This window comes from Halocynthiibacter sp. (genome assembly GCF_049608145.1).
Classification (GTDB): domain Bacteria; phylum Pseudomonadota; class Alphaproteobacteria; order Rhodobacterales; family Rhodobacteraceae; genus Halocynthiibacter.
Genome location: NZ_JBMYXF010000010.1, coordinates 1 through 56,350 on the forward strand (window position 1 = coordinate 1; position 56,350 = coordinate 56,350).

Genomic DNA, 56,350 nt, shown 5'->3' on the forward strand with positions numbered 1-56,350 from the left:
CAGTGGGCTGATGGATCCATGGTCATTCCAGTCTGCGATGGCGGGCCCAAACCGTGGGTGATTGATCAGCCAGTTGTGCAGTCGTTCAGATGATTTTGAAAAACAGAAGGTCGCAAGCAACATCAAGGGTACGGTTGGCAGCAGGGGCAGGAAGGCCCCGATCAGACCCAGGATGAATGACAGCAATCCACCGATCAGCCAAAGTGTCCGCATTCAGTCCTCCAGCAATTTTCGCAAAATTGCGTTTAACAGAGGGCGCCCCTGTGGTGTGACCCAAAAGCGGTTTTCATCGCTTGAAATCAGGCCATTCTCGCGCAGTTCAATGACCTGTGGCGCGTTCATCAGATCTGAGCTCGACGAGAGACGTCGCAGTTCAACACCATCTGACAGCCGTAACCCCATAAGAAGGCGTTCAACATATTGATCTTCAAGGGAAATTTTTTCACGATGATTTTCACCGGTTTGATTTTCGGAAACAGAACAAAGCCATGATTTTGGGGCTAAATGTGTCTCGGTTGCGAATTTTTGCCCATTGAGCGTCAAACGGCCATGTGCACCGGGGCCAATGCCAGCGTAGTCGCCGTAATTCCAATAAATCATGTTGTGGCGGGATTCAGCGCCGGGGCGGGCATGATTTGACACCTCGTAGGCCGGCAGACCTTTGTGATCACAAATTTCCTGAGTGGCGAAATACATATCGGCGGAAAGATCTTCTGATGGAAGGCCGCGCAAACCGCCTTTGGCAAAGCGGTCACCAAAGGCCGTGCCGTCCTCGATTGTCAACTGATATAAAGACAGATGATCAGGTTCCAGATCTAGGGCTTGTTTCAGCTCTGCTTCCCAAGCAGGTAGGGACTGATCCTGTCGGGCGTAGATTAGATCAAAACTGACGCGGTCAAATGTGTTCCGCGCGATGTCCAAAGCGGCCATAGCTTCGGACACGGAATGCATCCGACCGAGCTTTCGCAGATCTTCGTTGTTCATGGCCTGAATGCCAACCGATACGCGGTTCACGCCCGCATCACGGAACCCACGAAATTTATCAGCTTCGATCGAGGTGGGATTTGCCTCAAGGGTGATTTCGCAATTGTTCGACAGATGCCATGTTTCCCGGATCCGCGTTAGAATACGGTCCACCAGCCGCACGGGCATCAAACTGGGGGTGCCGCCACCAAAGAACACCGAATCAAGCACTCTCGGGCCCGTTTCACGGCCTACGCGGTCAATCTCGGCAAGAAAGGCGGTTTCCCATGCGTCATCATCAATAGATTTCGATACATGAGAGTTAAAATCGCAATACGGACATTTCGCGAGGCAGAATGGCCAGTGCAGATACAGGCCAAAACCCGCGTTCTGCCAGTCTTCTTTCATGAAATATCACCGAAACAGCCATCTACCAGCAACCGGAAGGCGGCAGCGCGATGGGTGAGGGGGGCTTTTTCTTCGGGCAGCATTTCTGCGAAAGTCACATCATGGCCTTGTGGCTGAAACACAGGATCAAAGCCAAAACCGTGCTCGCCGCGCATGGGCCAAACAACCTGACCTTCTGCGCGCCCTTCGAAAACTTCGTCATGGCCATCTGGCCATGCGATACAAAGCGTGCAAACGAACGCGGCCTTACGTGGCTGGGCGGCGTTTTTTTCGTCAAGCAAGGTTTGAACCTTGGTCATGGCCATAACAAAATCACGGCCGTCGTCGGTTTCGGCCCAATCCGCGGTGTACACACCGGGATCGCCATTCAACGCGTCGACCATGATACCACTGTCATCAGACAGGGCGGGTAGGCCGGATGATTTCGCCGCAAAATGGGCCTTGATACGGGCGTTACCGGCAAAGGTGTCTTCGGTTTCTTCGGGTTCTTCAAAACCAAGATCCCCTGCGGATTTCACATTGATTCCAAAGGGTTCCAGAAGTTTCCCAATTTCACGAATCTTGCCCGCGTTGTGGGATGCGACCACAAGATCTTTGCCGGTAAATTTACGCATTACTTTGTCGCCGCCAATTGTGCTGCGGTCAACTCGGACGCGCCTTTTTCAGCCAGATCCATCAGCTGATTCATCTGTTCCCGAGAGAACGTAGAACCTTCCGCAGACATCTGAATTTCGATCAGCTTACCGGACCCTGTCATGACAAAGTTACCGTCAACGCCAGCCTCGGAATCCTCTGGGTAATCCAGATCAAGAACAGGCTGACCTGCATAGATACCACAGGAAATCGCGGAAACCGGATCAATCAGTGGATCAGAAACAATATCGCCAGCTTTCAAAAGCTTGTTCACAGCCAGACGCAGGGCAACCCAACCGCCGGTGATGGCTGCACAACGCGTGCCGCCGTCCGCCTGAATAACGTCACAATCGATGGTGATCTGACGTTCACCAAGCGCAGAACGATCCACACCAGCACGCAGAGATCGCCCGATAAGTCTTTGAATTTCATGAGTTCTTCCAGATTGTTTGCCCTGCGCGGATTCACGACGCATACGCGTGTGGGTGGCGCGTGGCAGCATGCCGTATTCCGCAGTTACCCAGCCAAGACCAGTGTTGCGTAGAAACGGTGGCACGCGGCTTTCGAGAGATGCGGTACATAGGACATGGGTTTCGCCCATTTTGATCAGGCATGAGCCCTCTGCATGGCGGGTGACGTTGGTTTCAATGGAAACGGAACGCATTTCATCAATTTGACGGCCAGACGGGCGCATGATCTTATCCTTTTTACTGTTGTCTTCAGATAGCTTTGTAAGGTGCAAAAAAGCAAGCTGCGATTGACCTTTTCGTTGGTTCGCCTTTAATGAATGCCGCAGTATATAAGGCCCGTTATGACAGAACAGACCCAGATCTATGATGAGATGAATGATCGTTCGCGCGAAGTGTTTCGCCGGGTTGTGGAAAGCTATCTGCATGACGGCGAACCCGTCGGATCACGGACCCTGACACGCACGCTTAGTGAAAAAGTATCTGCCGCGACCGTACGCAATGTTATGCAGGATCTTGAATTTATGGGGCTTTTGGACAGCCCGCATGTATCCGCTGGGCGCATTCCAACACAACAGGGCCTGCGGATGTTTGTGGATGGCATCATGGAAATGCGTGATGTGTCCCGGGATGATCAGGACAAAATTAATGCGACGGTAGGATCCAATCAGAAAAATGTGGGATCCATTCTGGATAGCGTTGGGAAGGCCTTGTCGGGGATCACGCAGGGGGCCAGTCTTGTTCTGGCGCCGAAACACGAAGCCCCTGTAAAACATATCGAATTTGTCCATTTGGGTGTCGATCGCGCGCTGGTGGTTCTTGTTTTTGCAGACGGTCATGTAGAAAACCGGGTATTTCAGCCACCACTGGGTCAAACCCCAAGTTCCATGCGTGAGGCTGCGAACTTTTTGAATGCGCTTGCTGAGGGTCACACGCTTTCTGAACTGCGCAATCGTGTAAAACACGAGATAAAAACACGGCGACAGGAAATTGATAGCCTGGCGCGGGATCTTGTCGAAAATGGCTTTGCCCTGTGGGAAAATGAAGGCGAATCTTATGAACGTCTGATCGTGCGAGGGCGATCCAACCTGTTGGAAGATAATGGAAATGCAGAAGATCTGGACAGGATTCGCAGCCTGTTTGATGATCTTGAACGTAAACGCGATATCGCAGACTTTCTGGATCTGACCGAAAGCGGTGATGGCGTGCGCATTTTTATTGGCTCGGAAAACAAGTTATTTTCACTTTCGGGTAGCTCTTTGGTGGTTTCTCCTTATATGAACGCTGACCGGAAGATTGTGGGCGCAATTGGGATCATCGGGCCAACCCGTTTGAACTATGGGCGCATTGTTCCGGTGGTAGATTACACAGCACAGCTTGTCGGGCGGATGATTTCTGATAAAAGCTGACGCTGGCGAAGAGGTGAAGACATGGCTGACATGAAAAAAGACGACTTTCTGGACGACATCGCAGCGGCAGAAGCAGATGTTTACGGCGATGACCAGCTGGACATCATGGAAGAGGCGCTGAAAGAAGGCCCTTCTGTTGAAGTAAACGCAATTATCGCGGAACGTGATGATTACAAAGACAGATTTATGCGTGCGTTGGCGGATGCCGAAAATGCACGTAAGCGGTCTGATCGGGATCGTCGCGAAGCAGAAAACTATGGCGGCTCCAAATTGGCCCGCGATATGTTGCCTGTGCACGATAATATGAAACGTGCGATGGAAACGATGACCGAAGAACAACGTGCGGCAAATGCCGGCCTGTTCGAAGGAATTGAACTGACGATGCGTGAACTGCTGAACGTGTTTGAAAAGCATGGAATCAAACGCATTGCGCCTGAAGTTGGCGATCGGTTTGATCCACAGCAACACCAGGCGATGTTCGAAGCGCCGCTGCCCGGCACCAAAGCTGGTGACATCATTCAGGTGGCTGCTGAAGGCTTCATGCTGCATGACCGTCTGCTGCGCCCGGCACAGGTTGGTGTTTCATCAACCCCTGCCTAAGGCACGTAAAACTTCAGCCGGAATAGCTTTTTCCGGCTGAACCCCTTAGCCGACAATCATCTGTTTTAACTGCAATGCTTCGTGTTCCAGTTCTCGCAGACGAAAATTCACCACATCCCCAATCGTGACCATGCCACAGACCCGTCCGTCGGATACAACGGGCATGTGACGAAAGCGTCCGTCTGTCATGCGGCGCAGAACGGATACAAGGGGTTCGTCTGCAGTGCAGGTTTCCACCCCGGGGGTCATATTTTCTGACACGCTTTGGGGCAGGGTTTCGCCGGGTGTTTGTGCCAGTTTTCGAACGATATCACGTTCAGATAGGATGCCTGACAACTCGCCCGTGGCTGTGACAACCGGAAGCGCGCCAATGCCATGTTCGCCCAACACCTTTACGGCGGCGGCGATGGTATCCTCCGGATTGATGGAAATTACAGTCCCGCCTTTGTTTTTCAAAAGTGTGGCAACCGTTGCTGTATCCGCCGCCGTATTTGACGCAAGCGACTGACTGACCCCCTGGTTCTTACCTGCGGCTTTTCCGCGAATAGGGGGTTGAAACGAACCTGGCATGTTGTGCCCTCCTGCTTGAAACTCAGAGACCTAATATGTCACTAAGTTTAGACAGAGACTTGCTGATCAGGGAAGAGTTTTATGCCATTTGCCGATTTACACCTGCCGCCGACACTTGCACTGCTGCTGTTTGTGATCGCGGTTCTGTCGGGGCACAGCTTTCGCCGCGTCTGGAAAGCAGAGGGACCAACATGGCAGTTATGGCTGTTTGGGGGGCTTGCCGGGATCTGTCTGATCACCGTGGGGTTTTTGCCGCTGGACGTCTGAAACGCCCAGCAACAAATATGTTTAGGTGCCTTGTGCCGCGTTTTCGGCGGCCATACGTTCAGCGATCTTTTTCGCACGCGGACACTGCAGGCGTTCACGCAATGGGCTGTCAGGGTCAATTTCTTTACTGCAGACAACACATTGATCTGCATCAGAAATTGCGTTCAGCCCGCCGCAGCTGCCCTTAATCCGCTTGTCCATGAAAATCACACCTAGCGACATGCCGAGCACAACGATCAAAAGAAAACCAAAGGCAAATACGAAAGTTTCCACGGGCTGTATCCTTATCAGGCCTGCAGAGCGGCGAACTGCGCGCTTGCGGTTGTTGTGAATGTATCGCCTGCGGCGTCACGTTCAATAAACAAAACCGCGAGGTTCATTTCGTTTGCCAGTTCCAGACCGCGTTCGCGACCCAGTGTCAGCATTGCAGTGGACCATGCATCAGCCATCATCGCGTTTTCAGCAACAACCGTTGCGGATGCCGTGGCGTGATCAACCGGGCGACCGGTTTCACCATCCAGGATGTGAGAGAATCGCTGACCGTCTGCTTCGAAATAGTTGCGATAATCGCCGGATGTTGCCAGGCCCATGCCGGAAATGCCAACAACGGACTGAACGCCAAGCGCCAGAACGTCAGGCTTTTCAATGCCAACCTGCCAGGATTGGCCATCGGGGTTTGTACCTGCGGTGACAAGATCACCACCGATTTCAACCATATAGTCTTTCACACCCAGATCGTTCAGGGCTTGTGCCACGCGGTCAACGCCGTGACCTTTGGCGATGGAAGACAGGTAAACCTGTGTTGCCGGATTGGTTTTGCGGATGGTGTTGCCATCTACTTCAACGCCTGCACCAACGCCGGACATCAGAGATGCGATTTGCGCGTCAGTTGGCTGGGTGCGGGTCTGGCCGGTTGCGCCAAAGCCCCATGCTTCGATCAGTGGGCCCAGAGCGACGTTGAATTTACCGCCACTTTGCTGACGAACATCTTCGGCAGATTTCATCACCTGCGCGAAGGCGGGTGAAACAGTCTGTGAATTTGTCGACGCTGAAGCGTTGAAAAGCGACACTTCGGAAGACGAATCCCAGTTGGACATTTCGGCATGCACGGTTGCAAGGGCCTGATCAATGCCAGCAATAAGATCTTCACGAGAAGCAGAATTCGCCCCGGTTACAGCCGTGATGGAATAGTTGGTACCCATCGTATTGCCGTTAAAACTAAGGACTTCTCCGCTGTTGCGGCATGCCGCGAGAGCGAGTGGGGCGAAGAGGATGGTACGTCGTGTAAGGTTCATTGAATCTGTCATCTTTACAGTGTCCGTTAAGCTTGTGTTCTCCTAAAGGATCGCGGCGTAACACTATCTGAGACAAAACGCCGCACCCTGCATTTAGCGACGAAAACGCCGCATGTTACCCTTTGGTCTGCGGCAAATGAATGATATTGCCCCCAGAACAATAATTCAGCCAGGGTAAGATACCAGCGTGCATCAGTTTCCTCTCAAAAAAGGGCTCGACCTCCCCGTTACGGGAGCTCCCCTACAGAGCATCGCCGACGGGCCTGCCATTCAGACAGTTGCGTTACTTGGATCCGATTACATCGGTTTGAAGCCTCGCATTGCGGTTCAGGAGGGTGATACTGTTTCCGCAGGGTCCCCGGTGTTCGCGCATAAAGACACACCAGATGTTATGGTGACTTCGCCGGTTTCCGGCCGCGTCAAAGCCGTGAACCGTGGGGCGCGACGTGCGCTGATCAGCATTGAAATCGAAGTTGATGCAAACGCGGCCGACCCGGTGGATTTTTCCAACGTCGGTAACGCAGACACTGCAGAAGGTCTGGCAGAACGTTTGGCCGCCTCTGGTCTGTGGACGTCATTCCGCACACGGCCTTATTCCCGCGTGCCTGCATCTGATGAACGTCCAGCGGCGATTTTCGTGACCGCGATGGATACGGAACCAATGACAGCTGACCCTGCTGTGATTATATCCGAGCAACGTGATGCTTTTGTGAAGGGCCTTGAGGCGATCACACTGCTGACCGAAGGCAAAACATATCTGTGTCACGCAACTGGTGCGGATGTGCCTGGTGGCGATGTAGCTGGTGTTGAAGCTGCCACATTCGCAGGGCCACACCCCGCTGGTCTGCCTGGCACGCATATGCATTTCCTTGATGCGCCAAGCGCCACCAAAACCGTTTGGTCCATCTGGTATCAAGATGTGATCGCGATTGGTCATCTGCTGATGACGGGCAATATCACCGGCGATCGCGTGATTGCCTTAAGTGGCCCACGGATGAATGAACCACGTCTTGTGCGCACCCTTGCGGGCGCGTCTATGGATGATCTGACTGCGGGCGGTGTGGATGACAGCGCGCCGTTGCGTGTGATTTCAGGTTCTATTCTGTCTGGTCGTGCGGGCGAAGGTGCAGATGCGTATCTTGGTCGTTATCACCGTCAGATCACTGTGATTGAAGAAGATCACAAACAGATCCCGATGGGTTGGATCCGTCCGATGTTCAGCAAGTTTTCTTTCCAGCCTGTGCTGGGGTCGGCCATGTCGAAGAAACTTTATGCGCTGACAACCAACCTGAACGGTGGCCGTCGTGCGATGGTTCCGCTTGGGACCTTTGAAGAACTGATGCCACAGGATTTCCTGCCCACCCAATTGCTGCGCGCAATGTTGGTGATGGACACGGATGTGGCGCAATCGCTTGGTGCGTTGGAACTTGACGAAGAAGACCTTGGTCTTGTTGGTTTCGCCTGCCCGGCAAAATATGAATATGGAATGGCGCTTCGTGATTGTCTTGCCAAAATTGAGCGGGAGGGCTGATCATGGGATTGCGCAACTTCTTTGACCGCATCGAGCCGAACTTTCTGAAGGGCGGCAAATGGGAACGTTATTTCCCGGTGTACGAGATGGTCGAAAGCTTCATCTACACGCCAAAGACTGTGACAACGGCAGCGCCGCACGCACGGTCTTACGTGGATATGAAACGTATCATGACTTACGTGGTTTTGGCCACGATCCCCGCCCTTATGGTGGGTCTTTGGAATATCGGTTTTCAGGTGAATTCCGCCGCTGAGACGCTTGGTGCGTCTGGCTGGCGCGCATCTTTGCTGGAAACCTTCGGCATTGGCCTGAACGCGGCGAACCCGTTTGCGAATTTCATGCATGGCTTGCTGTATTTCTTGCCGATCTACATCACGACCCTGGTTGTTGGTGGCATCTGGGAAGTTTTGTTCGCAACCATCCGCCGCCATGAAGTCAACGAAGGCTTCCTTGTGACGTCTATGTTGTTTGCCCTGATCATGCCGCCGGATGCACCGCTTTGGCAGGTTGCCCTTGGCATTTCTTTCGGTGTTGTCATCGGTAAAGAAGTCTTTGGCGGAACTGGTAAAAACTTTCTGAACCCTGCGTTGACAGGCCGTGCCTTTCTGTATTTCGCATATCCTGCGAATATGTCTGGTGACACGATCTGGACACCGGTTGACGGTTTTTCCGGCGCGACCAACCTTGCGATTGCGGCCTCTGATGGGTACCAGGAAATCATGGTCCGCGGTGGCACTTGGATGGACAGCTTCTTTGGTTTTGTTCAGGGGTCTATCGGCGAAACATCAACGCTGGCGATCTTTATTGGTCTGGCCTTCCTGCTGTTCACCAAAATCGCCAACTGGCGTTTGGTTGCGGGCTGTTTGGGCGGCATGATCGCCTTTTCAAGCCTTTTGAACCTGATCGGGTCTGACACAAACCCAATGTTTGCCATGCCTTGGTATTGGCATCTGGTAGTGGGTGGTTACGCCTTTGGTCTGGTGTTTATGGTCACGGAACCTGTGTCCGCATCCCACACCAATATGGGGCGTTTCATTTACGGCGCATTGATTGGTTTCATGGTTGTGATGATCCGTGTGATCAACCCGGCCTTCCCCGAGGGCATGATGCTGGCCATTCTGTTTGGCAACGTCTTTGCCCCTCTGATTGACCATTATGTAGTACAAGCGAATATCCGGCGGAGGGCACGACGCAATGTCTGAAGTGACTGAAAACAAAAAAGGCGCGATCCGTCGTTTCCTTGATCAGCCGACGGATTCACTGTCCAAGACGCTGTTCGTCGCCATCGCGGTTTGCCTTGTTGGCTCTATGATCGTGTCGGCCGCAGCCGTGGCCTTGCGCCCGCTGCAAGAGGTCAACAAACTGCTGGATAAGCAGGTGAACATTCTGCAAGTCGCAGGTCTTTATGAAGACGGCGTTGATGTGGCAGAAGCCTTTGGTCAGTTTGAACCCCGTGTTCTGGAACTGGCAACGGGTCAATTCACCGATCAATTTGATGCGGCCACATTTGATGACCGCGCTGCTGGCAGCGACCCGGAACTGTCCATCGCACTTGATGATGATCCGGCTTCTATCGGTCGCCAAACCCGTTTTGTCACAGCTTACCTGCTGCGCGACGAAAACGGTGATCTCGATAAAGTGGTTCTGCCGCTGCATGGCTATGGCCTGTGGTCAACGCTGTATGGTTTCATCGCACTAGAAGCCAACGGCAACGACATCTTTGGTCTGCAATTCTATGAACATGGTGAAACCCCTGGTCTGGGTGCAGAAGTCGACAATCCCCGTTGGAAAGCCCTTTGGGTTGGCAAACGCCTGACCGATGAAAACGGTGTTTTGCAAATCTCGGTGACCAAAGCCGCCCCTGCGGCGGGTGCTGATTACCACGTTGATGCGCTGGCTGGCGCAACGCTGACCACCGCTGGTGTGCATAATCTTGTGCGCTTTTGGATGGGCGAAGCCGGTTACGCACCTTTCCTTGCCAACCTGCAAGCAGGAGACATCTGATGGCCCAAACATACAGACAAATGTTGGTCGACCCCCTTGTCGACAACAACCCAATCACCCTGCAAGTTCTGGGCATTTGTTCCGCACTTGCGGTGACGTCATCCCTTCAGGTGGCCTTTGTGATGTCGCTTGCGGTGACTTTCGTGACCGCGTTTTCAAGCATGTTCATCTCGATGCTGCGCAACCACATTCCCGGTTCCATTCGCATTATCGTGCAGATGGTGATCATCGCATCCCTTGTGATCGTGGTGGACCAGTTCTTGAAAGCATACGCCTTTCAGATCTCAAAAACCCTGTCGGTCTTTGTGGGTCTGATCATCACCAACTGTATCGTGATGGGCCGCGCCGAAGCTTTCGCCATGAAGAACACGCCTGTTGCGTCTTTCATTGATGGCATCGGCAACGGTCTTGGCTATGGGTTCATCCTGATGCTGGTTGGTATCATCCGCGAATTGTTCGGGGCTGGCAGCCTGTTTGGCATCACCATCTTTGAAACCGTGAACAACGGTGGTTGGTATGTGCCAAATGGCCTGCTGCTGCTGCCACCGTCTGCGTTCTTTATCATTGGCTTGCTGATCTGGGGCTTCCGGTCCTGGAAACCAGCGCAAGTCGAAGAACGTGAATATAAAATTCAGACTGTTGAGGGTCACTGATGGAAGGTCTTCTTTCTCTCGCCGTAAAGGCAATTTTCGTTGAGAACCTTGCGTTGTCCTTTTTCTTGGGGATGTGCACATTCATTGCTGTTTCCAAAAAGATTTCAACAGCCATGGGTCTTGGTATTTCTGTGATGGTCGTTCAGGCCATCACCGTTCCTGCAAACAACCTGATCCTGACCTATCTTCTGGCGCCTGGTGCGCTGGCGTGGGCTGGTTTCCCCAACGTAGATCTGACCTTCCTGGGTCTGATTTCCTACATTGGTGTGATCGCGGCACTTGTTCAGATCCTTGAGATGGTGCTCGATAAATACTTCCCACCTTTGTACAACGCGCTGGGGATCTTCCTGCCGTTGATCACGGTGAACTGTGCGATCCTTGGTGGATCTTTGTTCATGGTGGAACGCGATTACAACTTCGCCGAAGCCGCGACCTATGGTCTGTCTTCTGGCTTTGGTTGGGCGCTGGCGATCACTGCGATGGCAGGCGTGCGCGAAAAGCTGAAGTATTCTGATGTGCCAGACGGTCTTCAGGGGCTTGGCATCACATTCATCACAGCAGGTTTGATGGCGATGGCCTTCATGTCCTTCTCTGGCGTGAAACTGTAAGGGGGGCCGGGTATGTTAACATTTACACTTGGTGTTGTCCTTTTCACTGTCATCGTTCTGGCGCTTGTTGCCTTAATCATGGCGGCGCGTTCTAAGCTGGTTTCAACGGGTGATGTGAACATCACAATCAACGGCGAGAAAACCATTTCTGTGCCTGCCGGTGGTAAGTTGCTGCAAACATTGGCGGAACAGAAACTGTTCGTGCCCTCTGCCTGTGGTGGCGGCGGAACTTGTGCGCAATGTCGCGTGAAGGTTCATGCGGGCGGCGGATCCATTCTGCCAACCGAAGAAGGCCATATCACAAAGCGCGAAGCGTCTTGTGGGGATCGCCTGTCCTGTCAGGTTGCTGTGAAGCAAGACATGGATATTGAGGTGCCTGAAGAAGTCTTCGGCGTTAAGAAATGGGAATGTACTGTTCGTTCCAACGACAACGTCGCGACCTTCATTAAGAACCTGGTTCTGGAATTGCCCGACGGCGAAGACGTGAACTTCCGTGCCGGTGGTTACATTCAGATCGAAGCGCCCGCGCATACGCTGAAATACACGGATTTCGACATTCAGGAAGAATACCGCGACGATTGGGACAAGTTTAACCTGTGGCAGTATGATTCCACCCTGGATGAACCGATTGAACGCGCCTATTCCATGGCGAACTATCCGGATGAAAAAGGCCTGATCATGCTGAACGTGCGTGTGGCTTCTCCGCCTCCGGGGTCTACCGGTATTCCAGCTGGTAAGATGTCGTCTTTCATCTTTAACCTAAAGCCAGGTGACAAGGTGACGATCTCTGGTCCGTTTGGTGAATTCTTTGCCCGCGATACCGAAAAAGAGATGGTCTTTGTCGGTGGTGGTGCCGGTATGGCGCCAATGCGTTCGCATATCTTTGACCAGCTGAAACGCCTTGAAAACCGCGACCGCAAAATCACCTTCTGGTATGGTGCGCGGTCTAAGAAAGAGATGTTCTTTGTTGAAGATTTCGACAATCTTGCCAAGGAATTCCCGAATTTCACATGGCATGTCGCGCTGTCTGATGCGATGCCAGAAGATGACTGGGGCGGATACACGGGCTTTATCCATAACATCTTGCACGACGAATATCTCAAGGATCACCCGAACCCTGAGGATTGCGAATACTACATGTGTGGCCCGCCCATCATGAACCAATCCGTGATCAACATGTTGCTTGATCTGGGTGTCGATCGCGAAGACATCATGCTGGATGACTTCGGCGGTTAAGCCGGAAATCATTGAAATCAAAAAGGGCGCAGAGAAATCTTTGCGCCCTTTTTCTATTGGAATTCTACAGTGTCTGATCAGATGCTGTTCATCTTTTTCAGCTCATAGATAAGATCCAACGCCTCGCGCGGGGACAGGCTGTCTGGTTCGATTTCTGACAGACGATCCATAGCTGGCGATGCTTTTACAGGCGTTGCTACAGGTGGTGGCGCGGCAGAGAACAGCGGCAGATCATCGATCAGCGCCTTGGGGGTGTTGCCCCCGTCACGATCTGATTTCTCAAGCTGTTCCAACACCACACGGGCGCGTTCCACGACAGAGGCGGGTAGGCCTGCCAGACGGGCAACCTGCACGCCGTAGGATCGATCAGCAGCCCCTTTGTGCACCTCATGCAGGAAGATCACGTCGCCTTCCCATTCCTTCACAGCCACCGTGGCGTTGTCGACACCGGCTAAGGTATCGGCAAGTTGGGTCAGCTCGTGGTAATGGGTGGCAAACAGGGCACGGCAACGATTGGTTTCATGCAGATATTCCAGCGTGGCCCAGGCGATGGAAAGGCCATCCCAGGTGGCCGTGCCGCGACCGATTTCATCCAGAATGACAAAGGCGCGGTCATCGGCCTGATTAAGGATCGCAGCGGTTTCGACCATTTCCACCATAAATGTGGATCGCCCCCGTGCAAGATCATCGGATGCACCCACACGGGAAAACAGCTGGCTGACAACGCCCAGCTTTGCTTCGGTTGCTGGTACAAAACTGCCGGCTTGGGCCAGCAGGGCGATCAGGGCGTTTTGGCGCAGGAAGGTCGATTTACCTGACATGTTGGGACCCGTCAGCAACCAGATCGCGGCCCCGTCGCTGTCGTTAAAAGCACAATCATTGGCAATAAACCCGTCACCACCCTGATTGCGCAATGCGGCCTCCACGACGGGATGACGTCCACCGGTGATCGCGAATTCACGGCCATTTGAAAGGGTCGGGCGGGTCCAGTTTTCAAACCCTGCAAGATCCGCAAATCCAGCGGTCAAATCCATTTCCGACACTGCGCGTGTTGTCTGAAAAATTGCGTCTGACTTATCCAATATTGCGCCAGTTAAGGCGGAATAGAGACCTTTTTCGATCTCAAGTGCATTCGATCCGGCATTCAAGATCTTTGTTTCAAGCTCTGACAGTTCAACTGTTGTGAATCGTACCGCATTGGCGGTTGTCTGGCGATGAATGAAGGTTTCTGACAGCGGCGCGGACAGCATTTTATCTGCATGGGTCGCAGGGGTTTCGATGAAATAGCCCAGCACATTATTGTGTTTGACCTTCAGGGCGTTGATGCCGGTGGTATCCGAATATTGCGCCTGTAGGCTGGCGATAACGGAACGCCCTTCGTCACGCAGGGTGCGGGCTTCGTCTAGGGCGGTGTCATAGCCGGGGGCAATGAACCCGCCGTCACGCGCCAGAAGGGGCGGTTCTGCGACAAGGGCCGCATCCAGTAAATCAATAAGTTCATCATGACCTGGCAGGGATTGAGACGCGCTTTGTAATACGCCGGGCATGTCGTCGGGCAGGCGTTGCGTGATGGTTTCCGCTTGTGTCAATCCGTTTCGAATTGCGGCCAGATCACGTGGCCCGCCACGTTCTAAAGCAAGGCGGGACAGGGCACGATCCATGTCGGGCACCTGGCGCAGGATATCTCGCAGATCCGCGCGAATGGCCTGATTATCAAACAGGTAAGACACGGCATCATGGCGAGAGTTCAGCAAGACCACATCCATAGATGGCGAGGACAAGCGACGTTCCAGCAGCCGCGCACCACCGGCGGTGACAGTGCGGTCAATCGTAGCCAGCAAGGATCCTGCACGTCCACCGGACATGGAATGCGTGATCTCAAGGTTACGACGCGTTGCGGCATCAATTTGCATAGTGCCACCGGCAATTTCACGCACGGGAGGGCGAAGCAAAGGCAGTTTGCCTTTTTGCGTCAGGTCCAGGTATTCAACCACTGCGCCCATGGCGCCAAATTCAGCACGGCCAAACTGACCGAATGCTTCCAAAGTGGATACATTCAACAAGGATTTCAGCCGAGTTTCGGAAGAGGAACTGTCAAAAGCTGACCGGGCGAGGGGGGTGATGGCAATGCCTAGATCAGATCCTAACTCAAGGAAATCGCCCTCATCCTCGGCATTTATCAGCAATTCACGTGGGGCGAGGCGGGCCAGTTCCGGTGACAGGCGTAGCTTTGGGCAGGGCATGACGTGAAACACCCCGGTCGAGATATCCACCCAGGACAGCGCCCCTTCATCGCGCACCTGTGAATAGGCGGCGAGAAAGTTATGCTGGCGGGCGTTCAGCAGGCTATCCTCTGTCAATGTTCCGGGGGTGACAAGGCGTACAACACCGCGTTTTACCACAGCTTTGTAACCGCGCTTTTTAGCTTCAGCCGGGGTTTCAAGCTGTTCACAAACGGCAACACGAAAACCTTTGCGGATCAGTGTCAGAAAATAACCTTCGGCTGCGTGGTGCGGCACACCGCACATCGCAATATCTTCGCCATTGTGCTTGCCGCGTTTGGTTAACGCGATGTCCAGCGCTTCGGCGGCGTTTACTGCATCGTCAAAGAACATTTCATAGAAATCGCCCATGCGGTAAAACAGCAAAGCGTCGGGATGATCGGCTTTGATTTCCAGATATTGCGCCATCATTGGTGTGACGCCGTCGCCTTTTGCTGCAGCCATTTTTCCGCCCCGAATTGCTTTCAAATAGGAATAGGGGGGAATAGGCTGCCCTGCAAACATGATCTGAGGTGTTTTTGCCGGTATTAGTCCAGAAAAGGCCGTATTTAAGGGCGGCTGGTTGTTGTCGGCGCGGATTTTTTCTGTAGTTTGTCCTGATCAGCCGGAATGTGAGGACCCATGGCCAATAATAGTAAAGTTACCGCAGAAGAAGCGCTTGCCTATCACCTGGAACCAAAGCCAGGCAAATATGATATTGTGGCCTCCAAACCGATGATGACCCAGCGCGATCTGTCGTTGGCCTATTCGCCGGGCGTTGCTGTGCCCTGCGAAGAAATCGCGAAGAACCCCGAACTGGCTTATGATTACACGACCAAAGGCAATATGGTTGCAGTGATCTCAAACGGGACTGCGGTTCTGGGCCTTGGTAACCTTGGTGCGCTGGCGTCCAAGCCGGTGATGGAAGGGAAAGCTGTGCTGTTCAAACGCTTTGCCGATGTGAATTCCATCGACCTTGAGCTGGACACAGAAGATTGCGATGCGTTTATCAATGCTGTGAAACTGATGGGGCCCAGCTTTGGCGGGATCAACCTTGAAGACATCAAGGCGCCAGAATGTTTCATTATTGAACAACGGCTTAAGGAAGAAATGGATATTCCAGTCTTCCACGATGACCAGCATGGTACGGCAGTGATCTGTGCTGCGGGGCTGCTGAATGCTTTGCAGATTTCTGGCAAGAAAATTGAAGATTGTAAGATCGTTCTGAACGGTGCGGGTGCCGCGGGCATCGCCTGTATTGAGCTTTTGAAATCTATGGGCGCCAAGCATGAAAACTGCATCGTGTGTGATACAAAAGGCGTGATTTATCAGGGGCGTACCGAAGGTATGAACCAGTGGAAATCAGCCCATGCGATTAAAACCGAATTGCGCACGCTGGAAGAAGCCATGGAAGGCGCTGACGTTTTCCTTGGCGTGTCTGCCAAAGGCGCTGTGACCCCTGCGATGGTTGCCGCGATGGGCAAGGATCCTGTGATTTTTGCGATGGCGAACCCTGACCCAGAGATCACCCCAGAAGAAGCCCACGCCGTACGCGAAGACGCGATTGTTGCGACGGGGCGTTCAGATTATCCGAACCAAGTGAACAATGTTTTGGGCTTTCCTTATTTGTTCCGTGGTGCGCTAGACATCAACGCGCGTGCCATCAACGACGAGATGAAAATTGCCTGCGCCCAAGCCCTTGCAGAACTGGCGCGTGAAGATGTGCCTGACGAAGTGGCCATGGCTTATGGTCGTAAACTGACCTTTGGTCGCGACTATATCATTCCAACGCCATTTGACCCGCGCCTGATCTATCTGATCCCGCCAGCGGTTGCAAAAGCGGGCATGGACACCGGTGTTGCGCGTCGTCCGATCATCGATATGGAAGGCTATGCAGAAGGTCTGAAGGCCCGTCTTGACCCGACTGCATCCATTCTGCGCGGCATCAATGCGCGGGCAAAACAGGCCCAGGCGCGTATGATCTTTGCCGAAGGCGATGACCCACGGGTTCTGCGTGCAGCCGTTGCATATCAGCGCCAGGGCCTTGGCAAAGCGGTTGTCGTTGGTCGTGAAGCTGATGTCGCTGAGAAACTGACAGCCGCCGGTCTTGGCGATGCTGTAAATGAGCTGGAGGTCGTGAACGCGGCGAACACTCCGCATCTACGCCAATATAAATCCTATCTCTATAAGCGCCTGCAAAGGCAGGGTTTTGATCGGGGTGATGTGCATAAACTTGCTGCCCGCGACCGCCATGTTTTCGCAGCTTTGATGTTGCAGCACGGTCATGGTGATGGCCTTGTTTCTGGTGCGACACGTAAATCTGCGCAGGTGATGGATCTGATCAATCATGTGATGGATGTGGATGCAGAAAGCGGTGCTGTTGGTGTAACCGCGCTGTTGCACAACGGGCGCGTGGTTCTTGTGTCTGATACTTTGGTTCACGAATGGCCGGATGAAAACGATCTGGCCAATATCGCAACGGCCGGGGCGAAAGTCGCGCGTGCGCTGGGGCTTGAACCTCGCGTGGCGTTCGTCAGCTTTTCAACCTTTGGCTACCCTGTGTCTGAACGCGCTGAAAAGATGCACCTTGCCCCTGACGTTCTGGACGCGCGTGGCGTTGATTTCGAATATGAAGGCGAGATGACCGTTGATGTTGCGTTGAATGTAACTGCGCAGGAAAGTTATCCATTCCAACGCCTTACTGGGCCTGCAAACGTGCTTGTTGTGCCTGCGCGGCACTCTGCTTCGATTTCTGTGAAATTGATGCAGGAAATGGCAGGCGCGACTGTGATCGGTCCGATCTTGACCGGTGTGGATCATCCAGTTCAGATCTGTTCCATCGGTTCCACGGTGAATGACATCCTGAACATGGCGATCTTGGCTGCGAATAAGGTGGGCTAATGACTGTCTTTTGCCTTGGCTCGATCAATGCTGACCATGTGTATCAGGTGCCGCATTTGCCGGCACCTGGTGAAACGCTTGCTGCGATTGGATTTCAAACAGGGCTTGGCGGTAAGGGGGCAAATCAATCTGTTGCTGCCGCCAAGGCAGGTTCCGAGACGCACCATGTTGGCGCTGTTGGGGAGGATGGCGCTTGGGCAATTGCTGCGTTGCAGGGTTTTGGTGTGGGCACGGACAATGTGCGCACATCCGAGATCCCAACGGGACATGCCATTATCAACGTGGACCCGCAGGCGGAAAATGCCATCGTGATCTTTTCCGGCGCGAACTTTGATCAGTCTGTCACGCATATCCAGCGTGCCTTGCAAAACGCTGGCGAGGGGGATTGGATCCTGATCCAAAATGAAACGTCCCACCAGACAGAAGCCGCAAAAGCTGCGCGCGCGAGGGGTGTCAAAGTGGCGTATTCTGCCGCCCCATTTGAGGCGGAAGCCGCGCGTTTGATGTTGCCCTTTACAGATCTTTTGTTGGTGAATGAAATTGAAGCGGCACAATTGTCTGAGGCGATGAATGTGACAATTTCTGATTTGCCGGTCGCTAAGATTTTGATCACATCAGGGGCAAAGGGTGTTGATCTTATTGATACGAATAGTGGTGAAAAGGTCTCTAATCCCGCGTTTAGGGTCACTCCAGTAGATACAACCGGTGCCGGAGATACTTTTGCAGGCAGCTTTGTTGCCGGTCTGGAACAGGGGATGACTGATGCGGATGCCCTGACACGTGCCAGCGCGACATCGGCGATTCAGGTGACGCGTGTGGGCGCCGCGACTGCGATCCCTGATGCGAAAGAAGTCGCGGCGTTTCTGGCGGATCAGTGATCCGTGAAAGGTGCGGCATCGCCCCAAATATCTGACACACGTTGATCACGTCCACAGGCATTGCGATAGCGTGCATAGGCGTCGGATTTTCGGATAAATCCAAAGCGTGTTACAACCCGGTTCCGGCTTTTATAGTAATCCTGATGCCCATCGTCGGCGGCATAAAACGCGCTGCGATCTAGGATTGGGGTTACAATTGCGCGTCCCAGATCCGCTTCGGCTTGGGCAATGGCGGCCTGTGCAATGGAGCGTTCGTTGGCGCCATCGTACCAAATTGCCGTGCGATAACTTTCGCCACGGTCACAGAACTGCCCGCCTGCATCCAACGGGTCTATGGACCGCAGGAACATATGCAGGATCTGTTCAAGGCTGATCTGGCCCGGGTTATAAGTGATTTCCACGGCCTCATAATGCCCGGAACCACCAGCCGTGACCTGTTTGTAAGTCGGATTGTCAGTGGATCCGCCCGAGAAGCCAGAAACAGCTTCGATGACGCCAGGTACGCTTTCGAAATCGCTCTCGACACACCAGAAGCAGCCCCCTGCGACCACAACTGTCGCCTGATCCTGCGCCGTGGCCGCAGTGCATTGCAGGAAAGTTCCCAGTCCAATGGCAAGAGTAAGGGAAAAAGCGTGTTTCAGGCGTTTGAAAGCGGTCATCTGTCGGCTCCTGTTATCCGGGCCAGACTGCCTTTGTTCGCATATGCAGGCAAGGGGGTGTCACGGGAAGGTGAGAGGCTGTGAAAACGAAAAAGCCCGGCGCGAAGGCCGGGCTTTGGATAGGTTTGTGATGGCTTAGCCTTTGTTGCGCTTGTCGCGGGCCGCCAGCAGTTTCAGGCGCAGGGCGTTCAGCTGAATGAAGCCAGCCGCATCGGTCTGATCATAAGCGCCTGCATCTTCTTCAAAAGTCACGTGGGCTTCGGAATAGAGACTGTTTTCGGACCAACGACCAACGGTTTGCGCCAGGCCTTTATACAGTTTCATGCGCACGGTGCCGGACACATGTTCCTGGCTTTTGTCGATCGCTGCCTGCAGCATCTCGCGTTCCGGGGAATACCAGAAACCGTTGTAGATGAGTTCTGCATATTTCGGCATCAGTTCATCTTTCAGGTGCATTGCGCCACGGTCCATGGTGATGGATTCGATGCCACGGTGCGCTTCCAGAAGCAGGGTGCCACCCGGGGTTTCATAGATACCGCGAGATTTCATACCAACGAAACGACCTTCGACCAGATCAAGACGGCCGATGCCGTGTTTCCCGCCCAGTTCGTTAAGCTTTGTCAGGATCTCAGCCGGGGACATGGCTTCACCGTTGATGGCGATTGGATCACCTTTTTCGAATGTTACTTCGACAAATTCAGGCGTGTCAGGCGCATCTTCCGGGTGCACGGTGCGCTGATAGACGTAATCAGGCGCTTCAACGGCCGGATCTTCCAGAACCTTGCCTTCAGATGAGGTGTGCAGCAGGTTTGCGTCAACAGAGAAAGGGGCTTCGCCGCGTTTGTCTTTTGCCACTGGGATCTGGTTTTGCTCAGCAAATTCCAGCAGACGTGTCCGGGATGTCAGATCCCATTCGCGCCATGGTGCGATCACTTTGATGTCGGGGTTCAGGGCGTAAGCGGCAAGTTCAAAACGAACCTGATCGTTGCCTTTACCCGTCGCACCATGTGCAACCGCGTCAGCACCGGTTTCCGCAGCGATTTCAACAAGACGTTTGGAAATCAGCGGGCGGGCAATAGAAGTGCCCAGCAGGTAAAGACCTTCGTAAACCGCATTTGCGCGGAACATCGGGAAGACGAAGTCACGTACAAATTCTTCGCGCACATCCTCAATGTAGATGTTTTCTGGTTTGATGCCCAGCAGTTCGGCTTTTGCACGTGCCGGTTCTAATTCTTCGCCCTGACCCAGATCAGCGGTGAAAGTTACCACTTCGCAACCATATTCGGTTTGCAGCCATTTCAGAATGATAGAGGTATCAAGACCCCCGGAATAAGCGAGAACAACTTTCTTTGGCGCAGACATGGCGGGCTCCTTCGTGACGTGATCGCCACGCGATTACCTGTTTTTACAGGCAGGGGCAAGCGTAGTGGGACATGTCGCAGGGTTGTTCATGGAAAGAGACCGTATTTCCGGTGGATTTAGCCAGTGCAGCTTACGCCTGCCGCGCCAGAAATTCTGATTTTGAATTGTCATAACTGGTAAAGACATCTGGCAGAGAAATCAGATCTGCCTGGCCATTTGCCGCGGCAGTTTCCCCAGCCTGGCAGATATCACTGAACTGCGCAAAACCAAGATTAAGAGCGCTGCCTTTCAGGAAATGCATGTCATCTTCTAAATTGTTGGGATCAGGTTCGGTTTTCAGTCGGGTTATGGTTTCTTCAACTTCTTCCAGGAACAGTTCAACCACCTCGGCAAAGTCATCTTCGCCGACTTCCTGTTTCAGTTCTTCCACGCGCGCCCAGTCAATCATCAATGTACCTGCTTGTCCTATGTGCGCAATGTGGCACGACAAAGTTACCAGGAATTTAATGGCGGAGCATCCGTGCGCTTGGATAAGGCGAACAGCATTCATTAAGTCTTAAAGCCCGTGAACTATACACAAACTGATGAAATGATGTGAATGGTTCCCGGAATGAAAGAATCTGCACTCAGGCAGAACCAACCGGACTTTGTAGAAGTCGACTATACCCCAGATGCTGGGGAACGTCGGTTTGTGCTTGTGGTTGATGATAGCAAGGTTCAGCGTAAGATCCTGACAGCAATGCTGAAGCGTTGGGGCTTTGAAGTTGCGGAGGCAGCTTCGGGCCAGGATGCGATGGATTTCTGTGAAAATCACCATGTGGATTTCGTGCTGAGCGACTGGATGATGCCAGGGATGAATGGGCTTGAGTTTTGCGAAGCCTTCCGGCGCCTTGATCGCAAGGGATACGGTTATTTCATTCTGCTGACATCCAAAAGTGAGAAGGGCGAAGTTGCCCGCGGTTTAGAAGTGGGGGCTGATGATTTCCTGACAAAGCCGGTTAATGCGGATGAACTGAAAGCCCGAATTGCCGCTGGCGAACGCATCCTGAAAATGGAAAATGAGCTTCAGGAAAAAAACCGTTTGGTGTCTGCCACACTGAACGAATTGACCGAACTATATGATATGGTTGACCGAGATCTGCTAGAGGCAAAAAAGCTTCAGCAATCACTGATTCGCGAACGATTTAAAGATTTTGGCGCTGCGCAGGTTTCTCTGACATTGCGATCCAGCGGGCATGTTGGTGGCGATCTGGTGGGGTTTTTCCGCGTGAATGAACATCAGATTGGTATTTGGGGCATTGACGTGTCTGGCCATGGGATTACATCCGCGTTGATGACCGCGCGTTTGGCTGGAAACCTATCTGGACGTTCCCCTGAACAGAATGTTGCATTGGAATCGGACGAAAATGGTGGATATCGCCTGCGAAGCCCGGCGGAAGCAGCGGATCTTTTGAACACCATTGTTATGAATGAAATGGACACGGAACATTATTTCACACTGTTGATTGCGAATATCGATCTGCGTACCGGCGAAGCAGTGATGTGTCAGGCGGGGCATCCCCATCCGGTTATTCAAAGGGCGGATGGCAGTTGCGAATCTATTGGGACAGGCGGCATGCCCGTGGGCCTGATTGACGCTGCATATTATACAGATTTCACCGCGAAATTGTCATCTGGTGACCGGATTATCATCCCATCAGACGGTGTGATGGAATGTCCAGATCCGGACGAAAACCTGTTGGATGACGAAGGCGTGCGCGCCTTCATGGAAGCCAATGCTGAACTAAAAGGCGAAAAACTTCTTGAGGCGATGATTTGGTATCTCACCGAATATTCTGGCGAAAAAGATTTTCCTGATGATGTGTCCGCTGTTTTGCTGGAGTTCAGCGGCAACGATACCTAATAAGGCTGCCATCCAAATACTTAGAAACCGCATAGGCATCGCCCTGATTTGTCAGAAGGTCTGGGGCGTCTGATGCGGGTGTCCATTGCGCAACATGATTTTCTTCGGTCGGCGGGCCAAGGGCGCGCACGGGTCTTGCCACATAAATGTGACACAGTTTCTCTGCCCAGAATTTATAGTCTGGCAGCCAAGCAAAGCGTCGCCATGTCAGCAAAAAACGTGGATTTGCGATGCGCCAACCGGTTTCTTCCATAACTTCGCGATGCAAAGCCGCAAGGGGGCTTTCGCCCGGATCAATGCCCCCGCCTGGCAGTTGAAGTTCACTGTCGACCCAGTCCTGTTGTGTCAAAAGCAATTGTCCGTCTAAGGGCAAAATTGCATATGCACCGGGCCGGTGTCGGTATTTCACATCAGGGCGGCGTGGTTCGCCAAAACGTCGGATCATATTGTGCATTTCTCAATTGGTTGCTGACCCAGGCCAGACAGGGTATTTCTGACACAAACGTGCAAGGATCTCCACATGTCTCTTACTTCACAAATCGCCTGGGACGACACCGTTCTGCCATTTCAGCTGGATCGTTGCGATATCCGTGGACGGATTTGTCGCCTGGACGGTCTGTTGAACCAAGTGCTGTCGCAGCATGATTATCCGGAAAAAATCGAAGCCTTGGTGGCTGAAATGACAATGCTGACCGCCCTGATCGGTCAGACCATTGATTTGCGATGGAAGTTGTCTTTGCAGGTGCGTGGGGACGGCCCAGCCCGTATTCTGGCAACAGATTATTATGGTGCCAGCGAAGCAGGCGAACCTGCCCGTATTCGGGCATGGGCCAGCTTTGACAAAGACCGACTTGACGAAGGTGACACGCCTTTTGATCTGATCGGGAAAGGGTATTTTGCCATTCTGATCGACCAAGGCGACGGAATGAAACCGTATCAGGGGATTACCCCGATCGCGGGTGGATCTTTGACATCCTGCGCCGAAACCTATTTTGCCCAATCTGAACAGCTTCCGACACGATTTCAGCTGACGGCTGGTCGTTCCACTTTGCCTGGTGGGGCCGAAGGGTGGCGCGCGGGTGGTGTGATGTTGCAGCACATGCCAAAAGCATCGCCCTCTGTTGAGACCGGCGAAGGTGGCGGCGGGGATGATGGCGTATTGATCGCATCTGATTTGCTGGAAGATGATGCGGAGGAAAACTGGAACCGTGCCAATATCTTGTTGTCATCCGTTGAAGAAATCGAACTGATCGGCCCAACTGTACAGCCAACTGAACTGCTGTTGCGCCTGTTCCATGAAGAAGAGCCTCGGGTGTATGATGCGCAATCGGTTAAATTTGGGTGTTCCTGTTCGGAAGATAAGGTGCGCAACAGCCTGTCGATTTATTCCGCGAAAGAATTGACGCATATGACAACAGATAAAGGTGAAATTGTTGCGGATTGTCAGTTCTGCGGGGCGCATTACGTGATGGATCCGGCGACAGTGGGCAAAGATGCCGAGGCACCGGGTGAATGAAGATCTGATCAAAAGGCAATTACTGTCTGCGCTGTCACAAGCGCGGGCGGGGTCATCTGATTTCGATCTGAACCCTGAAATCACCTTGCCTGAAGGACGAAAATTACGTGCAGCGGCGGTGCTTATTGCTGTCGTCTCTGGTGACGAGCCGCAGATTATTCTGACAAAGCGGGCGTCAGGCATGAAACACCACCCGGGTCAGATTGCTTTCCCGGGGGGGAAGGTCGATGCAACTGATATAGATGCCCGTGCCGCGGCCTTGCGAGAGGCCCATGAAGAAATTGGGCTGCCTTCTGAGCAGGTCGAAATTTTGGGGCAATTGCCGGATCATGAAACTGTAACCGGGTTTACAGTGACGCCGTTTGTGGGGTTGGTGCACGGTGATTTTGAACCTGTCTCAGAACCCGGTGAAGTGTCCGAAGTGTTTCAGGTGCCCTTATCCCATGTACTGAACATGGATTGCTATCGAATCGAATATCGGCGCTGGCAGGGACGCAGACGGTTCTATTTCACCGTACCTTGGGGGCCGTATTATGTCTGGGGGGCCACCGCACGGATGCTGCGCAACCTTGCCGGGGGTAAAGATGAAAACTGATCTGAGGTGTGAACCCTGGCTGACATCCAGCGCCAGCAAACAGGTGATGTCTTTGCTGAATGATGCGGGGCACGGGGCTTGGTTCGTTGGTGGCTGTGTGCGAAATGCGCTGATCAATGAACCGGTTGCGGATCTGGATGTAACAACCACGGCACATCCCGAAATCGTCACTAGCCTTGCGAAAAATGCGGGTCTTAGGGTGGTGCCAACCGGAATTGAACATGGCACCGTGACTGTGGTTTGCGAAGGTGAGCCTTATGAAATCACCACCCTACGCCGGGATGTGGCGACGGATGGGCGTCGGGCCACAGTGGCATTCGCCGAAACCATTGAAGAAGATGCCGCGCGGCGTGATTTCACTATGAATGCGCTTTATGCCGATGCGCTGGGCAATATTTCTGATCCAACGGGTGGGATTGCAGACCTTGCGGTGCGGCGCATTCGTTTCATCGGCGACGCAAGTGAACGCATTCGCGAAGATTATCTGCGCAGTTTACGGTTCTTTCGGTTTTACGCTTGGTATGGCGATGTGTCTGAAGGGCCAGATCCGGATGCATTGGCTGCGATTTCAATGAATTTGGAAGGTTTGGAAACCCTTTCAAAGGAACGTGTTGGTGCTGAGATCATCAAACTTATGTCCGCCCCGGATCCTGCGCCCGCGATGGCAACGATGCAACAGACCGGTGTCTTGACCCATATCTTGCCCGGTGCTGAAACAGGGATGCTGGCGCAGCTGGTGCATATCGAAGAGAATATTGCGGCAGACCCTATCCGACGTCTTGCATGTGTTGGCGGTGAAGATGTGGCTGGGATGTTGCGCCTTTCAAAAGTGCAACACAAGGCGCTGGGGCATCTTAGAGATGAGATGGCATCTCTGACATCTTTGGCAGAGATTTCTTATCGATATGATTTCACTATGGCGCAAAATGTGGGTCTATTGCGGGCAAATATGGCCGGTTCAGTTTTGCCAGAAACAGAATTACGCGCGGCAAAACACACGTGCAACGCCCGTTTTCCGGTGTCAGCGCAGGATCTGATGCATGCATATTCCGGTAAGGCGCTGGGCGATCAGTTGAAAAAGCTGGAACAGGCCTGGATTGCGTCTGGATTTGCATTGACTAAGGATGATCTACTTTCGCAATAACGCACAGGCCAGCTGTGGCACCCGGCACAGCATTCCTCTTGCGATCTGTCTGAACCTGGTGTTCTCTGCGAATATTCGCCTTATGTTCTTCTTTTTTGAAAGTCCGCATCATGCTCGGGTTCTTTGAACGTCTGGTAAATCCCTATGTGGATTACCAGGAAACAGACACGCCGCCGACAAAGCTATGGCCGTTTATGCGGGAATATGCGCGCCCGTTTGTAAAGGTGTTCTGGGTGACGGCCATTGTTTCCGTGATCGTGGCCGCTGTAGAGGTGGGCCTGATCTGGTATATGGGCCGTGTCGTGGATCTTTTAACTGGTCTTTCACCAGAAGAAATTCGCGCGGATTATGTGACCGAATTTATTCTGGTTGCCCTGTTTGTGCTTTTCCTGCGTCCACTGATCCAGGTGGTTGATGTGGCCTTATTGAACCAGACGATCTTGCCGAATTTCGGAACATTGATCCGTTGGCGGGCGCATAAACATGTGTTGCGACAATCCATTGGCTGGTTTGAAAATGATTTTGCGGGTCGCATAGCAAACCGTATCATGCAAACGCCCCCCGCAGCGGGCGAAGCAGCGTTTCAAGTGTTTGACGCCATGACATTTGCGGTTGCGTATCTTGTTGGTGCCGCGGTCCTTTTGATTGGATCCGATCCGCGCCTGGTTTTGCCCCTGATCGCTTGGTTTGGGCTGTATATCCTGCTTGTGCGCTGGACAATGAAACGCGTTGGGCCAGCGTCAAAGGCTGCTTCTGATGCGCGGTCTGCTGTAACCGGGCGTGTGGTGGACAGCTATACCAATATTCATTCCGTAAAATTGTTTGCCCATGATGACACTGAAATCAAATGGGCAGGTGAAGCGATTGAAAAAACGCGTAAAACCTTTCAGGCGGAAATGCGTATTTTTACCAAAATGGATGTCATGCTGGTGACGCTGAACGGGTTTCTGATTGTTGGCGTTGTTGGTTGGGGTGTTTGGTTGTGGATGCTGGGCAGTGCAAGTGTTGGCGTCGTTGCTGCGGCATCTGCCTTATGTCTGCGTTTGAATGCGATGACCGGTTGGATCATGTGGGCGTTGTCCAGTTTTTTCCGCAATCTTGGTGTGATCGCAGAGGGAATGGAGACCATTGCCCAGCCCGTGACATTGGTGGATGCGCCTGACGCAAAGCCGCTTGATTTCTGTCAGGGTGCGATTGAAATGCAGGGTGTCATACATCGGTATGGGCGCGAAACCGGTGGGATTGATGGTGTCAACCTGCGTGTTGAACCCGGTCAGAAAATCGGCCTTGTCGGGCGGTCTGGTGCCGGGAAAACGACCCTCGTGAAACTGCTTTTGCGGTTCTATGACATCGAGGGTGGGACAATTCTGGTCGATGGTCAGGATGTTGCAAAGGTGACGCAGGACAGTCTGCGCCGTCAGATTGGCATGGTACAGCATGACAGTTCGCTTTTGCATCGGTCCGTGCGGGAAAATCTATTGTATGGCCGCCCGGACGCAACAGAAGAAGAAATGATCGCTGCCGCGAAACAGGCCGAAGCGCATGAGTTTATCCTAGACCTTGAAGATCCCGAAGGACGGCGGGGATATGACGCCGAAGTGGGCGAGCGTGGTGTAAAACTGTCTGGCGGTCAACGACAGCGGATTGCCCTTGCGCGGGTCATTCTGAAAGATGCGCCGATCTTGTTGCTGGATGAAGCAACCAGCGCGTTGGACAGCGAAGTAGAGGCCGCGATTCAGGACACGCTGTATGACATGATGGAAGGTAAAACCGTGCTGGCGATTGCCCACCGTCTGTCCACAATTGCAAAGATGGATCGCATTATTGTGCTGGATCAGGGTCTGATTGTTGAAGATGGCAGCCATACCGAACTGTTGGCAAAAGATGGAATTTACGCGGGCTTCTGGGCACGACAATCCGGGGGCTTTATTGGCGGGGATGAGACAGATGAACATGGATAGAATTGCAGCCTGGCTGGTCGGGCGCGTAGATCCGGAGAACGCCGCCAAAGGCCCTCCGCCGGCCACATTGATGGCATTCATGCGCTGGGCGTTGCGTGGATGTTGGGGGGTGATTGCGCTGGCCGCATTTGGTTTTGCGATGGGCGGCGTGTTTGAATCACTGATCATGTATATGCTGGGCCAGATCATTGATGCGGTGACTATTGCCCATGCAACAGGGCAGGGGTTTTGGTCTGCAAATGTCATGACATTCCTTAGCTTTGCGCTGGTTTTGCTGATCCTGCGCCCATTGTTTTTTGCAGTGGCGACCGGGTTTCAGTCGATCGCGGTGATGCCCAATGTGTTTTCACAGGTGATGACACGGCTGAACCGGCATACGCTGGGTCAATCTATCGGGTTCTTCGATGAAGATTTTGCCGGGCGAATTGCACAAAAACAAATGCAGACGGCAAATTCCATTGTGTCGGTCACACAGGAAACCATCAACGCGATGACATTCGCGGTGACAGCAGTTTTGGGCATGTTGGTGCTGTCTGGCGCTGTTGATATGGGCCTACTGGTGATTATGGTGATCTGGCTTGGCGGGTATTTTGGTCTTCTGCGGTATTTCCTGCCCCGTGTACGTGCGAAATCGGCGGCGCGGGCCGGTGCGCGGGCGGGGGTGACCGGGCAGATTGTGGATACGATTACCAACATAAAGACCGTAAAACTGTTCGCCCATGACGCCCATGAAGATCGCGCTGCGCTGGATGCGGTTTCTATCTTTCGCGAACGCGCGGTGGACTGGGCATCGGTTGCCGTATTGTTCCGGTTTTTCCTGATTGTTCTGGCGGGTGCGTTGCCTGTTGCGATGATGGGATATGGCTTGATCCGTTGGGGGGCAGGTGCGGTTACCGCTGGGGAATTGACCGCCGTTGGTGGCATGTCGATCCGTCTGGCGCAGATGACCGGCTGGGTCAGCTGGACACTGATGGGGATCTACGGCGACATTGGCGAGGTGGAAGACGGTATGCGCACGCTAAGCCCCGCGCATACACTGACAGATCGTAGGAATGCGGTGGAACTGAACGTGTCAGACGGTGCCGTGCATTTCGACGGGCTTGGCTTTGCTTATGGGCGTGAAAACGGTGGCGTTCAGGCGCTGAACCTGAAGATCGCAGCCGGTGAAAAAATCGGGATTGTTGGTGCGTCTGGCGCCGGGAAATCAACGCTCGTGTCGATGTTGTTGCGTCTTTATGATCCAGAACAGGGCAAAGTGATGGTAGACGGGCAAGATATCGGACAGGTCACGCAGGCCAGCCTGCGGGCGCAGATAGGTATGGTGACGCAGGATACAGCGATGTTTAATCGGTCTGCGCTGGATAATATCCGTTATGGCCGCCCGGACGCGACACTGGAAGATGTACGCGATGCCGCGCGTCAGGCCGAAGCGTTGGAATTCATCGCAGACCTGCAAGATAACAACGGGCGCAAGGGGTTTGACGCCTATCTTGGTGAACGGGGTGTGAAATTGTCCGGGGGACAGCGACAACGTATAGCGCTGGCACGGGCAATCCTGAAAGATGCACCTATTCTGGTATTGGACGAAGCCACCAGTGCGCTGGATTCTGAAGTAGAGGCGGCTATTCAATCTGCGTTAGAAACTGTCATGCAGGGCAAGACGGTTCTGGCGATTGCACACCGGCTGTCGACGATTTCCCGCATGGACCGGATCGTCGTGATGGATCGGGGACAGATCGCGGAAATTGGCACACATGCAGATTTGCTTTTGCAAAAGGGGCTATATGCGCGCTATTGGGAACGCCAGTCAGGCGGTTTCATAGGCACAGAGGATACTGAAGGTGACGCAATACACGGTTGAACGGCTGGGGCATCAAGGTGACGGAATCGTCGCTGGGCCTCTATATGTATCTGGCGTTCTGCCGGGCGAAGTGATTACGGGCGAGGTTGTGAAAGACCGCATTGTGAACCCGTCGATCATCACGCCGTCAGAACATCGCGTCAAAGCGCCGTGTTCCCACGCGCGATCCTGTGGGGGATGTAATCTGCAACATGCATCAGATGAATTTGTTGCAGACTTCAAGAAATCAGTGATCCTGAAAGCGTTGAAAACCCGTGGAATAGACACTGATATTGTTGCAAGCGATACCTCGTCTGCCAATTCGCGTCGTCGTGCGGTTTTTTCGGTTCGTCGTACTAAAAAGGGTGCGATGGCCGGGTTCCATGTGAAGGCGTCGGATACGGTTATTCCGGTTCCAAACTGTACAATTTTGCGACCAGCACTGAAAGACGCGGTGCCTTTGCTGGAAGAATTGACTGTCCTGGGCGGCAGCCGTAAGGGCGAAATCCGGTTCACGGTCACGGAAACGCGGACAGGTCTTGATATTCTGGCGCAGGGTGGGAAACCTGCGGAAGGAATGTTTCAGGCGCAATTGGCCCAGATCGCCGCGCGCCCAGGTGTGGCCCGGCTAACCTGGGATGATGAACTGATTGCCACTGTTGAAATGCCCATGGTGGATTTTGATGGCGCTTTGGTCACACCACCCCCCGGAACATTTCTGCAGGCGACAGAAGAGGGGCAGAATGCCCTGATCTCTGCCGTTACAGACACTATTGCAGGCGCAAATCACGTTGCGGATCTTTTTGCGGGCTGCGGCACCTTTAGTTTGCCGGCCGCACGCAATGCAGAGGTGCATGCGTTTGAAGGTGAAAAAGTGATGATCGACAGCCTGTTGAATGGCTGGCGTCGCGCGAAGGGCTTGAAGATGGTCAAAGCAGATGCCCGCGATCTGTTCCGCCGTCCCCTGATGCCGGATGAATTGAACCGTTTTGATGCGATTATCATCGATCCACCCCGCGCAGGTGCGGAAGCCCAGATCATTGAAATTGCCAAATCCACCGTTGAAACCATCGCGATGGTGTCCTGCAACCCGGTCAGCTTTGCGCGCGATGCGGAAATCTTGATAAATGCGGGCTATCAAATGAAAAATCTGCGGATGATTGACCAGTTTCGCTGGTCGTCACATGTGGAAATATCAGCCGCGTTTCACAGATAATTGACGCTCGGGTCAGCTGTCAGCCCTTGATAAAAAGAGGGCTGATGGGGTACATGAAAAAGAAAACGGGCAGTAAATAATGAAACGTTCAACCTTTCTGGCAGGTCTGGCCAGCACGATCCTAACCGCATGTAGCAGTAGGGCACCTTCAAAGTTTCGTCGTTATTCCGGACCGGAAGTAACACGGATCGTTTTGTATAAACGGCGCAGACGTCTGTTTTTGATGCATAACGGTGATGTTCTGAAATCCTATCGTATTCGTCTGGGCTTTACCGCGCGCGGACATAAGCAATACGAAGGGGATGGGCGCACGCCGGAAGGGAACTATCTTATCGATCGTAAGAACCCGAACAGCAGTTTTCATCTGTCTGTTGGGATTTCCTACCCAAATCAACGGGACCGTGCCAATGCGCGTGCAATAGGGCGCAGCCCGGGCGGCGATATTTTCATTCATGGTGCGCCACGTCGCGGCAGCAGCGCGGATCCGTCTGCGGATTGGACAGCTGGCTGTATCGCGGTGACAGATCGTGAGATCGAAGAAATTTACGCGATGGTACAGTTGAACACGCCGATCACCATCCACCCATAAAAAAAGGCCACGGACAGAAATGCCGTGGCCTTTATAGTAGATGTTTTTGGTATCAGTTCTGGATTGCGGCTGCGGCTGCTGTCACGCGCAGTTCAGGCACCACATTGTTGGCCAGCAGCAAAGTCCACCAGATCTTACCATTGCTTTCTTGGAACCAAGAAAAGCCCATGTTGACTGCACCCGGCGCCAGAATCACTTCGCGTGTTCCTGTTTCTTCCATCCAGGCAGCCAGTGTTTCCAGTTCGGTTTCGTAGGTTTCAGAGATGTTTTCACCCAGCAGCGTGCCAGCATACCCGGCGCGTTGAACCCGTACGAGAGGGGAAGAACCGTCAGAACCAAAGTGCCATGGGCGATTCTGTGCGGCCATATCTTTTGAATGCGTCGCGGCAGCAGCGTTCAATTCGCTGTTCAGCTGAACCTGGCTAAGACCGGCAGCGCTGCGCAGGGAGTTGATGGAATCCAGCATGCGGAACTGCACCTGTGAGGCTTTGCCAATACGATAAACCTGCTGCAAAGGTTTGCCATCAGGGCCGACAAGTGCGGATTGCTGCGTACAGGCGCCCAGAATAAAGATCAGAGAGGCGAACAGCGCCAGAATTTTAGTCATCGAAATACACCCATGGTTTTGCCTTTTGTTCGTCTAACGCCATGTTGCGTGGAATTCAAAGCACGATCCCGTAAAATCGGCAGGATAACGCTTGTTTGATTTGCGACTGCGGCATTCTCGCAATAAGTTACGCGAGACTTCTTAAGTACCCCATACGCAGGACAGGTTCCGATATATGTTTAAACTGAGTAAGATTAACCGCAGAAACTTTCTGACTGGCGCGTCAACGCTTGCTGTTAGTGGTATTGCCGCACCTGCACTTGCGCAGACCGCTGAAACCGGTGGCGAGGCTGTCAGCCATAACATTTCCAGCTTCCGGTCTTTGGATTGGCGGCCGTATTTTTCAAATACGAACAACGGCGCGATTCTGGTTGATACCACGTCACGTGTTCTGCACTTCTGGAATGAAGATCAGACACTTTATAAGCTGTATCCCACGTCCGTTCCGATGAACGAAGACCTGACCCGTCTTGGGCGCACGTCCATTGTGCGTAAAGTTGATGGCCCAAGCTGGAGCCCAACACCATCCATGAAGATCCGCAATCCTGAATGGCCGGATTATATTGGCCCGGGTCCGGAAAACCCTCTTGGCACCCATGCGCTGTATCTCAGCTGGACGTATTACCGTATTCACGGCACCCAGGACACGCGCAAAATCGGGCGTCGGTCATCGAATGGCTGCATTGGCCTGTATAATGAACATATCGCTGAATTGTTCGCCCTGACCAAAAATGGCACGCAGGTTCTGTTGATCTAAAGTCGCGCAAATAAGACACTAAATCGGGGGCATTGGCCCCCTTTTTTATGCCCAGCCCTGAAGGTTTTCCTGAATAATCTGTGACAGGGCCGCGATATGGGCATCATCATCATTCAGGCAGGGGATATATGTGAAGGTCTCGCCACCTGCTTCTTTAAAGGCGTCCTGGATTTCTTCATTGATCTCTTCCAGCGTCTCGATGCAATCAGCAGCAAATGCAGGGGCGATCACGGCGATGTTCTTTTTTCCGGCCTTGGCCAGATCCGCCACATGTTCCACCGTATAAGGTTTCAGCCATTCTTCGCGTCCAAAACGCGACTGGAACGCTGTGATGATCTCGCCATCGGCCCAGCCCAAGCGTTCTGTTAGCAGGCGCGTCGATTTCTGGCACTGACAATGGTAAGGGTCACCCTGTGTCAGGTATCGTTCCGGCATGCCGTGATATGACGCGATTAGGTGATCGGGGCGGGTGTCCAGTTTTGCATAGGCGTCTTCCACGGATTTCGCGAGTGCATCCACATATGCAGGATGGCTGAAATAAGCAGGTACTGTGCGGACGGCTGGTTGCCAAGGTTCTTTACCAAGAGCTGCAAAAAACGCATCATTTGCTGTGGCTGTCGTTGCCCCGGCGTATTGCGGGTAAAGCGGGAAAAACAGGATGCGCTCACAGCCATTTTTGACCATTTCCCGAACTTTAGACTCTGTTGATGGGTTGCCATAGCGCATGCAGAATTCGACCTGTACATCACCTTCACAGGCATTGGTCAGCGCATCGCGCAGTTTTGTCGTCTGGTCGCGTGTGATCGTCATCAAAGGGCTTTCGCCCTGATCTTCGTTCCAGATGGATTTATAGGCCTCACCAGAACTGAAGGGGCGTTTTGTTAGAATGATCAGCTTTAGGATCGGCAGCCATTTCCAGCGCGGCAGATCAATCACCCGACGATCTGACAGAAATTCATTCAGATAGCGTCGCATCGACCAGTAATCATAATTGTCCGGTGTTCCGAGATTGGCAATCAGAATGCCGGTCTTTGGTGTTGGCAGCGTAGGGTGCGATTGGGGCAACATGGTCATTCCTGGTCAATCTGGGATCTTGATTTCAGCGGTCTTCAGCGCCTCTGCAAGTCTATGCTGTGCGGTGCCTGGTTTCAATGGCTGCTGCTGGTTTTCAGCCGGTGCCCAGCCTGTCAGGGTAATGACGTCAAATGTCGCGGGGATGCGGCCGTCGGATGTTCCAAAGCTTTCCTGATAAATGGTCGATAATGCCTGAAATAGAGACCTTTTTGCGGGCTTTTTCAGGCGGCGACTTAAGGCATTGCCTTCGCCCATAGCGCGTAGATCACGCATCAGAGAAAACGTATCAGAATAGGTCACATTGCGTGGCATATTGTCGGCGACGGGCAGGGCAAAACCAGCCCGCTGAAGCAAGGCGCCAAGATCCCGGATCTCTGCCATTGGTGCGACGCGGGGCGATAGGCCGCCGGTTTGCTGAACTTCTGCCTCTGCAAGGGCGCTGCGCAATTCTGCAAGGGTTTGTCCGCCAAACAAGGTTCCTAGGAATAATCCATCAGGTTTCAGGGCGCGTCTGCATTGGATCAGTTGCCCGACAGGATCATCCGCCCAATGCAAAGCCAGGGCATGAATGACCAGATCACAGCTTTGTTCTGGCAGTTCAAGCACATCGGAATCCGCCACAATCCGGGCGTTGGGCAGAAAATTTGCCCAGAAATCGGGAAAGCCTGTGACAATTGCAGGGGATTTAAACGACCTGTTAACCTCGTTGAGTCTTTCCTGAAGCTCAAGCGCGGTGTCTTCCAGAAGGAAGGTTGCTGGCGCTTCCATTGCAGTGGCACGGGCGCGGTTGCGCAAAAGTTGCCTGCGATCGGTCAGTCTATCTGGTTCGTTCATCCGTTGCTCCGGAAGCGTGCCGCAAAAAAGGTTTGCCTGCGATGATGATGCAAAAAGCGCTTGATGTTCTTTACCCGCCCCAATGCCTGACATGCAATGCCACGGTGGAAACAGCCGACGGTGGGCTTTGTGCGGATTGCTGGGGGAAGACCCCATTTATCACCGGTCCCGCCTGCGATTGCTGCGGTGCATCTTTACCGGGCCAAGAAATAGACGATGGTCGGTTGAAATGTGATGAGTGCCTGACAGTGTCACGTGCCTGGTCGCGGGGGCGTTCCGTGGGGCTGTATGGTGCGAACATCCGCCAGATGGTACTGTCCCTGAAGCACGGAGACGGGGCAGAACTGGCAAAACCTGCAGGGCGATGGATGGCGCAGACAGCAAAAGATCTGATCAGCCCCCAAACCCTTGTGGCGCCCGTTCCCTTGCATTGGTCGCGACTGTTGAAACGGCGTTATAATCAGTCCGCACTGATGGCATCAGCTTTGGCGCAGCAGGCAGGTATTGCTTATTGTCAGGATCTGATGATCCGGCGTCATAAAACCCCAACACTGGACGGAAAATCGGCGCAGGAACGCAATGACATCATGTCCGGGAACATTTTTGTGCACCCCCGTCGTAAGATTCGTATGGCGGGGCGCCCGGTTTTGATTGTGGACGATGTGATGACATCCGGGGCAACATTACAGGCCTGTGCCGGTGCCTGTTTGATTGCCGGTGCGTCACGGGTTGATGTTGTTGTGCTGGCACGCGTTGCGAAGGATGCATAAATCCCTATAAGTTTATTCAAACTGAAGGGAAATGCGATGAAAACCGTTGAGATCTATACATCCTCGCTGTGCGGGTTCTGCCATGCTGCGAAACGCCTGTTGAACAAAAAGGGCGTCAAATTTACTGAAATTTCTGTGGATGGTGATCGTGCTTTGCGTGCAAAGATGACGAAACGCGCGCAGGGTCGTACCTCTGTTCCGCAGATCTTCATTGGTAAAGAACATATCGGCGGATGTGACGAATTGCATGGTCTCGAACGCCAGGGTGCCCTTGATATCATGCTGGAAGGGTAACAATGCGCGCCGGGCTGATCCAACTGTCGTCATCTGACATTCCCGCAGATAATTTGCGGGATGTGTTGGGTTATATGCATCAGGCAAAGGCCGAAGGGGCCGGTTTTGTGCTGACGCCAGAGGTGACCAACTGCGTGTCTAACAGCCGCAGCCATCAGAAATCTGTCCTGCAGCATGAGGCGGACGACATTACCCTTGCCGGTATCCGGGATGCGGCTGCGAAGCTGGGGCTTTGGGTGTTGATCGGGTCTATTGGCCTGAAAACCGGCGATGAAGACGGTCGTTTTGCCAACCGATCTTTCATGATCAGCCCGACGGGCGACATTGTTGCGCGCTATGACAAAATCCACATGTTTGATGTGAATATTGATGCGCAGGAAAGTTTCCGCGAATCAGCGGGCTATCGCCCAGGCGAACAGGCCGTTGTTGCGGATACAGATTTCGGCAAAGTCGGCATGACGATCTGCTATGATGTGCGTTTTCCGCAATTACACCGCGCGCTGGGCCATGCAGGCGCGGATATCATCACCGGACCTGCCGCGTTTTCGCCCGTATCTGGTGCCGCACATTGGCATGTTCTGCTGCGCGCGCGGGCCATTGAAACCGGGTGTTTTGTTCTGGCTCCAGCGCAATGCGGCAAACATTCTGTCAGCACGGGCAAACCGCGATACACCTATGGGCACAGCCTGGCCGTTGCCCCCTGGGGTGAGATCCTGGCAGACGGTGGTGAAGAACCTGGCTTGACCATGGTTGATCTCGATTTGGCCAAAATTTCTGAGGCACGCGGGCGCATTCCAACCCTGACCCATGATCGTGAATTCACACGACCCAAAGGAATGGCTGAGTGACAGACGGTTCTGATCCCCTCGCAATTGCCCTGTTTTCCGAAGTTTTCATGACGGGACAACTTGCACGCAACCGGCTGTCAAAGGCCCTGCCGAAAGGGATGGAACTGTCACATTTCTCGGTTCTAAACCATCTGGCCCATGTGAAAGATGAGAAATCCCCGGCGCAGCTGGCGCGGGCTTTTCACGTGACCAAAGGCGCGATGACCAATACGTTGTCTAAGCTGGAATGGGCGGGTTATGTGCATATTCGCCCGGATTGGGATGATGCGCGGCGCAAGTTTGTATCAATCAGCCCAGCCGGCAAATCAGCACGCGATGCGGCGTTGCACGCGATCACGCCGGTGATTGGCGATGCGGTGCATGACATCGGCCCAGAGAAAATCCGCGCGGCGTTGCCGGTCTTGCGCACATTGCGGGACGAGTTGGACGAAGATTAAACGCGGTTTACGCTGGCTGTGACATAGTTCACGGACAGATCCCGATCAGAAATGGACCAGCTCCAAAGCAGGGGGTTAAAGACAAACCCCTTGCGATCAACAGGCTCTATTCCGGCGGTTTTGATCAATTCCACCAGTTCATCTGGGGTAATGAATTTCTTCCAGTCGTGGGTGCCTTTGGGCAACCAACGCATGATATGTTCCGCGCCAACAATCGCAACTGCAAAGCTTTTTGGATTGCGGTTGATGGTAGAACACAACAGCAAACCACCTGGTTTCAACAAGATTTTGCAGGCATGCATGAATGCCTGGGGATCAGCGACATGTTCGATGACTTCCATATTCAGGACAACGTCAAACACTTCGCTTTCCAGCGTCAAATCTTCGGCTAGGCAATTGCGGTAATCGATCTCAAGACCCATTTGACGTGCATGCGCCTGTGCCACGGGAATATTGCCAGACGCTGCATCTGCGCCAACCACATCTGCGCCAAGCCGCGCCATGGGTTCGGATAACAACCCGCCACCACAGCCGATATCTAGGATTCGCAGGCCCTGAAACGGCAGGCTGTCGTTCAAATCGCGGTCAAATTCTGCGGCAATCTGGCGCGTGATGTAATCCAGGCGACAGGGGTTCAGCATGTGTAAGGGCTTGAATTTACCGTTGGGATCCCACCACTCGGCCGCCATCGCTTCAAATTTGGCGACTTCATCCGCGTCAAAAGTATTGGTGTTATTCTCAGGAGCGGCTTGCATTCTGGACCCCGTGTGGTTTTGTTGGCGCATTGTATGAAAGAGCGTATCGCCTGTTTGTGGGGGAAATGCTATAGGATTTCTATGAACAAGACAGCAGGCCAAATCAGCGCAGAGCCCCGGCTTTATCCCGGTACGGAACCCTTTGACCGGCGCACCTTGGATGTGGGTGATGGGCACCAGATCTATGTCGAACAATGCGGTCGGCGTGATGGTATTCCGGTGATTGTTGTGCATGGCGGCCCTGGCGGGGGATGCAGCCCAATGATGCGGCGGTTCTTTAATCCAGATAAATACCGGGTGATCCTGTTTGATCAGCGCGGTTGCGGGCGGTCCCGGCCCTTTGCTTCGGTGGAAAACAACACGACCTGGCATTTGGTTGCCGATATGGAAAATATCCGCAAAACCCTAGGAATAGACACCTGGTCTGTCTTTGGTGGCAGCTGGGGCGCGACATTGTCGCTGGTCTATGCGCAGACCCATCCGGAACGTGTGGATAAGCTGTTTTTGCGGGGCGTATTTCTGGCACGGAAAGCAGAACTTGACTGGTTCTACGGTGGCGGGGCCGGGCAGTACTGGCCTGAACTGTGGGACCGTTTTGTAAATCTTGTGCCTGAAGATGAACGCCACGATCTGATGGGGGCCTATCACCGGCGACTGTTTGGCGAAGACGGGGCAGAGCAACGCAAATTTGCGATGTCTTGGGCGATTTGGGAAAATGCCCTGGCGTCTATGGGTAATAACGGCACGCCTTATGAGGTTCCGCAAGGCTATGCGCTGGCGTTTTCACGCTTGGAAAGCCACTATTTTGTGAACGGCGCTTTTCTGGAGGAAGGTCAGATTTTGCGCGATATGCATAAGATCCATGACATTCCGGCCATCATTGTGCAGGGGCGATATGATATGATCTGCCCGCCGGCGTCCGCATGGAAGCTGGCGCAGGGCTGGGACAAAGCGCATCTGACGATGATCCCCGCGGCAGGCCATGCTTTGTCGGAACCCGGGATCATGCAGGCGTTGATTGCGGCGACGAATGACTGGGCTGCCGATCCGCGCTGGGTGCATGTGTAAGGTTGGGCCTTGCAGACTCAGTTTATTATGCGTATATGACAGATAACAGCGGCGCGCTGGCTTCCAAAACCAGCGCCCACCGGAAATTGCAACGGGCCGCGCGCCCGTTTTTTTGTGTTCTGACATCAGGGGAAACACCGTGTCTGATCTTATTGCGAAAGCTGCGATTGATCGTCGCCTTCTTGAACTGCTTCAACCCACTATCGAAGATATGGGTTTTGAAGTGGTGCGCATCCGTCTGATGAGTGGCAATGTCGCCACGCTTCAGCTGATGGTGGAACGGCCCGATGGCGGCATTGATGTGGATGAATGCGCGCAGGTTTCAACTGCCGTGTCTGCGATCATGGATGTCGAAGACCCAATCGTTGATAATTATTCACTTGAAGTGTCCAGCCCAGGTATTGATCGCCCGCTGACCCGTCTGAAAGACTTTGATAACTGGAATGGTTACGAAGCCAAGATGGAAACAAGCGAGTTGATCGACGGGCGTCGTCGTTTCAAAGGCACGCTTGCGGGCACTGAAGATGGCGAAGTTCTGATCACGTTGGATGCGACCAAGAACACGGATCCAGTGACAATTGGTCTGCGGTTCGAATGGCTGGCCGATGCCAAACTGATCCTGACGGATGAGTTGATTAAAGAAATGCTGCGTCAGCGCAAAGCCGCTGGCATTGTTGACGAAGACCAATTTGACGAAATCCAAACCGACAACGGTTCTGAGGAGGACTGAATATGGCGATTACCAGTGCAAACCAGCTGGAACTGCTGCAAACCGCAGAGGCCGTAGCCCGCGAAAAGATGATCGACCCCGGTCTGGTCATCGAAGCGATGGAAGAGAGCCTGGCGCGTGCGGCGAAATCCCGTTACGGCGCGGAAATGGACATTCGTGTTTCTATTGACCGCAAAACCGGCAAGGCGACGTTCACCCGTGTGCGTACGGTTGTTGAAGACGACCTGCTGGAAAACTATCAGGCTGAACTGACGGTTGAGCAGGCGAAACAATACACGGCTGATCCTGCGATTGGTGACGAACTTTCTGACGAAGTTCCGCCGGTTGAAATGGGCCGTATTGCAGCGCAATCTGCGAAACAGGTTATCCTGCAGAAGGTGCGCGAAGCTGAACGTGACCGTCAGTATGAAGAATTCAAAGACCGCGCCGGAACAATCATCAACTGCGTGGTTAAGCGCGAAGAATACGGCAATGTTATTGTTGATGTAGGCCGCGGCGAAGCGATCCTGCGTCGCAACGAAAAAATTGGCCGCGAAAGCTATCGCCCGAATGATCGTGTGCGCTGCTACATTAAAGATGTGCGTCGCGAACAGCGTGGCCCGCAGATCTTCCTGTCCCGTACCGATCCGCAATTCATGGCGGAACTGTTCAAGATGGAAGTGCCAGAAATCTATGACGGTATCATCGAAATCAAAGCCGTGTCCCGTGACCCGGGTTCCCGCGCAAAGATCGCTGTGATTTCTAACGATGGTTCCATCGATCCGGTTGGTGCCTGTGTTGGTATGCGTGGTTCCCGCGTTCAGGCCGTTGTAAACGAACTTCAGGGCGAGAAAATCGACATTATTCCTTGGAATGATGATCAGCCAACCTTCCTTGTGAACGCGCTGCAACCTGCGGAAGTGACCAAGGTTGTTCTGGATGAAGAAGCAGAACGCATCACTGTTGTTGTGCCTGACGAACAGCTGTCCCTGGCAATTGGTCGTCGTGGTCAAAACGTACGTCTTGCTAGCCAGCTGACCGGTCTGGATATCGATATCATGACCGAAGCGGACGAATCTGAACGTCGTCAGGCGGAATTTGCTGTGCGCACCAAGCTGTTTATGGCGGCTCTGGATGTGGACGAATTCTTTGCGCAACTGTTGGTATCCGAAGGCTTTACCAACCTTGAAGAAGTTGCCTATGTCGAAATTGACGAACTTCTGGTGATCGACGGTGTTGACGACGGCACAGCAGGCGAACTGCAAACCCGTGCCCGTGAATACCTGGAAGCTGAAAATCAGAAAGCCATCGATGCGGCACGTGAACTGGGCGTCGAAGACAGCCTGTTCGCATTCGAAGGCCTGACACCACAGATGGTTGTTGCGCTGGCGGAAGATGGGGTGAAGACCCTGGAAGATTTCGCAACCTGTGCTGACTGGGAACTGGCCGGTGGCTGGACTGTGGTTGACGGGCAACGTGTGAAAGATGACGGCGTTCTTGAGAAATTCGAAATGTCTCTGGAAGAAGCGCAGGATCTGGTCATGACCGCCCGTATTCAATTGGGTTGGGTTGATCCGGCAGAACTGGAAGCCGAAGCATCAGAAGAAGATGCTGACGCCGAAACAGAGGAGGCTGAGGCCTGATCGGGCCTCAGATCGCTAAGACAATGGCGCGAGGTGGCCGCATAAAAGATCGTGATGTATCGGAACGTCGATGCATTGCGACCGGAGAAACCCAGCCCAAGGCCGGGTTGATCCGTTTTGCTGTCGGGCCTGAGGCACAAATCGTGCCTGACGTGCTTGAAAAACTGCCCGGACGCGGCATATGGGTAGCAGCAGATCGTGATGCGCTGACAAAGGCTGTCACGAAAGGGCTGTTTTCCCGCGGCGCAAAGCAAAAAGTTCAGGTCGCTGACGATCTGGTCGATCAGGTAGAAGCTGCAGTGCAGCGTAATTTGATTAATCTGCTTTCGCTGGCCCGTAAGGGCGGTTATGCGGTGCAGGGATATGAGAAAGTTAAAGGGATGCTTGCCAATGAAATGGCAGATGTCCTGATACAGGCCTCTGATGGGTCTGCGCGCGGAAAATCCAAGCTACGTCGACCGGAAGGCGACGACAGTTTCATCGGCATTTTGACCGGACAGGAATTGGGTTTGGCTTTCGGGCGGGAAAATGTGATACATTGCGCGCTTGCGACTGGCGGACTCACGCTACGTGTAGTAGAGGAAGCCAAACGCCTGCATGGCGTGCGCGGAAACGGCGGTGACATGGGGTCACTGGAAAGGTTTGAAACCACATGAGCGATAATGACGGCAAAAAGACACTCGGCGTTCGGAGCGGACAGCCAGGCAACGTAAAGCAAAGCTTTAGCCATGGCCGCACGAAAAGCGTCGTTGTGGAAACGAAACGCAAACGCGTTGTCGTGCCGAAGCCCGGTGCGGCTAAGCCAGCCGGTGGCGGTGGCGGTGCGGGTGGTAATCCATCACGACGCCCTGCGGGCATTTCCGATGTGGAAATGGAACGTCGCCTGAAGGCAGTTCGCGCTGCGAAGGCCAACGAAGCTGCAGAAGCTGAAAAGCGCAAAGCAGAAGAACTGGCCCGTGATGCGGAACGTGCTGCCCGTCGCGCAGAGATTGCTGCGAAAGAGCAGGAAGAAATTGAACGCGCGGAACGTGCTAAGGCGAAAGCCGAAGAAGAAGCACGTAAAGTTGCAGAAGCTGCGGAAGCGAAGAAACGTGAAGCTGCAGCAGCACGCGCCCCTGCGGCCCCTGCAAAAGCGGCCCCTGCTGCAACGCCAGCAGATGCCGAAGCTGCGGCTGCCCGCGGACCAAAGCCGTCTTCTGCGCCACGCAAGACAGAACGTGAAACACGTCAGCCTAAGAACAAAGGTGGCCAAAACGATGGTCGCCGGTCTGGCAAACTGACACTGAACCAGGCGCTGTCTGGTGGTGAAGGTGGTCGTCAACGTTCCATGGCTGCGATGAAGCGGAAACAAGAACGCGCACGTCGTCAGGCGATGGGTGGCACTGTTGAACGCGAAAAGGTAATCCGTGACGTTCAGGTTCCAGAGGCAATTGTTGTTTCTGAACTGGCGAACCGTATGGCGGAACGCGTTGCTGATGTTGTGAAATCTCTCATGAAAATGGGCATGATGGTCACGCAGAACCAATCTATTGATGCGGATACTGCGGAACTGATCATCGAAGAATTCGGCCACAAAATCGTACGTGTTTCTGATGCGGACGTGGAAGATGTGATCGACAGCATCGAAGATAAAGACGAAGACCTGCAAGGTCGCCCACCGGTGATCACCATCATGGGCCACGTTGACCACGGTAAAACTTCACTTTTGGATGCGATCCGGAAGGCGAAAGTTGTTGCCGGCGAAGCAGGTGGTATCACCCAGCACATCGGTGCGTATCAGGTAACAACTGACGGCGGCGCTGTCCTGTCGTTCCTGGATACTCCGGGTCACGCGGCGTTTACGTCTATGCGGGCACGTGGTGCGCAAGTGACTGATATTGTTGTGCTTGTTGTCGCTGCGGATGACGCGGTTATGCCACAAACGATCGAGGCGATTAACCACGCGAAAGCGGCGAATGTGCCAATGATCGTTGCAATCAACAAATGTGACCGTCCAGCTGCTGACCCGATGAAAGTTCGTACAGAACTGCTGCAACACGAAGTGATCGTGGAACAGATGTCTGGTGAAGTTCAGGACATCGAAGTGTCTGCCCATACCGGTCAGGGTCTTGATGAACTGCTGGAAGCGATTGCGCTGCAATCCGAGATCCTTGAACTTAAAGCGAACCCTGATCGTGCCGCTTCTGGCGCTGTGATCGAGGCTCAGCTTGACGTTGGACGTGGTCCGGTTGCGACTGTTCTGGTTCAGAATGGTACGCTGAAAAAAGGCGATATCTTTGTTGTGGGTGAACAGTGGGGCAAAGTCCGCGCGCTGATCGACGACAAAGGCAATCGCGTTGATGAAGCTGGTCCTTCCGTTCCGGTTGAGGTTCTTGGTTTGAACGGCACACCCGAAGCCGGCGACGTTCTGAACGTTGTTGAAGCTGAAGGTCAGGCCCGTGAAATCGCTGAATATCGTGCCCATGCTGCAAAAGAAAAACGTGCTGCGGCCGGTGCTGCGACCACGTTGGAACAGTTGATGGCGCAGGCCAAAGAGAACGAAAACATGTCAGAGCTGCCAATCTTGGTAAAAGCTGACGTGCAGGGTTCTGCTGAAGCAATCGTTCAGGCGATGGAAAAAATCGGCAACGACGAAGTTCGTGTTCGGGTTCTGCACCACGGCGTTGGCGCGATCACTGAATCTGACATCGGTCTTGCAGAAGCATCCGGCGCGCCGGTTATGGGCTTTAACGTGCGTGCCAACGCATCCGCCCGTAACACAGCAAACCAAAAAGGCGTCGAGATCCGCTATTATTCCGTGATCTACGACCTTGTGGATGATGTGAAAGCTGCGGCTTCTGGCCTGCTGTCCGCTGAAATTCGTGAGAAATTCATCGGTTACGCACAGATCAAAGACGTCTTCAAAGTGACTGGCGTTGGTCGTGTGGCAGGCTGTCTGGTCACCGAAGGTGTGGCCCGTCGTTCCGCTGGCGTACGTTTGCTGCGTGACAACGTTGTGATCCACGAAGGCACACTGAAAACACTGAAACGCTTCAAAGATGAAGTGAAAGAAGTGATTTCTGGTCAGGAATGCGGCATGGCGTTTGAAGCCTATGATGATATTCGCGCAGGCGACGTGATCGAAATCTTCGAACGTGAAGAAATTGAACGTAATCTCGACTGATACGTTTCAGATCTGAATTAAAAAAAAGAGGCGATGAAAATCGCCTCTTTTTTATTGTCTGTTGTTCCGCTGCGCTGTGCATGACGGATTGGTGTTCAGGCGGCGACTGGTGTGCCTTTGTAATCCTGATTGCCAACACGTACCACAATGCGCCCGTCAGTCAGGCTGCGGACGAAGGTACCCTGCACAGAAATGCAGCTGCCCATTAAAATTGTTCGTAGCATTGGAGTGTCCCTCAGATGCTGGTTTCGGTGATCACAACCGTGAAAAAAAACAACTGATACGGGAAACACGCTAGTTAAGTTTATTAGACCTGTAAACAGCAGATATCGGGTGATCTATACCCAATCCCGCAGAATGGGAATCAGTGGAACATCGGCCGCTGGCATTGGATAATTCCGAAGATCCTTTGATTTAACCCACTTAAGGGTCTGGCCTTCGCGAGGTTGAACCTGTCCTGACCATTTCCTGCAGGCAAACAGCGGCATCAAAAGATGAAAATCTTCATAAGAATGGCTGGCAAAGGTTAACGGCGCCAAGCAAGATTCCCAGGTTTCAATGCCCAGTTCTTCGTGCAACTCACGAATCAGTGCGGCTTCGGGGGTTTCGCTAGGTTCGATTTTGCCACCTGGAAATTCCCATAGACCAGCCATGGATTTGCCTTCCGGGCGTTGTGCCAACAGAATGCGACCATCCACATCAATCAGCGCAACCGCAGAAACCAGAAGCGTCTTCATGACCGATAATCCGCGTTGATTTCAATGTAGCGTTTGGTGAAATCGCAGGTCCAAACCGTGTCAGACGCGCTGCCAAGGCCCAGATCCACAGAAATGACGATGTTTTCGCCTTTCATATAGTTGGCCCCGGCATCTTCTGAATAACTTTCGGCAACCCAGCCTTTTTCTGCAACCAGAACATCACCAAAACGGATAGACAGCAGATCGCGGTCGGCTTTGGCACCAGATTTACCGACGGCCATAACGATACGTCCCCAGTTCGGATCTTCGCCTGCTACGGCGGTTTTCACCAGGGGGGAATTTGCAATCGCCATGCCACAACGGCGGGCATCGGCGGTGGTGTCTGCGCCTGAAACGCGCACTTCTACGAATTTGGTGGCCCCTTCACCATCTTTCACAACCTGATGTGATAGATCCAGCATGACGGCGTGCAAGGCCGTGCGGAAGGCGTCGCAATCACTGCTGCCCTCAAGGATCTCAGGGGCGTTAGATTGTCCTGTCGCGGCCAATATCAGGCTGTCAGATGTGGATGTGTCGCTGTCAACGGTGATGGCGTTGAATGTGCGGTCTGTCAGATCAGACAGCAGCTGTTGAAGCAGCGGTTGGCTGATTTTTGCATCGGTGAAAATATAAACCAACATGGTCGCCATATCCGGCGCGATCATGCCGGACCCTTTGGCAATACCTGCAATCTGGATGCCGGATGGCGTTTGTGCTGCACAGCCTTTGGGAAAAGTGTCTGTGGTCATAATCGCATCAGCCGCGTCTTTGATCGCGCCAGCATCCAGAGAGGTGGCAAGATCACCGATTTTCGCTGTGATACGGTCATCGGGAAGAACTTCTCCGATCACGCCGGTTGATGCTGTGAAGACGCGGTTTTCAGCGACACCGACCGCATCGGAAACAGCCTGTGTAACGCGTTTGACAGATGCCACGCCGTGGGCGCCGGTAAAGGCATTCGCGTTGCCAGAATTGACAAGAATGGCCGCGCCACCGGAACTGTCAGCCCCCAGTTTTTCCTGACAATCAAGCACAGGGGCTGCGCGTGTTGCGGATCGTGTGAAGACGCCCGCAACCGCTGTGCCTGCGCATAGCTCCGCCAACATCACGTCTTTTCGGCCCTGATATCGAACTCCGGCCTCAAGGGCTGCGAAACGCACACCTTTGATTTCGGGAAGGGATGGAAAGCCGTTTTTTGGTGCCAGCGGAGAAATCATTTGCTTAGTGCTCCATGTCGAAAGTGACAGTGCTGAGAAGATCAGGCGTGATTGCCTCGTCTTCGTTGCGGGTGATCGTTGCGGTGTCTGTCAGCGCAGTGATCGCGCCTTCAATTGCAGCCGCTTCCAGACCTGCCGCCAGCTCTTCACGTACATCTTCGATGGCCGGGGCATCTTTCAGACGTGTTTCAGACAGTTTGATCACATGCCAGCCGAACTGCGTTTCAACAGGGGCAGATACGCCGTCTGCTTCCAGTGCGATGACGGCTTCTTCAAAAGAAGGCACCATCATGCCTTTGCTGAACCAGCCAAGGGATCCGCCATTCGGGCCGGATGGACCGGTGGATTTTTCACGGGCCAGTTCTGCGAAATCTTCGCCAGCTTCAAGACGGGTGACCAGTTCTGCGGCTTCTTCTTCGGTTTCGACAAGAATATGCGATGCGTTATATTCGGTTTCCGGTTCTGCACCGGCATATTGCGCGTCATATGCTGCAACAATTGCATCTTCTGTTTGGGCGGCGTCAACCGCGCGGCTGATGGCCAGACCAGCCAGAATCGCGCGGCGTTCGTTTTCAAGGACAAGAAGGGTTTCGGCGTTCACATCGTCGCCGATGGAGCCGGAGAGAACAGTCTGTTGTGTCAGCTGATCAAGGATGCCCTGAAACAGAACATCATCAGGCAATTGCTGGTATTGTTCTGGAAGATTACGTTTGGTGGCAATCATGTGACCCAACGTGATGTCTGTACCGTTTACGGTCGCCACAACGGTGGATGCATCAGGGCCTTCAGCAAAAGCAGGGGTGGAAAGCGCGCAAACAAGCGCCGTTGCGGTCAAAAACTTAGTGCGAAAAAACATCTGTTGTTCCTTTGAGTTCCACGCAGGGCCGCGTGACGTTGACACATGCCAGTCGCCCCCTTACATCACCTTTGGTCATCAGGGTTATGACATATTCTGACAAACCTTCTATGGCGCGGCGCAGGCCTGTTCAAGGCGGCATGTGGCGCAGTTTTATCACGAACGCATCAGGCGGAGAAAATATGCTCGGACTCGGAACCATTGCCAAAAAAATCTTTGGCACCCCGAATGATCGGAAGATCAAAGCAACCCGTGTGATTGTGGGCAAGATTAACGCGCTTGAGCCAGATTTCGAAAAGCTATCTGATGAAGAGCTAATTGCAAAAACCCGTGATCTTCAGGAACGCGCAAAAGGTGGCGAAAGCCTTGAGGCACTGTTGCCCGAAGCCTTTGCCAACTGTCGTGAAGGGGCCCGTCGCGCCCTTGGTTTGCGGGCGTTTGATACGCAGCTGATGGGTGGGATCTTTCTGCATCAGGGCAATATTTCAGAAATGAAAACCGGTGAAGGCAAAACCCTTGTGGCAACTTTCCCGGCCTATCTGAACGCGCTGACGGGGCGTGGCGTGCATGTTGTCACGGTGAACGATTACCTTGCAAAGCGTGACGCCGAATGGATGAGCAACGTGTTCGAAGCCCTGGGCATGACCTGTGGCGTGATCTTTCCGAACCAACCCGACCATGAGAAGAAAGCCGCCTATAATTGTGATGTGACCTATGCCACGAACAATGAACTGGGGTTCGATTATCTGCGCGACAACATGAAATCTGAGCTGTCTCAGATGTTCCAGCGCGATCATAACTTCGCAATTGTCGATGAAGTCGATTCCATTCTGATTGACGAAGCACGTACACCGCTGATCATTTCCGGCCCGGCCGAGGATCGCAGCGAACTTTATGTCACCATCGACAAGTTGATCCCGCGCCTTAGCGAAGAACATTACACTGTTGATGAAAAAACACGCAATGTGACCTTCACCGAAGAAGGCAATGATGCGCTGGAAGAAATTCTGCATCAGGAAGGTATCCTTGAACAGGAACAGTCCCTCTATGCGCCGGAAAGCACCACGATTGTGCACCATGTGAACCAGGGCCTGCGTGCGCATACATTGTTTACGCGTGATAAAGACTACATCGTGCGCGGTCAGGAAATTGTTCTGATCGATGAATTCACCGGTCGTATGATGTCTGGTCGCCGTTTGTCTGACGGTCTGCATCAGGCGATTGAAGCGAAAGAAGGCGTGACCATTCAGCCGGAAAACGTGACGCTGGCCTCTGTGACATTCCAGAACTATTTCCGCCTGTATGACACCCTGTCTGGCATGACAGGTACAGCCCTGACCGAAGCCGAGGAATTTGATGAAATCTATGGTCTGGGCGTTGTCGAAGTGCCCACAAACCGCCCGATTGCGCGTAAAGATGAACATGATGCTGTGTATCGTACAGCCACGGAAAAATTTAACGCAATCGTTGAAGAAATCAAAACGGCGAATGCCGCAGGTCAGCCGACGCTTGTTGGGACAACGTCGATTGAGAAATCTGAATACCTGTCACAACTGCTTGATAAAGCTGGCGTAAAGCACAATGTTCTGAACGCACGTCAACACGAACAAGAAGCGCAAATTGTGGCTGACGCCGGCAAACTGGGCGCTGTGACGATCGCAACCAACATGGCGGGCCGTGGTACCGATATTAAACTGGGCGGCAATGTTGAGTTTAAGATTATGGAAGCGATTGCCGCTGACCCAGATGCAAACCCGGATGAGCTGCGTGCAAAGATCGAAGAAGGCCATAAAGCCGATGAAGAGGCCGTAAAAGCCGCCGGTGGCCTGTTTGTTCTGGCAACAGAACGCCACGAAAGCCGTCGTATTGACAACCAGCTGCGTGGTCGTTCCGGCCGTCAGGGGGATCCGGGCCGTTCCGCATTCTTCCTGTCTTTGGAAGACGATCTAATGCGCATTTTCGGGTCTGAACGTCTTGATAAAATGCTGTCGCGCCTTGGTATGAAAGAAGGCGAAGCTATTGTGCACCCTTGGGTGAACAAGTCACTGGAAAAAGCCCAGGCCAAAGTTGAAGGCCGCAACTTTGACATTCGTAAACAGCTTTTGAAGTTTGACGATGTGATGAATGACCAGCGTAAGGTGATCTTTGCGCAGCGTCGCGAAATCATGGAAGCGCAGGATCTGTCTGAAATCGTTCAGGACATGCGCCATCAAGTGATCGATGATCTGGTGGTTCAGTTCATGCCGCCGAAATCCTATGCGGATCAATGGGATACCCAGGGTCTTTATGCGGCGTGTATCGAACACCTTGGCATTGATGTGCCTGTGATCGAATGGGCCGCAGAAGAAGGCGTGGATGATGATGAAATTCGCGAACGTCTGGAAAAAGCCGCGGATGAATTCATGGCAGCGAAAGCAGTGCAGTTTGGTCCGGATGCCATGCGCAACATCGAAAAGCAGCTTTTGCTGCAGACGATTGACGGCAAATGGCGTGAACATCTGCTGACGCTGGAACATCTGCGATCTGTGGTTGGGTTCCGTGGTTATGCGCAGCGTGATCCGCTGAACGAATATAAAACCGAAAGCTTCCAGCTGTTTGAAACCCTTCTCGATACTCTGCGCGAACAGGTGACACAGCAGTTGGCACAAATTCGACCGCTGACAGAGGAAGAGCAAACGCAGATGCGCGCACAATTCGAAGCGCAACGTGCGGCACAGTTTGCTGCAGCTGGAATGGCCGCAGCACCGGCCGCTGCAACAGCGGCCACCCCTGCGGAAGGATTTGTCGAAGAAGATCAATCCACCTGGGGAGAGCCCGCGCGCAACGACAATTGTCCCTGTGGTTCGGGCAAAAAATTCAAGCATTGCCACGGCAAACTGTCCTAATCTCAGCGGCGAACAGAGATGACGCTGTATCTGCGTTTCCCGATGTTGCTAATCTGCCTGACCCTGTGCGCGCTACCGGGTCGGGCAGATGGGATTCTGGTGCCTGTCGCACCAGAATTTTCGCCCCCTATTCTGTCGGCTGATCCTCTGCCATCTGCAGTTTATTCTGCCGAGGATGTTGCAATCGAAGGTGAATTCAGCGCCTGGGGCACATCCTGTGATATGCAGTTGCGGGCAGAACCTGAACCTGGTGGCATGTTCTATGTATCGTTGCAGGCGCCTTGTGCGCGATCCCGGGTGTTTGATCTTGCCTGGTCTGGCCTGCGCGTAAGTTATCAAACCTCGGTGACCGGGGCGTTCACGGCCCACCTGCCTGCGCTTGAAACGCATAGCGATGTTCAGGTTTTTATTGATAATACCCCGGTTTTGCACACCTCGGTCGAGGTCTCTGATGTGCCCGAATATCTGCGTGCTGGCATCAACTGGCAAAACGATACACCATTTGCGCTGCACGCGTTGGAATTCGGTGCCGATTTTATGGCGGCGGGGCATGTGCATGCAGGCAACCCTGTCTCACACCGGGGGGGGCGATTGTTTATGCTTGGCGATGGGGCTGTGATGAATGGGCAGCGCGCCGCGATTTACAGCATTCATAAAGACCAAGACACATCCGGGGCGGTGCGTTTGCTGATTGAAACATCAGTTTCTTCAGAAAACTGCGATCAGGCGCGGGGTGCCGATATTTTGCAAAGAACCACACCGGATGCCCCCATATCACAGCCATTGCTTGTGCCTGCGCCGGGATGTAACAGCGGCGAAACGTCGGTGTGGCTGCGGCATGTGCTGCATGATTTCAATCTGACCGGGAAATAGGGGAAAACAGATGCTAAAACTGAAGAACCTGTTGATCGGAATATTGCTGTCATTTGCCGGCGCGACGATTGGCGTTGCACAGGATGTATCGCTGACCGCTGCGGATGGCACCTTAACAGTAGAGGGCGTGTTGCTTGGGTTTGATGGTGAATATTATCAGATCCGGTCGGCTTATGGGGATCTGACATTGGACGGCAGTGGGGTTTCCTGTTCCGGGCCCGGATGCCCTGGGCTGGACGCCTTTGTGGCGCAAGCACGCTTTGCAGGCGCATCATCGATTGGCGAAAAACTATTGCCGCATCTGTTAGAAGGTTTCGCCCATCAGGAAGGCCTGGATCTACGCCGCGTATCGCGATCAGATCAGGTATTCAGTTATCTTTTGGTGGATAAGGTTGACGATACAACGGTTGCGGAATTTGCCTTTGATCTGAACAGCAGTCGCGAAGGTATCGCAGCGCTTCAGGCGAATGAGGCTGATTTTGCGCTGACACGTTTTGGTTTTGAACTTACGGGATTTCCCGCGCCGCGTATTCTGGGGCTGGATGCCTTGACGTTTTCAGTGGCTGGGGAAAATCCAATGCGGGAAATTCCATTTGATGCAATTCCAGCTGTGATGGGTGGCGAAATTGACAACTGGCAGGCTCTTGGTGGGCCGGACTTGCCGTTAATTATGGCCGATGACAGCCTTTCTGCACCGGATGTGCCGCTTTCTGAATTGCCGGAATTGCAGGAAAAGCAGATCGCATTCCCGGCTATGTCTGATCTGGTGTCCCAGGACAGTCTTGTCATTGGGATGACGCGCCTGTCTGATCAAGGGGGCGCTGTCCCTTTGCGTCTGTCTGGTTCCTGTGGTGCTGCGTTTATTCCTGACGCGCTAAGTCTGAAAACACGTGATTATCCCCTTCCCGCACCGCAGTTCCTATACCAGAGCCCCCACCGTAAACCGCGCCTTGTCAGACAGTTTCTGCGGTATCTTGGCTCAGAGACAGCAGAGCGTGATGTTGAACGTGCCGGATTTGTCAGCCGTCGTCTGGTCGAGGTTCCGCTGCAGGCGCAGGGTGAACGGCTTGCAAATGCTGTTTTGCAGGCAGGCGAAGATACCAGTCTGACTGATTTGCAGACGATGTTAGAATCTCTGTCTGATGCGCGTCGATTGACGATGACATTTCGTTTTCAGGCCGGATCGGCCCGCCCGGATATTCAATCGGTTTCTGATCGGGATGCGCTGGCTGGCCTGATAGATCAGGGGCGCTTTGATGGGAAAGAACTGATCTTCGCCGGGTTTTCGGATGGGGATGGCGGATCTGATGCCAACCGCCGTATTGCGTTGCGACGTGCCGTGGCTATGTTGCAGGCCCTGCAGGGGCAGGCGGATGTGGAAGGTGCAGACATCACGTTGACAGCTTATGGATTTGGCGAGGCTCTGCCACTTGCCTGTGACGACAGTGATATCGGGCGCGAAATCAATCGCCGGGTGGAGCTGTGGGTGCGGGACACACCCAAGGAAGATCATCAGAGATAACCTTCGGACCGAAAGCTGAGTTCGCAACTTTTCCCGATGATCAGATGATCGTGCAGGGTTAGTCCAAGAACGTCAGCAGCATCCTGTATCTGATGTGTCATGGTGATGTCGGCGTCTGAAGGGGTCGGATCACCAGATGGATGATTGTGCACCAGAATAAAGGCCGATGCATTCAGTTCTAGCGCACGTTTTACGATTTCACGGGGATAGACCGGCACGTGGTTCACCGTGCCGTTGGCTTGTTCTTCATCCGCAATCAGGATGTTTTTGCAATCCAGATACAGCACGCGGAATTGTTCGGTTTCACGATGCGCCATAGAGGTGTGGCAGTAGTCGATCAGCTGATCCCAGCTGGATACAATCGGTTTCTGCATGACTTTCGATCGCGCCATACGTTGGGCTGCGGCTTCGACAATCTTTAATTCTTGTATAACAGAGCTTCCGACGCCGGGCACCTCGGCAAGGCGCCTGATCGGGGCGGAGATAACACGATTAAAGTCGCCAAAGACTTCCAGCAAGGCAAAAGCCAGTGGTTTTACATCGCGGCGGGGGATGGCACGGAACAAGATCAATTCCAGCATCTCATAATCAGGGACAGCGTTTGCGCCCCCATCAAAAAACCGCTGGCGCAGCCGTTTACGATGATCTTTCAGGTAAGACGGAACCGCTGCAGGCGGCGTTGTTGTGACAACGGCTTCGTCGCTTTCGAACAGCGGCAGTGGCATTTCTGAAAAGTGACCAATGTTTCCCATATGTTCTTTATTTGAACGATTCGCTGAAGAATTCGTTAAGTAAGCCATTAAGGATAGGAAAGATCACGGGGCATAAAGAAATAAGGCGGCCCTGAAAGCCGCCTTATTCTTTGATTTTATGAGCTTTTCATGCCGTCCCAGAAGGTTTTTACTTTTGAGAAAAAGCTAGAACTTTCGGGATTATTATCTGCGGCAATTTCATCAAATTCGCGCAAAATTTCTTTTTGACGGCTTGTGAGGTTCACAGGTGTTTCCACTGCAAGCTCGATATACATATCGCCAACACCGCCACCACGCAGGCGCGGCATGCCTTTTGAACGCAAACGCATCTGACGACCAGACTGGCTGCCAGACGGGATTTTCACCCGGGAACGACCGCCATCGATGGTTGGAACTTCGATATCACCACCAAGCGATGCAGAGGCCATCGATACCGGAACGCGGCAATACAGATGTTCGCTGTCGCGCTGGAAGATATCGTGATCACGCACTTCGATGAAGATATAAAGGTCACCGGATGGGCCGCCACGCAGGCCAGCTTCGCCTTCACCAGACAGACGGATACGTGTGCCTGTTTCCACACCTTTCGGGATGTTCACAGAAAGCGAACGTTCCTTTTCCTGACGTCCGGCACCATGGCAGGATTTGCAAGGATTGGTGATCTTGTGACCAGCGCCCTGACAGGTTGGACAGGTGCGTTCAACGGTGAAGAACCCCTGTTGCGCACGTACTTTGCCCATGCCCGAACATGTGGGGCAGGTAGTCGGTTCAGCGCCGCTTTCCGCACCGGTGCCGCTACATTCGCCACAGGACACTGAGGTGGGAACAGAAATGGTTTTCTGCAGGCCGCCCCATGCTTCTTCCAATGTGACACGCAGGTTATAGCGCAGATCGGCACCACGTGTTGCGCGTGAACGCCCACGTCCAGGACCCTGACCGCCAAAACCGCCGCCACCCCCGAAGAGATCTTCGAAAATGTCCGAGAAAGCAGAACCAAAGTCGCCCTGTCCACCAGGATGACCACGGCCACCGCCGCCCATGCCACCTTCAAAGGCCGCGTGACCATAGCGGTCATAGGCAGCTTTCTTGTCGGCATCTTTCAAAACTTCATAGGCCTCATTGGCCTCTTTGAACTGATCCTCAGCGGCCGGGTTATCGGCGTTGCGATCCGGATGCAGTTCTTTGGCTTTCTTGCGATAGCCTTTTTTAATTTCGTCCGCTGAGGCACCTTTAGAAACCCCGAGCGTTTCGTAATAGTCGCGCTTTGACATCATATTTCCCCTTTGGGAACGCAGAAGCCGGCCCGGACATTTCCAGGCCGGCTAACAGAGCGAATGCCCTTAAGAAGGTTTTTTGTCTTCGTCGAGATCTTCGAAGTCGGCGTCAACGATGTCGTCGTCCGCGCCAGCTGCCATCTCGTCCGCGCCTGCGGGCTCTTCTTCGCCAGCTTCTTCTGCGGATGCTTTGTAGATCGCTTCGCCAAGTTTCATTGCGGATTCAGTTACGTTCTGAACGCCCGCTTTGATTTTCTCAGCAGTTGCATCTTCTTTATCTAGATCGTCTTTCAGAGCAACAATCGCCAGTTCAATCGCCTCGATGGTGGTTGGGTCGACTTTGTCTTTGTGCTCTTCCATGGACTTCTCGGTGCTGTGGATCAGGCTTTCGGCCTGGTTCCGTGCTTCGATCAGTTCTTTACGCTCTTTATCGGACTCGGCGTTTTCTTCCGCGTCTTTTACCATTGCTTCGATGTCTTCATCGGACAGACCGCCAGACGCCTGAATGGTAATTTTTTGTTCTTTACCAGTGCCTTTGTCCATCGCGCCAACGGAAACAATGCCGTTTGCGTCGATGTCAAATGTCACTTCGATCTGTGGCAGACCGCGTGGCGCTGGTGGGATTTCTTCAAGGTTGAACTGACCCAGGATCTTGTTGTCCGCAGCCATTTCACGTTCACCCTGGAAACAACGAATTGTCACAGCGTTCTGGTTGTCTTCCGCAGTTGAGAAGATCTGGGATTTCTTGGTTGGGATGGTTGTGTTGCGGTCGATAAGACGCGTGAACACACCACCAAGCGTTTCGATGCCCAAAGACAGCGGTGTCACGTCAAGAAGAACAACGTCTTTCACGTCACCCTGCAGAACACCGGCCTGGATTGCCGCACCAGATGCCACAACTTCGTCAGGGTTCACACCTTTGTGCGGTTCTTTACCGAAGAATTTTGTCACTTCTTCGATCACTTTAGGCATACGGGTCATGCCGCCAACAAGAACAACCTCGTCGATGTCACCAACAGAAAGACCAGCATCTTTCAGCGCATCTTTACAAGGTTTGATAGACGCTTTGATCAGGTCAGCAACCAGGCTTTCCAGTTTCGCACGTGTCAGTTTCAGAACCATGTGCAATGGCGCGCCGTCAGAACCCATAGAGATAAACGGTTGGTTGATCTCGGTCTGGCTTGCAGAAGACAGTTCGATCTTCGCTTTTTCCGCAGCTTCTTTCAGACGCTGCAGGGCCATTTTATCTTTGGTCAGGTCTACGCCGTTTTCTTTTTTGAACTCATCCGCAAGGTAGTTCACGATGCGCATGTCAAAGTCTTCACCGCCAAGGAACGTGTCACCGTTGGTGGATTTAACTTCGAACAACCCGTCGTCGATTTCCAGGATGGTTACGTCGAAGGTACCGCCACCAAGGTCATAAACCGCGATGGTTTGTGTTTCTTCTTTATCAAGGCCGTATGCCAGCGCAGCCGCTGTTGGCTCGTTGATGATACGCAGAACTTCAAGACCAGCGATTTTACCGGCGTCTTTTGTCGCCTGACGTTGCGCATCGTTGAAATACGCAGGAACGGTGATAACCGCCTGTGTTACTTCTTCGCCGAGATAGCTTTCGGCGGTTTCCTTCATTTTACCAAGGATGAATGCGGAAACCTGGCTTGGAGAGTATTTCTCGCCCTTGGCTTCTACCCATGCATCGCCATTGCCGCCGTTGATGACGTTGAATGGCAGGTTTTTCAGATCTTTCGCAAGGGCGGCATCGTCAAAACGACGGCCGATCAGGCGTTTCACACCGAAAATGGTGTT

The 56,350-nt window shown here is 53.3% G+C and carries 55 protein-coding genes (1 of these 55 cut by a window edge); 32 read left to right on the top strand and 23 right to left on the bottom strand.

Annotated features, from left to right (window positions below):
- From ACPGUT_RS05005 to rph, 4 genes are all read right to left on the bottom strand, one after another.
- Positions 1–213 (bottom strand): YbaN family protein (locus ACPGUT_RS05005; RefSeq protein ID WP_423989220.1); only part of this gene is annotated, 213 nt, incomplete at its 3' end.
- On the bottom strand, positions 214–1,371 hold the full coding sequence (gene hemW / locus ACPGUT_RS05010) for a radical SAM family heme chaperone HemW (RefSeq protein WP_423989221.1): 1,158 nt from the start codon (positions 1,369–1,371) through the stop codon (positions 214–216).
- On the bottom strand, positions 1,368–1,985 hold the full coding sequence (gene rdgB, locus ACPGUT_RS05015; RefSeq protein ID WP_423989222.1) for an RdgB/HAM1 family non-canonical purine NTP pyrophosphatase: 618 nt from the start codon (positions 1,983–1,985) through the stop codon (positions 1,368–1,370). Before rdgB ends, hemW begins: the two co-directional genes overlap by 4 nt.
- The gene (rph, locus tag ACPGUT_RS05020; protein WP_423989223.1) at positions 1,985–2,698 is read right to left on the bottom strand and encodes a ribonuclease PH; all 714 of its coding nucleotides are present in this window, start codon (positions 2,696–2,698) and stop codon (positions 1,985–1,987) included. The genes rdgB and rph overlap by 1 nt, the downstream gene beginning before the upstream one ends.
- Before the next feature lie 117 nt (positions 2,699–2,815).
- Between rph and hrcA the strand changes: the two genes are divergently transcribed.
- Positions 2,816–3,880, top strand: coding sequence for a heat-inducible transcriptional repressor HrcA (gene hrcA, locus ACPGUT_RS05025; protein WP_423989224.1), 1,065 nt, complete (start codon positions 2,816–2,818; stop codon positions 3,878–3,880).
- 21 nt (positions 3,881–3,901) lie between these two features.
- Positions 3,902–4,480 carry a nucleotide exchange factor GrpE gene (locus tag ACPGUT_RS05030; protein ID WP_423989225.1) on the top strand — a complete coding sequence of 193 codons (579 nt, stop codon included), beginning with the start codon at positions 3,902–3,904 and terminating at the stop codon, positions 4,478–4,480.
- A gap of 45 nt (positions 4,481–4,525) precedes the next feature.
- On the opposite strand, the gene ACPGUT_RS05035 is transcribed toward ACPGUT_RS05030, so the two are convergent.
- On the bottom strand, positions 4,526–5,050 hold the full coding sequence (locus ACPGUT_RS05035) for a CBS domain-containing protein (protein ID WP_423989226.1): 525 nt from the start codon (positions 5,048–5,050) through the stop codon (positions 4,526–4,528).
- Between the two features lie 81 nt (positions 5,051–5,131).
- Between ACPGUT_RS05035 and ACPGUT_RS05040 the strand changes: the two genes are divergently transcribed.
- A complete protein-coding gene (locus ACPGUT_RS05040; protein WP_423989227.1) occupies positions 5,132–5,317 on the top strand; it encodes a hypothetical protein in 186 nt (61 codons plus the stop codon).
- 21 nt (positions 5,318–5,338) lie between these two features.
- On the opposite strand, the gene nqrM is transcribed toward ACPGUT_RS05040, so the two are convergent.
- Positions 5,339–5,590, bottom strand: a complete 252-nt coding sequence (nqrM, locus tag ACPGUT_RS05045) for a (Na+)-NQR maturation NqrM (protein WP_423989228.1) — start codon at positions 5,588–5,590, stop codon at positions 5,339–5,341.
- A gap of 14 nt (positions 5,591–5,604) precedes the next feature.
- Complete coding sequence (locus ACPGUT_RS05050) at positions 5,605–6,612, bottom strand: FAD:protein FMN transferase (RefSeq protein WP_423989229.1); 1,008 nt, start codon at positions 6,610–6,612, stop codon at positions 5,605–5,607.
- Positions 6,613–6,799: 187 nt separating this feature from the next.
- Here ACPGUT_RS05050 and ACPGUT_RS05055 point away from each other — a divergent pair, with 187 nt between their 5' ends.
- From ACPGUT_RS05055 to nqrF, 6 genes are read left to right on the top strand one after another with little or no spacing between them, the layout of a single operon-like run.
- Positions 6,800–8,143 (top strand): Na(+)-translocating NADH-quinone reductase subunit A, encoded by a 1,344-nt coding sequence (locus tag ACPGUT_RS05055; protein ID WP_423989230.1) that lies wholly within the window; start codon positions 6,800–6,802, stop codon positions 8,141–8,143.
- A gap of 2 nt (positions 8,144–8,145) precedes the next feature.
- Entirely contained in the window at positions 8,146–9,345 is a 1,200-nt protein-coding gene (locus ACPGUT_RS05060) for an NADH:ubiquinone reductase (Na(+)-transporting) subunit B (protein ID WP_423989231.1), read from the top strand.
- Positions 9,338–10,147 carry a Na(+)-translocating NADH-quinone reductase subunit C gene (locus ACPGUT_RS05065; RefSeq protein ID WP_423989232.1) on the top strand — a complete coding sequence of 270 codons (810 nt, stop codon included), beginning with the start codon at positions 9,338–9,340 and terminating at the stop codon, positions 10,145–10,147. Before ACPGUT_RS05060 ends, ACPGUT_RS05065 begins: the two co-directional genes overlap by 8 nt.
- Positions 10,147–10,800 (top strand): NADH:ubiquinone reductase (Na(+)-transporting) subunit D, encoded by a 654-nt coding sequence (locus ACPGUT_RS05070; RefSeq protein WP_423989233.1) that lies wholly within the window; start codon positions 10,147–10,149, stop codon positions 10,798–10,800. Before ACPGUT_RS05065 ends, ACPGUT_RS05070 begins: the two co-directional genes overlap by 1 nt.
- The gene (gene nqrE / locus ACPGUT_RS05075) at positions 10,800–11,408 is read left to right on the top strand and encodes an NADH:ubiquinone reductase (Na(+)-transporting) subunit E (RefSeq protein ID WP_423989234.1); all 609 of its coding nucleotides are present in this window, start codon (positions 10,800–10,802) and stop codon (positions 11,406–11,408) included. Before ACPGUT_RS05070 ends, nqrE begins: the two co-directional genes overlap by 1 nt.
- A 12-nt stretch (positions 11,409–11,420) precedes the next feature.
- On the top strand, positions 11,421–12,644 hold the full coding sequence (gene nqrF, locus ACPGUT_RS05080) for an NADH:ubiquinone reductase (Na(+)-transporting) subunit F (protein ID WP_423989235.1): 1,224 nt from the start codon (positions 11,421–11,423) through the stop codon (positions 12,642–12,644).
- Between the two features lie 77 nt (positions 12,645–12,721).
- On the opposite strand, the gene mutS is transcribed toward nqrF, so the two are convergent.
- The gene (gene mutS, locus ACPGUT_RS05085; RefSeq protein WP_423989236.1) at positions 12,722–15,370 is read right to left on the bottom strand and encodes a DNA mismatch repair protein MutS; all 2,649 of its coding nucleotides are present in this window, start codon (positions 15,368–15,370) and stop codon (positions 12,722–12,724) included.
- Positions 15,371–15,547: 177 nt separating this feature from the next.
- On the opposite strand from mutS, the gene ACPGUT_RS05090 reads away from it, so the two are divergent.
- Both ACPGUT_RS05090 and ACPGUT_RS05095 read left to right on the top strand, forming a co-directional pair.
- The gene (locus ACPGUT_RS05090; RefSeq protein ID WP_423989237.1) at positions 15,548–17,806 is read left to right on the top strand and encodes an NADP-dependent malic enzyme; all 2,259 of its coding nucleotides are present in this window, start codon (positions 15,548–15,550) and stop codon (positions 17,804–17,806) included.
- Positions 17,806–18,684, top strand: coding sequence for a ribokinase (locus ACPGUT_RS05095; RefSeq protein ID WP_423989238.1), 879 nt, complete (start codon positions 17,806–17,808; stop codon positions 18,682–18,684). The genes ACPGUT_RS05090 and ACPGUT_RS05095 overlap by 1 nt, the downstream gene beginning before the upstream one ends.
- On the opposite strand, the gene msrA is transcribed toward ACPGUT_RS05095, so the two are convergent.
- The 3 genes from msrA to ACPGUT_RS05110 all read right to left on the bottom strand — a co-directional run bounded on the left by msrA (position 18,678) and on the right by ACPGUT_RS05110 (position 21,153).
- Positions 18,678–19,343: a peptide-methionine (S)-S-oxide reductase MsrA gene (gene msrA, locus ACPGUT_RS05100; RefSeq protein ID WP_423989239.1), complete on the bottom strand. Its 666-nt coding sequence runs from the start codon at positions 19,341–19,343 to the stop codon at positions 18,678–18,680. The genes ACPGUT_RS05095 and msrA overlap by 7 nt on opposite strands.
- A gap of 135 nt (positions 19,344–19,478) precedes the next feature.
- Entirely contained in the window at positions 19,479–20,705 is a 1,227-nt protein-coding gene (locus ACPGUT_RS05105; RefSeq protein ID WP_423989240.1) for an argininosuccinate synthase, read from the bottom strand.
- A 130-nt stretch (positions 20,706–20,835) separates the two neighbouring features.
- Positions 20,836–21,153 carry an Hpt domain-containing protein gene (locus ACPGUT_RS05110; protein WP_423989241.1) on the bottom strand — a complete coding sequence of 106 codons (318 nt, stop codon included), beginning with the start codon at positions 21,151–21,153 and terminating at the stop codon, positions 20,836–20,838.
- Positions 21,154–21,315: 162 nt separating this feature from the next.
- On the opposite strand from ACPGUT_RS05110, the gene ACPGUT_RS05115 reads away from it, so the two are divergent.
- A complete protein-coding gene (locus ACPGUT_RS05115) occupies positions 21,316–22,608 on the top strand; it encodes a PP2C family protein-serine/threonine phosphatase (protein ID WP_423989242.1) in 1,293 nt (430 codons plus the stop codon).
- On the opposite strand, the gene ACPGUT_RS05120 is transcribed toward ACPGUT_RS05115, so the two are convergent.
- Positions 22,589–23,053 carry an NUDIX hydrolase gene (locus ACPGUT_RS05120; RefSeq protein WP_423989243.1) on the bottom strand — a complete coding sequence of 155 codons (465 nt, stop codon included), beginning with the start codon at positions 23,051–23,053 and terminating at the stop codon, positions 22,589–22,591. The two genes, ACPGUT_RS05115 and ACPGUT_RS05120, sit on opposite strands and share 20 nt — an antisense overlap.
- A 75-nt stretch (positions 23,054–23,128) precedes the next feature.
- Here ACPGUT_RS05120 and ACPGUT_RS05125 point away from each other — a divergent pair, with 75 nt between their 5' ends.
- The 7 genes from ACPGUT_RS05125 to ACPGUT_RS05155 all read left to right on the top strand — a co-directional run bounded on the left by ACPGUT_RS05125 (position 23,129) and on the right by ACPGUT_RS05155 (position 31,469).
- Complete coding sequence (locus ACPGUT_RS05125) at positions 23,129–24,124, top strand: Hsp33 family molecular chaperone HslO (RefSeq protein ID WP_423989244.1); 996 nt, start codon at positions 23,129–23,131, stop codon at positions 24,122–24,124.
- Entirely contained in the window at positions 24,117–24,719 is a 603-nt protein-coding gene (locus ACPGUT_RS05130) for a CoA pyrophosphatase (protein WP_423989245.1), read from the top strand. Before ACPGUT_RS05125 ends, ACPGUT_RS05130 begins: the two co-directional genes overlap by 8 nt.
- Positions 24,709–25,863, top strand: a complete 1,155-nt coding sequence (locus tag ACPGUT_RS05135) for a CCA tRNA nucleotidyltransferase (RefSeq protein WP_423989246.1) — start codon at positions 24,709–24,711, stop codon at positions 25,861–25,863. The genes ACPGUT_RS05130 and ACPGUT_RS05135 overlap by 11 nt, the downstream gene beginning before the upstream one ends.
- 110 nt (positions 25,864–25,973) lie before the next feature.
- Entirely contained in the window at positions 25,974–27,824 is a 1,851-nt protein-coding gene (locus tag ACPGUT_RS05140; protein WP_423989247.1) for an ABC transporter ATP-binding protein, read from the top strand.
- Positions 27,811–29,685 carry an ABC transporter ATP-binding protein gene (locus ACPGUT_RS05145; protein ID WP_423989248.1) on the top strand — a complete coding sequence of 625 codons (1,875 nt, stop codon included), beginning with the start codon at positions 27,811–27,813 and terminating at the stop codon, positions 29,683–29,685. Before ACPGUT_RS05140 ends, ACPGUT_RS05145 begins: the two co-directional genes overlap by 14 nt.
- Complete coding sequence (locus tag ACPGUT_RS05150; protein ID WP_423989249.1) at positions 29,666–30,880, top strand: class I SAM-dependent RNA methyltransferase; 1,215 nt, start codon at positions 29,666–29,668, stop codon at positions 30,878–30,880. The genes ACPGUT_RS05145 and ACPGUT_RS05150 overlap by 20 nt, the downstream gene beginning before the upstream one ends.
- 79 nt (positions 30,881–30,959) lie before the next feature.
- On the top strand, positions 30,960–31,469 hold the full coding sequence (locus ACPGUT_RS05155) for a L,D-transpeptidase family protein (protein ID WP_423989250.1): 510 nt from the start codon (positions 30,960–30,962) through the stop codon (positions 31,467–31,469).
- Positions 31,470–31,521: 52 nt separating this feature from the next.
- On the opposite strand, the gene ACPGUT_RS05160 is transcribed toward ACPGUT_RS05155, so the two are convergent.
- Entirely contained in the window at positions 31,522–32,076 is a 555-nt protein-coding gene (locus ACPGUT_RS05160; RefSeq protein ID WP_423989251.1) for a CAP domain-containing protein, read from the bottom strand.
- Between the two features lie 175 nt (positions 32,077–32,251).
- Here ACPGUT_RS05160 and ACPGUT_RS05165 point away from each other — a divergent pair, with 175 nt between their 5' ends.
- The gene (locus tag ACPGUT_RS05165; RefSeq protein WP_423989252.1) at positions 32,252–32,833 is read left to right on the top strand and encodes a L,D-transpeptidase; all 582 of its coding nucleotides are present in this window, start codon (positions 32,252–32,254) and stop codon (positions 32,831–32,833) included.
- A gap of 45 nt (positions 32,834–32,878) precedes the next feature.
- Here the strand turns inward: ACPGUT_RS05165 and hemH are convergent, their stop codons facing one another.
- Positions 32,879–33,907 (bottom strand): ferrochelatase, encoded by a 1,029-nt coding sequence (gene hemH / locus ACPGUT_RS05170; RefSeq protein ID WP_423989253.1) that lies wholly within the window; start codon positions 33,905–33,907, stop codon positions 32,879–32,881.
- A gap of 6 nt (positions 33,908–33,913) precedes the next feature.
- Positions 33,914–34,741, bottom strand: coding sequence for a methyltransferase domain-containing protein (locus ACPGUT_RS05175; protein ID WP_423989254.1), 828 nt, complete (start codon positions 34,739–34,741; stop codon positions 33,914–33,916).
- 41 nt (positions 34,742–34,782) lie between these two features.
- Between ACPGUT_RS05175 and ACPGUT_RS05180 the strand changes: the two genes are divergently transcribed.
- The 4 genes from ACPGUT_RS05180 to ACPGUT_RS05195 are packed head-to-tail and all read left to right on the top strand — an operon-like array spanning position 34,783 to position 37,090.
- Positions 34,783–35,511, top strand: a complete 729-nt coding sequence (locus ACPGUT_RS05180) for a double zinc ribbon domain-containing protein (protein WP_423989255.1) — start codon at positions 34,783–34,785, stop codon at positions 35,509–35,511.
- A gap of 36 nt (positions 35,512–35,547) precedes the next feature.
- Entirely contained in the window at positions 35,548–35,805 is a 258-nt protein-coding gene (gene grxC / locus ACPGUT_RS05185) for a glutaredoxin 3 (protein WP_423989256.1), read from the top strand.
- 2 nt (positions 35,806–35,807) lie between these two features.
- Positions 35,808–36,653 carry a carbon-nitrogen hydrolase family protein gene (locus ACPGUT_RS05190; RefSeq protein WP_423989257.1) on the top strand — a complete coding sequence of 282 codons (846 nt, stop codon included), beginning with the start codon at positions 35,808–35,810 and terminating at the stop codon, positions 36,651–36,653.
- Entirely contained in the window at positions 36,650–37,090 is a 441-nt protein-coding gene (locus tag ACPGUT_RS05195) for a MarR family winged helix-turn-helix transcriptional regulator (RefSeq protein ID WP_423989258.1), read from the top strand. Before ACPGUT_RS05190 ends, ACPGUT_RS05195 begins: the two co-directional genes overlap by 4 nt.
- On the opposite strand, the gene ubiG is transcribed toward ACPGUT_RS05195, so the two are convergent.
- Complete coding sequence (gene ubiG / locus ACPGUT_RS05200) at positions 37,087–37,845, bottom strand: bifunctional 2-polyprenyl-6-hydroxyphenol methylase/3-demethylubiquinol 3-O-methyltransferase UbiG (RefSeq protein ID WP_423989259.1); 759 nt, start codon at positions 37,843–37,845, stop codon at positions 37,087–37,089. The genes ACPGUT_RS05195 and ubiG overlap by 4 nt on opposite strands.
- Before the next feature lie 81 nt (positions 37,846–37,926).
- On the opposite strand from ubiG, the gene pip reads away from it, so the two are divergent.
- The 5 genes from pip to infB all read left to right on the top strand — a co-directional run bounded on the left by pip (position 37,927) and on the right by infB (position 44,428).
- On the top strand, positions 37,927–38,913 hold the full coding sequence (pip, locus tag ACPGUT_RS05205; protein ID WP_423989260.1) for a prolyl aminopeptidase: 987 nt from the start codon (positions 37,927–37,929) through the stop codon (positions 38,911–38,913).
- 139 nt (positions 38,914–39,052) lie between these two features.
- On the top strand, positions 39,053–39,643 hold the full coding sequence (gene rimP / locus ACPGUT_RS05210; protein ID WP_423989261.1) for a ribosome maturation factor RimP: 591 nt from the start codon (positions 39,053–39,055) through the stop codon (positions 39,641–39,643).
- Positions 39,644–39,645: 2 nt separating this feature from the next.
- Positions 39,646–41,265 carry a transcription termination factor NusA gene (gene nusA, locus ACPGUT_RS05215; RefSeq protein ID WP_423989262.1) on the top strand — a complete coding sequence of 540 codons (1,620 nt, stop codon included), beginning with the start codon at positions 39,646–39,648 and terminating at the stop codon, positions 41,263–41,265.
- A gap of 23 nt (positions 41,266–41,288) precedes the next feature.
- Positions 41,289–41,921 carry an RNA-binding protein gene (locus tag ACPGUT_RS05220; RefSeq protein WP_423989263.1) on the top strand — a complete coding sequence of 211 codons (633 nt, stop codon included), beginning with the start codon at positions 41,289–41,291 and terminating at the stop codon, positions 41,919–41,921.
- Complete coding sequence (gene infB, locus ACPGUT_RS05225; protein WP_423989264.1) at positions 41,918–44,428, top strand: translation initiation factor IF-2; 2,511 nt, start codon at positions 41,918–41,920, stop codon at positions 44,426–44,428. The genes ACPGUT_RS05220 and infB overlap by 4 nt, the downstream gene beginning before the upstream one ends.
- A gap of 95 nt (positions 44,429–44,523) precedes the next feature.
- Here infB and ACPGUT_RS05230 read toward each other — a convergent pair whose 3' ends face one another.
- From ACPGUT_RS05230 to ACPGUT_RS05245, 4 genes are all read right to left on the bottom strand, one after another.
- Positions 44,524–44,652: a hypothetical protein gene (locus tag ACPGUT_RS05230; protein ID WP_423989265.1), complete on the bottom strand. Its 129-nt coding sequence runs from the start codon at positions 44,650–44,652 to the stop codon at positions 44,524–44,526.
- Between the two features lie 114 nt (positions 44,653–44,766).
- The gene (gene mutT / locus ACPGUT_RS05235) at positions 44,767–45,165 is read right to left on the bottom strand and encodes an 8-oxo-dGTP diphosphatase MutT (protein WP_423989266.1); all 399 of its coding nucleotides are present in this window, start codon (positions 45,163–45,165) and stop codon (positions 44,767–44,769) included.
- Positions 45,162–46,382: a bifunctional glutamate N-acetyltransferase/amino-acid acetyltransferase ArgJ gene (argJ, locus tag ACPGUT_RS05240; RefSeq protein ID WP_423989267.1), complete on the bottom strand. Its 1,221-nt coding sequence runs from the start codon at positions 46,380–46,382 to the stop codon at positions 45,162–45,164. The genes mutT and argJ overlap by 4 nt, the downstream gene beginning before the upstream one ends.
- 4 nt (positions 46,383–46,386) lie before the next feature.
- Complete coding sequence (locus ACPGUT_RS05245) at positions 46,387–47,238, bottom strand: foldase protein PrsA (protein WP_423989268.1); 852 nt, start codon at positions 47,236–47,238, stop codon at positions 46,387–46,389.
- A gap of 182 nt (positions 47,239–47,420) precedes the next feature.
- Between ACPGUT_RS05245 and secA the strand changes: the two genes are divergently transcribed.
- The 3 genes from secA to ACPGUT_RS05260 are packed head-to-tail and all read left to right on the top strand — an operon-like array spanning position 47,421 to position 52,518.
- Positions 47,421–50,123: a preprotein translocase subunit SecA gene (gene secA / locus ACPGUT_RS05250; RefSeq protein WP_423989269.1), complete on the top strand. Its 2,703-nt coding sequence runs from the start codon at positions 47,421–47,423 to the stop codon at positions 50,121–50,123.
- An 18-nt stretch (positions 50,124–50,141) separates the two neighbouring features.
- Entirely contained in the window at positions 50,142–50,996 is an 855-nt protein-coding gene (locus tag ACPGUT_RS05255; protein ID WP_423989270.1) for a hypothetical protein, read from the top strand.
- A 10-nt stretch (positions 50,997–51,006) separates the two neighbouring features.
- Entirely contained in the window at positions 51,007–52,518 is a 1,512-nt protein-coding gene (locus ACPGUT_RS05260) for a cell envelope biogenesis protein OmpA (protein ID WP_423989271.1), read from the top strand.
- Here the strand turns inward: ACPGUT_RS05260 and radC are convergent.
- From radC to dnaK, 3 genes are all read right to left on the bottom strand, one after another.
- Positions 52,509–53,270 carry a RadC family protein gene (gene radC / locus ACPGUT_RS05265; RefSeq protein ID WP_423989272.1) on the bottom strand — a complete coding sequence of 254 codons (762 nt, stop codon included), beginning with the start codon at positions 53,268–53,270 and terminating at the stop codon, positions 52,509–52,511. The two genes, ACPGUT_RS05260 and radC, sit on opposite strands and share 10 nt — an antisense overlap.
- A gap of 116 nt (positions 53,271–53,386) precedes the next feature.
- Positions 53,387–54,541, bottom strand: a complete 1,155-nt coding sequence (dnaJ, locus tag ACPGUT_RS05270; RefSeq protein WP_423989273.1) for a molecular chaperone DnaJ — start codon at positions 54,539–54,541, stop codon at positions 53,387–53,389.
- Between the two features lie 69 nt (positions 54,542–54,610).
- Positions 54,611–56,350, bottom strand: partial view of a molecular chaperone DnaK gene (gene dnaK / locus ACPGUT_RS05275; protein WP_423989274.1) — the 3' portion only. Its footprint extends 186 nt past the window's final position; the window shows 1,740 of its 1,926 coding nt (coding positions 187–1,926); its start codon lies beyond the right edge, outside the window; the stop codon is at positions 54,611–54,613.

What these genes read in the sequence shown, in the direction of transcription:
- hemW (WP_423989221.1), bottom strand. Translation starts at nt 1,371, where the DNA reads ATGAAAGAAGACTGGCAGAACGCGGGTTTTGGCCTGTATCTGCACTGG.
- rdgB (WP_423989222.1), bottom strand. Translation starts at nt 1,985, where the DNA reads ATGCGTAAATTTACCGGCAAAGATCTTGTGGTCGCATCCCACAACGCG.
- rph (WP_423989223.1), bottom strand. Translation starts at nt 2,698, where the DNA reads ATGCGCCCGTCTGGCCGTCAAATTGATGAAATGCGTTCCGTTTCCATT.
- hrcA (WP_423989224.1), top strand. Translation starts at nt 2,816, where the DNA reads ATGACAGAACAGACCCAGATCTATGATGAGATGAATGATCGTTCGCGC.
- ACPGUT_RS05030 (WP_423989225.1), top strand. Translation starts at nt 3,902, where the DNA reads ATGGCTGACATGAAAAAAGACGACTTTCTGGACGACATCGCAGCGGCA.
- ACPGUT_RS05035 (WP_423989226.1), bottom strand. Translation starts at nt 5,050, where the DNA reads ATGCCAGGTTCGTTTCAACCCCCTATTCGCGGAAAAGCCGCAGGTAAG.
- ACPGUT_RS05040 (WP_423989227.1), top strand. Translation starts at nt 5,132, where the DNA reads ATGCCATTTGCCGATTTACACCTGCCGCCGACACTTGCACTGCTGCTG.
- ACPGUT_RS05050 (WP_423989229.1), bottom strand. Translation starts at nt 6,612, where the DNA reads ATGAACCTTACACGACGTACCATCCTCTTCGCCCCACTCGCTCTCGCG.
- ACPGUT_RS05060 (WP_423989231.1), top strand. Translation starts at nt 8,146, where the DNA reads ATGGGATTGCGCAACTTCTTTGACCGCATCGAGCCGAACTTTCTGAAG.
- ACPGUT_RS05065 (WP_423989232.1), top strand. Translation starts at nt 9,338, where the DNA reads ATGTCTGAAGTGACTGAAAACAAAAAAGGCGCGATCCGTCGTTTCCTT.
- ACPGUT_RS05070 (WP_423989233.1), top strand. Translation starts at nt 10,147, where the DNA reads ATGGCCCAAACATACAGACAAATGTTGGTCGACCCCCTTGTCGACAAC.
- nqrE (WP_423989234.1), top strand. Translation starts at nt 10,800, where the DNA reads ATGGAAGGTCTTCTTTCTCTCGCCGTAAAGGCAATTTTCGTTGAGAAC.
- nqrF (WP_423989235.1), top strand. Translation starts at nt 11,421, where the DNA reads ATGTTAACATTTACACTTGGTGTTGTCCTTTTCACTGTCATCGTTCTG.
- mutS (WP_423989236.1), bottom strand. Translation starts at nt 15,370, where the DNA reads ATGGCTGCAGCAAAAGGCGACGGCGTCACACCAATGATGGCGCAATAT.
- ACPGUT_RS05090 (WP_423989237.1), top strand. Translation starts at nt 15,548, where the DNA reads ATGGCCAATAATAGTAAAGTTACCGCAGAAGAAGCGCTTGCCTATCAC.
- ACPGUT_RS05095 (WP_423989238.1), top strand. Translation starts at nt 17,806, where the DNA reads ATGACTGTCTTTTGCCTTGGCTCGATCAATGCTGACCATGTGTATCAG.
- msrA (WP_423989239.1), bottom strand. Translation starts at nt 19,343, where the DNA reads ATGACCGCTTTCAAACGCCTGAAACACGCTTTTTCCCTTACTCTTGCC.
- ACPGUT_RS05105 (WP_423989240.1), bottom strand. Translation starts at nt 20,705, where the DNA reads ATGTCTGCGCCAAAGAAAGTTGTTCTCGCTTATTCCGGGGGTCTTGAT.
- ACPGUT_RS05110 (WP_423989241.1), bottom strand. Translation starts at nt 21,153, where the DNA reads ATGATTGACTGGGCGCGCGTGGAAGAACTGAAACAGGAAGTCGGCGAA.
- ACPGUT_RS05115 (WP_423989242.1), top strand. Translation starts at nt 21,316, where the DNA reads ATGAAAGAATCTGCACTCAGGCAGAACCAACCGGACTTTGTAGAAGTC.
- ACPGUT_RS05120 (WP_423989243.1), bottom strand. Translation starts at nt 23,053, where the DNA reads ATGATCCGACGTTTTGGCGAACCACGCCGCCCTGATGTGAAATACCGA.
- ACPGUT_RS05125 (WP_423989244.1), top strand. Translation starts at nt 23,129, where the DNA reads ATGTCTCTTACTTCACAAATCGCCTGGGACGACACCGTTCTGCCATTT.
- ACPGUT_RS05135 (WP_423989246.1), top strand. Translation starts at nt 24,709, where the DNA reads ATGAAAACTGATCTGAGGTGTGAACCCTGGCTGACATCCAGCGCCAGC.
- ACPGUT_RS05140 (WP_423989247.1), top strand. Translation starts at nt 25,974, where the DNA reads ATGCTCGGGTTCTTTGAACGTCTGGTAAATCCCTATGTGGATTACCAG.
- ACPGUT_RS05145 (WP_423989248.1), top strand. Translation starts at nt 27,811, where the DNA reads ATGAACATGGATAGAATTGCAGCCTGGCTGGTCGGGCGCGTAGATCCG.
- ACPGUT_RS05155 (WP_423989250.1), top strand. Translation starts at nt 30,960, where the DNA reads ATGAAACGTTCAACCTTTCTGGCAGGTCTGGCCAGCACGATCCTAACC.
- ACPGUT_RS05160 (WP_423989251.1), bottom strand. Translation starts at nt 32,076, where the DNA reads ATGACTAAAATTCTGGCGCTGTTCGCCTCTCTGATCTTTATTCTGGGC.
- ACPGUT_RS05165 (WP_423989252.1), top strand. Translation starts at nt 32,252, where the DNA reads ATGTTTAAACTGAGTAAGATTAACCGCAGAAACTTTCTGACTGGCGCG.
- hemH (WP_423989253.1), bottom strand. Translation starts at nt 33,907, where the DNA reads ATGACCATGTTGCCCCAATCGCACCCTACGCTGCCAACACCAAAGACC.
- ACPGUT_RS05175 (WP_423989254.1), bottom strand. Translation starts at nt 34,741, where the DNA reads ATGAACGAACCAGATAGACTGACCGATCGCAGGCAACTTTTGCGCAAC.
- ACPGUT_RS05180 (WP_423989255.1), top strand. Translation starts at nt 34,783, where the DNA reads ATGATGATGCAAAAAGCGCTTGATGTTCTTTACCCGCCCCAATGCCTG.
- grxC (WP_423989256.1), top strand. Translation starts at nt 35,548, where the DNA reads ATGAAAACCGTTGAGATCTATACATCCTCGCTGTGCGGGTTCTGCCAT.
- ACPGUT_RS05190 (WP_423989257.1), top strand. Translation starts at nt 35,808, where the DNA reads ATGCGCGCCGGGCTGATCCAACTGTCGTCATCTGACATTCCCGCAGAT.
- ubiG (WP_423989259.1), bottom strand. Translation starts at nt 37,845, where the DNA reads ATGCAAGCCGCTCCTGAGAATAACACCAATACTTTTGACGCGGATGAA.
- pip (WP_423989260.1), top strand. Translation starts at nt 37,927, where the DNA reads ATGAACAAGACAGCAGGCCAAATCAGCGCAGAGCCCCGGCTTTATCCC.
- nusA (WP_423989262.1), top strand. Translation starts at nt 39,646, where the DNA reads ATGGCGATTACCAGTGCAAACCAGCTGGAACTGCTGCAAACCGCAGAG.
- ACPGUT_RS05220 (WP_423989263.1), top strand. Translation starts at nt 41,289, where the DNA reads ATGGCGCGAGGTGGCCGCATAAAAGATCGTGATGTATCGGAACGTCGA.
- infB (WP_423989264.1), top strand. Translation starts at nt 41,918, where the DNA reads ATGAGCGATAATGACGGCAAAAAGACACTCGGCGTTCGGAGCGGACAG.
- ACPGUT_RS05230 (WP_423989265.1), bottom strand. Translation starts at nt 44,652, where the DNA reads ATGCTACGAACAATTTTAATGGGCAGCTGCATTTCTGTGCAGGGTACC.
- mutT (WP_423989266.1), bottom strand. Translation starts at nt 45,165, where the DNA reads ATGAAGACGCTTCTGGTTTCTGCGGTTGCGCTGATTGATGTGGATGGT.
- argJ (WP_423989267.1), bottom strand. Translation starts at nt 46,382, where the DNA reads ATGATTTCTCCGCTGGCACCAAAAAACGGCTTTCCATCCCTTCCCGAA.
- ACPGUT_RS05245 (WP_423989268.1), bottom strand. Translation starts at nt 47,238, where the DNA reads ATGTTTTTTCGCACTAAGTTTTTGACCGCAACGGCGCTTGTTTGCGCG.
- secA (WP_423989269.1), top strand. Translation starts at nt 47,421, where the DNA reads ATGCTCGGACTCGGAACCATTGCCAAAAAAATCTTTGGCACCCCGAAT.
- ACPGUT_RS05255 (WP_423989270.1), top strand. Translation starts at nt 50,142, where the DNA reads ATGACGCTGTATCTGCGTTTCCCGATGTTGCTAATCTGCCTGACCCTG.
- ACPGUT_RS05260 (WP_423989271.1), top strand. Translation starts at nt 51,007, where the DNA reads ATGCTAAAACTGAAGAACCTGTTGATCGGAATATTGCTGTCATTTGCC.
- radC (WP_423989272.1), bottom strand. Translation starts at nt 53,270, where the DNA reads ATGGGAAACATTGGTCACTTTTCAGAAATGCCACTGCCGCTGTTCGAA.
- dnaJ (WP_423989273.1), bottom strand. Translation starts at nt 54,541, where the DNA reads ATGTCAAAGCGCGACTATTACGAAACGCTCGGGGTTTCTAAAGGTGCC.